This window comes from Modestobacter sp. SYSU DS0875 (genome assembly GCF_054050915.1).
On the sequence record NZ_JBJHAH010000010.1, the window covers coordinates 1 to 56,910 of the forward strand.

General features: G+C 74.3%; 52 protein-coding genes and 4 tRNA genes (1 of these 56 only partly in view). 28 read left to right on the forward strand and 28 right to left on the reverse strand.

The window, feature by feature from the left end:
- Both ACI79Y_RS07770 and ACI79Y_RS07775 read right to left on the reverse strand, forming a co-directional pair.
- On the reverse strand, positions 1–115 hold a 115-nt coding region (locus ACI79Y_RS07770), incomplete at its 3' end, for an FAD-dependent monooxygenase (protein WP_457158049.1).
- Positions 116–165: 50 nt separating this feature from the next.
- Positions 166–942 (reverse strand): IclR family transcriptional regulator, encoded by a 777-nt coding sequence (locus ACI79Y_RS07775; protein WP_457157920.1) that lies wholly within the window; start codon positions 940–942, stop codon positions 166–168.
- Positions 943–1,011: 69 nt separating this feature from the next.
- Here ACI79Y_RS07775 and pcaH point away from each other — a divergent pair, with 69 nt between their 5' ends.
- From pcaH to pcaC, 5 genes are all read left to right on the forward strand, one after another.
- Positions 1,012–1,779, forward strand: a complete 768-nt coding sequence (gene pcaH / locus ACI79Y_RS07780; RefSeq protein WP_457157921.1) for a protocatechuate 3,4-dioxygenase subunit beta — start codon at positions 1,012–1,014, stop codon at positions 1,777–1,779.
- An 82-nt stretch (positions 1,780–1,861) separates the two neighbouring features.
- Positions 1,862–2,518, forward strand: coding sequence for a protocatechuate 3,4-dioxygenase subunit alpha (gene pcaG / locus ACI79Y_RS07785; protein WP_457157922.1), 657 nt, complete (start codon positions 1,862–1,864; stop codon positions 2,516–2,518).
- A 37-nt stretch (positions 2,519–2,555) separates the two neighbouring features.
- Entirely contained in the window at positions 2,556–3,917 is a 1,362-nt protein-coding gene (locus ACI79Y_RS07790; protein WP_457157923.1) for a lyase family protein, read from the forward strand.
- The gene (gene pcaD, locus ACI79Y_RS07795; RefSeq protein WP_457157924.1) at positions 3,914–4,690 is read left to right on the forward strand and encodes a 3-oxoadipate enol-lactonase; all 777 of its coding nucleotides are present in this window, start codon (positions 3,914–3,916) and stop codon (positions 4,688–4,690) included. The genes ACI79Y_RS07790 and pcaD overlap by 4 nt, the downstream gene beginning before the upstream one ends.
- Entirely contained in the window at positions 4,687–5,094 is a 408-nt protein-coding gene (gene pcaC / locus ACI79Y_RS07800; protein WP_457157925.1) for a 4-carboxymuconolactone decarboxylase, read from the forward strand. Before pcaD ends, pcaC begins: the two co-directional genes overlap by 4 nt.
- A 2-nt stretch (positions 5,095–5,096) precedes the next feature.
- Here pcaC and ACI79Y_RS07805 read toward each other — a convergent pair whose 3' ends face one another.
- Positions 5,097–6,524 (reverse strand): hypothetical protein, encoded by a 1,428-nt coding sequence (locus ACI79Y_RS07805; protein WP_457157926.1) that lies wholly within the window; start codon positions 6,522–6,524, stop codon positions 5,097–5,099.
- A gap of 235 nt (positions 6,525–6,759) precedes the next feature.
- Between ACI79Y_RS07805 and ACI79Y_RS07810 the strand changes: the two genes are divergently transcribed.
- Entirely contained in the window at positions 6,760–7,791 is a 1,032-nt protein-coding gene (locus ACI79Y_RS07810) for a hypothetical protein (protein ID WP_457157927.1), read from the forward strand.
- Positions 7,792–7,812: 21 nt separating this feature from the next.
- On the opposite strand, the gene ACI79Y_RS07815 is transcribed toward ACI79Y_RS07810, so the two are convergent.
- The 5 genes from ACI79Y_RS07815 to ACI79Y_RS07835 form a co-directional block, all read right to left on the reverse strand.
- Complete coding sequence (locus ACI79Y_RS07815) at positions 7,813–9,300, reverse strand: sensor histidine kinase (RefSeq protein ID WP_457157928.1); 1,488 nt, start codon at positions 9,298–9,300, stop codon at positions 7,813–7,815.
- A gap of 13 nt (positions 9,301–9,313) precedes the next feature.
- Positions 9,314–10,057: a response regulator transcription factor gene (locus ACI79Y_RS07820; RefSeq protein ID WP_457157929.1), complete on the reverse strand. Its 744-nt coding sequence runs from the start codon at positions 10,055–10,057 to the stop codon at positions 9,314–9,316.
- 104 nt (positions 10,058–10,161) lie between these two features.
- A tRNA-Phe gene (locus tag ACI79Y_RS07825) sits at positions 10,162–10,235 on the reverse strand.
- Between the two features lie 31 nt (positions 10,236–10,266).
- Positions 10,267–10,343 (reverse strand) — tRNA-Asp (locus ACI79Y_RS07830).
- A gap of 72 nt (positions 10,344–10,415) precedes the next feature.
- Positions 10,416–10,488 (reverse strand) — tRNA-Glu (locus tag ACI79Y_RS07835).
- Between the two features lie 154 nt (positions 10,489–10,642).
- Here ACI79Y_RS07835 and ACI79Y_RS07840 point away from each other — a divergent pair.
- A complete protein-coding gene (locus ACI79Y_RS07840) occupies positions 10,643–11,281 on the forward strand; it encodes an AMIN-like domain-containing (lipo)protein (protein ID WP_457157930.1) in 639 nt (212 codons plus the stop codon).
- 91 nt (positions 11,282–11,372) lie between these two features.
- Here ACI79Y_RS07840 and ACI79Y_RS07845 read toward each other — a convergent pair whose 3' ends face one another.
- The 3 genes from ACI79Y_RS07845 to ACI79Y_RS07855 all read right to left on the reverse strand — a co-directional run bounded on the left by ACI79Y_RS07845 (position 11,373) and on the right by ACI79Y_RS07855 (position 12,988).
- Complete coding sequence (locus ACI79Y_RS07845; protein WP_457157931.1) at positions 11,373–11,711, reverse strand: hypothetical protein; 339 nt, start codon at positions 11,709–11,711, stop codon at positions 11,373–11,375.
- Positions 11,712–11,782: 71 nt separating this feature from the next.
- The gene (gene wrbA, locus ACI79Y_RS07850) at positions 11,783–12,385 is read right to left on the reverse strand and encodes an NAD(P)H:quinone oxidoreductase (protein ID WP_457079721.1); all 603 of its coding nucleotides are present in this window, start codon (positions 12,383–12,385) and stop codon (positions 11,783–11,785) included.
- Between the two features lie 72 nt (positions 12,386–12,457).
- Positions 12,458–12,988: a GtrA family protein gene (locus ACI79Y_RS07855; protein WP_457157932.1), complete on the reverse strand. Its 531-nt coding sequence runs from the start codon at positions 12,986–12,988 to the stop codon at positions 12,458–12,460.
- A gap of 190 nt (positions 12,989–13,178) precedes the next feature.
- Between ACI79Y_RS07855 and ACI79Y_RS07860 the strand changes: the two genes are divergently transcribed.
- The 4 genes from ACI79Y_RS07860 (at position 13,179) to ACI79Y_RS07875 (ending at position 15,380) form a co-directional block, all read left to right on the forward strand.
- Entirely contained in the window at positions 13,179–13,643 is a 465-nt protein-coding gene (locus tag ACI79Y_RS07860; RefSeq protein WP_457157933.1) for a hypothetical protein, read from the forward strand.
- Entirely contained in the window at positions 13,640–14,083 is a 444-nt protein-coding gene (locus ACI79Y_RS07865; protein ID WP_457157934.1) for a VanZ family protein, read from the forward strand. The genes ACI79Y_RS07860 and ACI79Y_RS07865 overlap by 4 nt, the downstream gene beginning before the upstream one ends.
- Before the next feature lie 10 nt (positions 14,084–14,093).
- A complete protein-coding gene (locus tag ACI79Y_RS07870) occupies positions 14,094–14,981 on the forward strand; it encodes a Rieske 2Fe-2S domain-containing protein (protein ID WP_457157935.1) in 888 nt (295 codons plus the stop codon).
- Positions 14,982–15,307: 326 nt separating this feature from the next.
- A tRNA-Lys gene (locus tag ACI79Y_RS07875) sits at positions 15,308–15,380 on the forward strand.
- Between the two features lie 99 nt (positions 15,381–15,479).
- On the opposite strand, the gene ACI79Y_RS07880 is transcribed toward ACI79Y_RS07875, so the two are convergent.
- Positions 15,480–16,976 carry a hypothetical protein gene (locus ACI79Y_RS07880; RefSeq protein ID WP_457157936.1) on the reverse strand — a complete coding sequence of 499 codons (1,497 nt, stop codon included), beginning with the start codon at positions 16,974–16,976 and terminating at the stop codon, positions 15,480–15,482.
- 434 nt (positions 16,977–17,410) lie between these two features.
- On the opposite strand from ACI79Y_RS07880, the gene ACI79Y_RS07885 reads away from it, so the two are divergent.
- Together ACI79Y_RS07885 and ACI79Y_RS07890 are read left to right on the forward strand one after the other, a co-directional pair.
- Positions 17,411–17,680, forward strand: a complete 270-nt coding sequence (locus tag ACI79Y_RS07885; protein WP_457157937.1) for a hypothetical protein — start codon at positions 17,411–17,413, stop codon at positions 17,678–17,680.
- Positions 17,677–18,513, forward strand: coding sequence for a hypothetical protein (locus tag ACI79Y_RS07890; protein ID WP_457157938.1), 837 nt, complete (start codon positions 17,677–17,679; stop codon positions 18,511–18,513). Before ACI79Y_RS07885 ends, ACI79Y_RS07890 begins: the two co-directional genes overlap by 4 nt.
- A gap of 61 nt (positions 18,514–18,574) precedes the next feature.
- Here the strand turns inward: ACI79Y_RS07890 and ACI79Y_RS07895 are convergent, their stop codons facing one another.
- On the reverse strand, positions 18,575–21,811 hold the full coding sequence (locus tag ACI79Y_RS07895; RefSeq protein ID WP_457157939.1) for a glycosyl hydrolase 115 family protein: 3,237 nt from the start codon (positions 21,809–21,811) through the stop codon (positions 18,575–18,577).
- A 226-nt stretch (positions 21,812–22,037) separates the two neighbouring features.
- Between ACI79Y_RS07895 and ACI79Y_RS07900 the strand changes: the two genes are divergently transcribed.
- The 3 genes from ACI79Y_RS07900 to ACI79Y_RS07910 all read left to right on the forward strand — a co-directional run bounded on the left by ACI79Y_RS07900 (position 22,038) and on the right by ACI79Y_RS07910 (position 25,302).
- Positions 22,038–22,745: a hemerythrin domain-containing protein gene (locus ACI79Y_RS07900; protein ID WP_457157940.1), complete on the forward strand. Its 708-nt coding sequence runs from the start codon at positions 22,038–22,040 to the stop codon at positions 22,743–22,745.
- 73 nt (positions 22,746–22,818) lie between these two features.
- Entirely contained in the window at positions 22,819–23,559 is a 741-nt protein-coding gene (locus ACI79Y_RS07905; protein WP_457157941.1) for an enoyl-CoA hydratase-related protein, read from the forward strand.
- A gap of 189 nt (positions 23,560–23,748) precedes the next feature.
- Positions 23,749–25,302, forward strand: coding sequence for a flagellin N-terminal helical domain-containing protein (locus tag ACI79Y_RS07910; RefSeq protein ID WP_457157942.1), 1,554 nt, complete (start codon positions 23,749–23,751; stop codon positions 25,300–25,302).
- Positions 25,303–25,357: 55 nt separating this feature from the next.
- On the opposite strand, the gene ACI79Y_RS07915 is transcribed toward ACI79Y_RS07910, so the two are convergent.
- Positions 25,358–26,404 carry a YihY/virulence factor BrkB family protein gene (locus ACI79Y_RS07915; protein ID WP_457157943.1) on the reverse strand — a complete coding sequence of 349 codons (1,047 nt, stop codon included), beginning with the start codon at positions 26,402–26,404 and terminating at the stop codon, positions 25,358–25,360.
- A 303-nt stretch (positions 26,405–26,707) separates the two neighbouring features.
- Between ACI79Y_RS07915 and ACI79Y_RS07920 the strand changes: the two genes are divergently transcribed.
- Positions 26,708–26,878, forward strand: a complete 171-nt coding sequence (locus tag ACI79Y_RS07920) for a hypothetical protein (RefSeq protein ID WP_457085427.1) — start codon at positions 26,708–26,710, stop codon at positions 26,876–26,878.
- Between the two features lie 58 nt (positions 26,879–26,936).
- Here the strand turns inward: ACI79Y_RS07920 and ACI79Y_RS07925 are convergent, their stop codons facing one another.
- Positions 26,937–28,757: an acyl-CoA dehydrogenase gene (locus tag ACI79Y_RS07925; protein WP_457157944.1), complete on the reverse strand. Its 1,821-nt coding sequence runs from the start codon at positions 28,755–28,757 to the stop codon at positions 26,937–26,939.
- A gap of 95 nt (positions 28,758–28,852) precedes the next feature.
- Between ACI79Y_RS07925 and ACI79Y_RS07930 the strand changes: the two genes are divergently transcribed.
- The gene (locus ACI79Y_RS07930; protein ID WP_457157945.1) at positions 28,853–29,323 is read left to right on the forward strand and encodes a hypothetical protein; all 471 of its coding nucleotides are present in this window, start codon (positions 28,853–28,855) and stop codon (positions 29,321–29,323) included.
- Entirely contained in the window at positions 29,320–30,489 is a 1,170-nt protein-coding gene (locus tag ACI79Y_RS07935) for a zinc-dependent alcohol dehydrogenase (RefSeq protein ID WP_457157946.1), read from the forward strand. The genes ACI79Y_RS07930 and ACI79Y_RS07935 overlap by 4 nt, the downstream gene beginning before the upstream one ends.
- A gap of 169 nt (positions 30,490–30,658) precedes the next feature.
- On the opposite strand, the gene ACI79Y_RS07940 is transcribed toward ACI79Y_RS07935, so the two are convergent.
- Positions 30,659–32,590 (reverse strand): MDR family MFS transporter, encoded by a 1,932-nt coding sequence (locus tag ACI79Y_RS07940; protein ID WP_457157947.1) that lies wholly within the window; start codon positions 32,588–32,590, stop codon positions 30,659–30,661.
- Complete coding sequence (locus ACI79Y_RS07945) at positions 32,587–33,132, reverse strand: MarR family winged helix-turn-helix transcriptional regulator (protein ID WP_457157948.1); 546 nt, start codon at positions 33,130–33,132, stop codon at positions 32,587–32,589. Before ACI79Y_RS07945 ends, ACI79Y_RS07940 begins: the two co-directional genes overlap by 4 nt.
- Positions 33,133–33,314: 182 nt before the next feature.
- On the opposite strand from ACI79Y_RS07945, the gene hrpA reads away from it, so the two are divergent.
- On the forward strand, positions 33,315–37,331 hold the full coding sequence (gene hrpA / locus ACI79Y_RS07950; RefSeq protein ID WP_457157949.1) for an ATP-dependent RNA helicase HrpA: 4,017 nt from the start codon (positions 33,315–33,317) through the stop codon (positions 37,329–37,331).
- A gap of 9 nt (positions 37,332–37,340) precedes the next feature.
- Here hrpA and ACI79Y_RS07955 read toward each other — a convergent pair whose 3' ends face one another.
- Positions 37,341–37,703: a hypothetical protein gene (locus tag ACI79Y_RS07955; RefSeq protein WP_457157950.1), complete on the reverse strand. Its 363-nt coding sequence runs from the start codon at positions 37,701–37,703 to the stop codon at positions 37,341–37,343.
- Between the two features lie 161 nt (positions 37,704–37,864).
- Between ACI79Y_RS07955 and ACI79Y_RS07960 the strand changes: the two genes are divergently transcribed.
- The 5 genes from ACI79Y_RS07960 (at position 37,865) to ACI79Y_RS07980 (ending at position 42,292) form a co-directional block, all read left to right on the forward strand.
- On the forward strand, positions 37,865–38,269 hold the full coding sequence (locus tag ACI79Y_RS07960; protein ID WP_457157951.1) for an ATP-binding protein: 405 nt from the start codon (positions 37,865–37,867) through the stop codon (positions 38,267–38,269).
- Between the two features lie 74 nt (positions 38,270–38,343).
- On the forward strand, positions 38,344–38,499 hold the full coding sequence (locus ACI79Y_RS07965; RefSeq protein ID WP_457157952.1) for a hypothetical protein: 156 nt from the start codon (positions 38,344–38,346) through the stop codon (positions 38,497–38,499).
- A 186-nt stretch (positions 38,500–38,685) separates the two neighbouring features.
- Positions 38,686–40,983, forward strand: coding sequence for a xanthine dehydrogenase family protein molybdopterin-binding subunit (locus ACI79Y_RS07970; RefSeq protein ID WP_457157953.1), 2,298 nt, complete (start codon positions 38,686–38,688; stop codon positions 40,981–40,983).
- Entirely contained in the window at positions 40,980–41,483 is a 504-nt protein-coding gene (locus ACI79Y_RS07975; protein ID WP_457157954.1) for a (2Fe-2S)-binding protein, read from the forward strand. Before ACI79Y_RS07970 ends, ACI79Y_RS07975 begins: the two co-directional genes overlap by 4 nt.
- On the forward strand, positions 41,480–42,292 hold the full coding sequence (locus ACI79Y_RS07980) for an FAD binding domain-containing protein (RefSeq protein WP_457157955.1): 813 nt from the start codon (positions 41,480–41,482) through the stop codon (positions 42,290–42,292). The genes ACI79Y_RS07975 and ACI79Y_RS07980 overlap by 4 nt, the downstream gene beginning before the upstream one ends.
- 84 nt (positions 42,293–42,376) lie before the next feature.
- Here the strand turns inward: ACI79Y_RS07980 and ACI79Y_RS07985 are convergent, their stop codons facing one another.
- The 5 genes from ACI79Y_RS07985 to ACI79Y_RS08005 form a co-directional block, all read right to left on the reverse strand.
- The gene (locus ACI79Y_RS07985) at positions 42,377–43,663 is read right to left on the reverse strand and encodes a sulfate adenylyltransferase subunit 1 (protein WP_457157956.1); all 1,287 of its coding nucleotides are present in this window, start codon (positions 43,661–43,663) and stop codon (positions 42,377–42,379) included.
- A complete protein-coding gene (gene cysD, locus ACI79Y_RS07990) occupies positions 43,663–44,583 on the reverse strand; it encodes a sulfate adenylyltransferase subunit CysD (protein WP_457157957.1) in 921 nt (306 codons plus the stop codon). Before cysD ends, ACI79Y_RS07985 begins: the two co-directional genes overlap by 1 nt.
- Positions 44,584–44,709: 126 nt before the next feature.
- Entirely contained in the window at positions 44,710–46,323 is a 1,614-nt protein-coding gene (locus ACI79Y_RS07995; protein ID WP_457157958.1) for a sensor histidine kinase, read from the reverse strand.
- Between the two features lie 4 nt (positions 46,324–46,327).
- Positions 46,328–47,053 (reverse strand): response regulator transcription factor, encoded by a 726-nt coding sequence (locus tag ACI79Y_RS08000; RefSeq protein ID WP_457157959.1) that lies wholly within the window; start codon positions 47,051–47,053, stop codon positions 46,328–46,330.
- 187 nt (positions 47,054–47,240) lie between these two features.
- Positions 47,241–48,044 (reverse strand): siderophore-interacting protein, encoded by an 804-nt coding sequence (locus ACI79Y_RS08005; protein WP_457157960.1) that lies wholly within the window; start codon positions 48,042–48,044, stop codon positions 47,241–47,243.
- 339 nt (positions 48,045–48,383) lie between these two features.
- On the opposite strand from ACI79Y_RS08005, the gene ACI79Y_RS08010 reads away from it, so the two are divergent.
- Together ACI79Y_RS08010 and ACI79Y_RS08015 are read left to right on the forward strand one after the other, a co-directional pair.
- Positions 48,384–48,593, forward strand: coding sequence for a DUF2945 domain-containing protein (locus ACI79Y_RS08010; protein WP_457157961.1), 210 nt, complete (start codon positions 48,384–48,386; stop codon positions 48,591–48,593).
- Between the two features lie 34 nt (positions 48,594–48,627).
- Positions 48,628–49,056: a DUF2795 domain-containing protein gene (locus tag ACI79Y_RS08015; RefSeq protein WP_457078844.1), complete on the forward strand. Its 429-nt coding sequence runs from the start codon at positions 48,628–48,630 to the stop codon at positions 49,054–49,056.
- A gap of 64 nt (positions 49,057–49,120) precedes the next feature.
- Here ACI79Y_RS08015 and ACI79Y_RS08020 read toward each other — a convergent pair whose 3' ends face one another.
- Complete coding sequence (locus tag ACI79Y_RS08020; protein ID WP_457157962.1) at positions 49,121–50,128, reverse strand: hypothetical protein; 1,008 nt, start codon at positions 50,126–50,128, stop codon at positions 49,121–49,123.
- 228 nt (positions 50,129–50,356) lie between these two features.
- On the opposite strand from ACI79Y_RS08020, the gene ACI79Y_RS08025 reads away from it, so the two are divergent.
- Positions 50,357–52,711 carry an LCP family glycopolymer transferase gene (locus ACI79Y_RS08025; protein WP_457157963.1) on the forward strand — a complete coding sequence of 785 codons (2,355 nt, stop codon included), beginning with the start codon at positions 50,357–50,359 and terminating at the stop codon, positions 52,709–52,711.
- 234 nt (positions 52,712–52,945) lie between these two features.
- On the opposite strand, the gene pstB is transcribed toward ACI79Y_RS08025, so the two are convergent.
- The 4 genes from pstB to pstS form a co-directional block, all read right to left on the reverse strand.
- Positions 52,946–53,725: a phosphate ABC transporter ATP-binding protein PstB gene (gene pstB / locus ACI79Y_RS08030; RefSeq protein WP_457157964.1), complete on the reverse strand. Its 780-nt coding sequence runs from the start codon at positions 53,723–53,725 to the stop codon at positions 52,946–52,948.
- 23 nt (positions 53,726–53,748) lie between these two features.
- On the reverse strand, positions 53,749–54,837 hold the full coding sequence (gene pstA, locus ACI79Y_RS08035; protein ID WP_457157965.1) for a phosphate ABC transporter permease PstA: 1,089 nt from the start codon (positions 54,835–54,837) through the stop codon (positions 53,749–53,751).
- Positions 54,837–55,787 (reverse strand): phosphate ABC transporter permease subunit PstC, encoded by a 951-nt coding sequence (gene pstC, locus ACI79Y_RS08040; protein ID WP_457157966.1) that lies wholly within the window; start codon positions 55,785–55,787, stop codon positions 54,837–54,839. Before pstC ends, pstA begins: the two co-directional genes overlap by 1 nt.
- A 124-nt stretch (positions 55,788–55,911) precedes the next feature.
- On the reverse strand, positions 55,912–56,910 hold the 3' portion of the coding sequence (gene pstS / locus ACI79Y_RS08045; protein WP_457157967.1) for a phosphate ABC transporter substrate-binding protein PstS. 108 nt of this gene lie beyond the right edge of the window; 999 of the gene's 1,107 nt are visible here — the last part of the coding sequence; its start codon lies beyond the right edge, outside the window; its stop codon occupies positions 55,912–55,914.

A 56,910-nucleotide genomic window follows, 5' to 3' on the forward strand; every position in this document is an offset into this window, starting at 1 on the left:
CGTAGGACCGCGACCGGTTCTCCAGCACCACGGTCTCGATGCCCTGCAGCTGCAGCAGCCGGGACAGCAGCAGCCCCGCCGGCCCGGCTCCGATGATCCCCACCTGGGTGCGCATCCCGTGAGTGTGACCCGGGTCGCCCGCCCGGGCCGAACCTGCTCTTCCGGTCAGCGGAACTCGGCGGTCTGGGCCAGCGCCCGCCCGATGCCCCGGGCGGCGACCTGCAGCACCGGCGCCAGCCGGGTCAGGTCGCGGCGGTGGGTCGGGACGACGATGCCCAGCGCGGCGACGACGACCGGGCCGGTGGGCCGGTCGACGGTGACCGGGACGGCGACCGACGCGGTGCCCAGCGACATCTCCTCGGCCGTGCGCGACCAGCCGCGGCGGCGTACCTCACCCAGCTCCCGGGTCACCGCCCGGGGGTCGACGACGGTGTACCGGGTCTCCCGGCTGAGCTCCTGCAGCACCCGGTCGACGACCTCGTCGGGTGCGCAGGCCAGCAGCACCTTGCCGACGCCGGTGGCGTGCAGCGGCAGCCGGCTGCCCACGGTGCTCACGATCGGCACCGACTCGCGCCCGGAGATCCGCTCGACGTAGAGCGCGCGCAGGCCCTCCCGGACGGCGAGGTGCACGGTGTCCCGGGTGGCGGTGTGCACGTCGAGCAGGAACGGGGCGGCCACCTGCCGCAGCTCCAGCTGCACCGGGGCCAGCAGCCCGAGATCCCAGAGCTTGCGGCCGATCTCGTACCGGCCGTCGGGGCGGCGGACCAGCGCACCCCACTCCACCAGCTCGCCGAGCAGGCGGTGGGTGGTGGTCAGCGGCGTGCCCGAACGGGCGGCGACCTCCGACAGGGTGAGCCGCGGGTGGCCGCTGTCGAACGCGTCGAGCACGCCGAGCGCCCGGGAGGTCACCGACCGCCCGGCCTCGGCTGCACCTCCGGCCACGGCGCGATCCGTTCTGCTCAGTGGAAGTCAGGGCTGTCGGAGGGTAGCCCCGCGCCGTACCTTCCCGGCATGACCGGGACCACATCGCGGGCGCCGCGGCCCGCGGAGGACAGCGCCCTGATCCTGCCGCGTTACCTGCGTGAACCTGATGCGCAGCGCACGCCGGTGGCCTACCCCGGGTACAAGAGCACCGGGCTGCGGGCGCCGCTGCGCACGCCGGTCGACCTGCCGCACCGGCTCACCGAGGTGACCGGCCCGGTGCTGGGCGAGGACCGGGTGACCGCCGCCGACGCCGACCTCACGGTGCGGCTGGGCGGGGAGGCGCAGGGGCAGCGGATCATCGTCTTCGGCCGGGTCCTCGACAGCGACGGCCGTCCGGTGCCCGACGCGCTCGTGGAGGTCTGGCAGGCCAACGCCGCCGGCCGCTACCGGCACGTCGTCGACAACTGGCCGGCCCCGCTGGACCCGCACTTCGACGGGCTGGGCCGCGTGATGACCGACAGCCTGGGCCGGTACGAGTTCACCACCATCAAGCCCGGCGCCTACCCGTGGGGCAACCACCACAACGCGTGGCGGCCGGCGCACATCCACTTCAGCCTGTTCGGCCGGGCGTTCACCCAGCGCCTGGTCACCCAGATGTACTTCCCGGACGACCCGCTGTTCGGGCAGGACCCGATCTTCCAGGCGATCCCGCCGTCGGCCCGGCACCGCGCGATCAGCCGGTTCGACCTGGAGCGCACCCAGCCGGACTGGGCGCTGGCCTTCGAGTGGGACATCGTCCTGCGCGGCACCGACCAGACGCCGTTCGAGACCGACGACGACGGAGACGTGGCGTGACGACAGCCGAGCGAGCATCGCAGGGAGCGCCAGCGACCGAGGAGCGGAACGAGGCGCGGAGTCGCGCAGGAGGTGTGGCGTGATGACGGTGAGCGACCCGCTGGACGTGCCGGAGAGCACCGAGATCAGCCAGCCTCGGTCGGGACGACGGGGCTCGGGCTTCCTCGACGAGCCGCTGCGGTTCGGCACCACGCCCAGCGCGACCGTCGGCCCCTACCTGGCCATCGGGCTGACCTGGCCCGACGGCCCCTTCGCCGTCGCCGAGGGCACCCCGGGCGCGATCTGGCTGCGCGGCCGGGTGTTCGACGGCAACGGCGACGTCGTGCCCGACGCGATGGTCGAGACCTGGCAGGCCGACCCCGACGGCCGGTTCGCGCACCCCGACGACCCGCGCGGCCCGGTGGAGCGCCCCGGCTTCCGCGGCTTCGGCCGCTCCCAGACCCGGGACGGCGGGCAGTACGCGATCTGCACGCTCAAGCCCGGCCGGGTGCCCGACGGCGCGGGTGGCCTGCAGGCGCCGCACGTCGACGTCTCGGTGTTCGCCCGCGGCCTGCTGGACCGGGTGGTCACCCGGGTCTACTTCGCCGACGAGGCCGCGGCCAACGCCGAGGACGCCGTGCTGGCGAGCCTGCCCGACGACGCCTCCCGCGCGACGCTGATCGCCACCCCCACCGACGACGGCTACGCACTCGACATCCACCTGCAGGGAGAAGACGAGACCGTCTTCTTCGCGGTGTGACCGACCGCGGCGACCGCGCACCCGCGAGGATGGCCCGGTGACAGGACTCCCCGTGCCCGGGCTGCTCGCGGCCACCTTCGCGCGCGGCCCGGTGAACGCCGGCGCCGGCGACGCCTGGCTGGTCGCCCTGCTGGAGGTGGAGGCGGCGCTGGCCCGCGCGGCGGCCCGGGTCGGGCTGGTCGCGGAGACCGCGGCCGAGGAGGTCGGGCGGGTGTGCGCCGACCCGGGCCGGCTCGACCTGGCCCGCGTCGCCGCCCGCGCCGGGGACGCCGGCAACCCGGTGCCGCCGCTGGTCCGGGCGCTGCAGGACGCCGTGGGCCCGCACGCGGCGCGCGCGGTGCACGTCGGCGCCACCAGCCAGGACGTCGTCGACACCGCGGCGGTGCTGCTGGCGCGGCGCGGGCTGCAGCTCATCGACGCCGACCTGGCCGCCGCGGCCGGGGCCTGCGCCCGGCTGGCCACCGACCACCGCGACGACGTGCTGATCGGCCGCACCCTGCTGCAGCAGGCGCTGCCCACCACGGTGGGGCTCAAGGCGGCCGGCTGGCTGGCCGGGGTCGAGGGCGTGCGCACCCGGATCGCGGCGGTGCTGGCCGGGCTGCCGGTCCAGTACGGCGGCGCGGTCGGCACCCTCGCGGCCAGCTCCGGGTCGGGGGTCGACCTGCGCGCCGCGCTGGCCGAGGAGCTGGGGTTGCGGACCACCGACGTGCCCTGGTTCACCGTCCGGCTGCCGATCGCCGACGTCGCCGGGGTGCTCGGGGCGGCCGCGGGCGTGGTGGCCACCGTCGCCGTCGACGTCGTCCTGCTGGCGCAGACCGAGGTGGCCGAGGCGGCGGAGGTCGCCGAGGGCCGCGGCGGATCGTCGGCGATGCCGCACAAGAACAACCCGGTGGCCGCGATCTCCGCGCGGGCCTGCGCGCGGCGGGCGCCCGGGCTGGTGGCCACCCTGTTCGCCGCCATGGAGCAGGAGCACGAGCGGGGCGCGGGCACCTGGCACGCCGAGTGGCCCACCCTGACCGACCTGCTGGGCACCGTCGGCTCGGCGGCGTCCTGGCTGGCCGAGAGCCTGGCCAGCCTCCGCCTGGACACCGGGCGGATGGCCGCGACCGTCACCGCCGCCACCGACCCGCTGCTGGCCGGCGCGCTGGCCGAGGCGCTCAGCCCCACGCTGGGCGCGGGGCCCGCGCACGACGCCGCGGCAGCCGCCGTCCGCACCGCCGCCGAGCAGGGCCGGCCGCTGGCCGACGTCGTGCTCGAGCGGGCCGACGTCGACGGCGCCGCGCTGGTGGCCGACACGACACCGGACGTGGGGGAGGCCGGCGCGCAGGTCGACGCCGCCCTCGCCGCGCACACCATCGCGACCCAGGCGGACGCCGCCGGGCAGGGAGGAGCTCCGTGACCGCCGTCGAGGTGCACGCCGTCGTGGAGGGCCCCGCCGACGCCCCGGTGATGCTGCTGTCCAACTCGCTGGGCTCGGACCTGTCCATGTGGGACCCGCAGGTACCGGCGCTGACCGAGCGGTTCCGGGTGGTCCGCTACGACACCCGCGGCCACGGCCGGTCGCCGTCGGTGCCGGGCGACGCGACGATCGACGACCTCGCCGACGACGTCGTCGCGCTGCTGGACCGGCTCGGGGTGACCCGGGCGCACGTGGCCGGGGTCTCCATCGGCGGGATGACCGGACTGCGGCTGGCGGTCCGCGAACCGCAGCGGCTGCTGACCCTCGCGGTGCTCTGCAGCTCGGCGTACACCGGCAACGCCGAGAGCTGGGAGGACCGGGCGCGCACCGTGCGCGCCCAGGGCACGAAGGTGATCGCCGAGCCGGTGGTCAGCCGGTGGCTCACCCCGGCGTACGCCGCCGCCCACCCCGACCTGGTGGCCCGGCTGCAGGCCATGGTGGAGGCTGCCGACGACGAGGGCTACGCCGGCTGCTGCGGCGCGATCGCACGGATGGACCAGCGCCCGGACCTGGGCCGGGTGACCGCGCCGACGCTGGTGGTCTCCGGCGCCGACGACCTGGCGGTGCCGCCGGAGCACCAGCGGGTCATCGCCGAGGGGGTGCCCGGTGCCAAGCTGCTGAGCTTGAGCCCGGCCGCCCACCTCGCCAACCTGGAGCAGGTGGCCCAGGTGTCCGACGCGCTGATCGCGCACGCCACGGGAGGCACGCTGTGACCGAGCCGGGTCCGCTGGAGACCGACGAGCAGCGCCGCGCCGCCGGCATGCGGGTGCGCCGGGAGGTGCTCGGCGACGCGCACGTCGACCGCGCGGTCGCCGCCGTCACCCCGCTCACCGCCGACTTCCAGGACTTCATCACCCGGGTGGCCTGGGGCGACCTGTGGCAGCGGCCGGGGCTGGCGCGCCGGGAGCGCAGCATGCTCACCCTGGCGATCACCGCTGCGCTGCGGCACTGGGACGAGTTCGCGCTGCACGTGAAGGCGGCGGTGCACAACGGGCTGACCGACGAGGAGATCGCCGAGGTCTGCCTGCACACCGCGGTCTACGCCGGCGTCCCTGCGGCGAACCACGCCCTCGCCGTCGCCAAGCCGATCCTCGCGGAGCTGCGCGCGCAGGAGTGAGCTCAGCCCGCCGGGATCTCGACGGGGAACCGCACCTCGCCGGCGCCCAGGTCGGCGGCCAGCCCGTCGGGGAAGGTGGCCCGGCCGCGGACGACGACCTCGCCGCCGGTGAAGCCCGCCGGGACGTCGAAGGCGGCCAGCACCCGGTCGGCGGCCCGGCTGAGGTCGATGCCGGGGCGCCGGGTGCCGTCGGGCAGCACCAGGGTGAGCAGCTCGACCGGGACGGCGCCCGGCTCGCCCTCGGGCAGCGCCATGGTCACGTCCAGCACCAGGTGCGCGCGGGACGGGTCGGCGGGCTGCGCCGACCCGTCCGTGCCGGCGAACCACTGCAGCGTCGCCGCGTCCAGCCGCACGGTCACCGGGAAGGACGCGGTCACCCGGCCGGGGGCGCTGAAGGCGGCGTCGACCTGCCGGCTGGCGCCCACCTCCGCCGTCCGGTTGGTGCGGGTCAGCACCTGCAGGTTCCCCGGGCCGGGCGAGCCGTCCAGCAGCGACAGCCGCTGCTCGACGCCGTCGTCGAGGACCACCAGGTCGGCCTGCGTCGCGTCCGCGGGGACGGCGACCACGGCCTCCACCGTGCTGCCGGGTGCCACCAGCGCCGGGGCGACCGGCACCGGCGCGGCGCCCGGTACCTGGTAGCTCAGCGCGGGCGGTGCGGTGGACCGGCCTTCGCCGGGATCGACCGTGTAGCGCACGGCCAGGAACCGCTGGCCGTCGGCGGGCCGGCGGGCGGCGTCCCCGGTGCCCACGACGTCCGGCGTGGCCAGCCCGGTCACCGTGACCGAGGCCGCGGGGCCGGAGAGCCGGGCCGGCCCCGCAGGTGCCGTCCAGGGCAGCGCGGGGAACGGACCGACGGCGGTGAACCCGGGCTCGGCGCGCGGCACCTCGGGCACCTGCAGCCCGCCGGCGCCGGAGGGCGGGCGGCTCCCGTCGGGGCGGAACAGCAGGTCGGCGTCGTCCACGGCCTGCGGTTCGGGGTCGGTGGGCAGGCCGGCGGTGCGCAGCCGGACGTCGCCGCCGGCCGCGGTCACGGTCAGCGGGAACCGCAGCCAGCTGCGGTCGGGGTCGCCGCCGACGAAGAGCGCCGGGCCGCACAGCAGCTCACGGGCGACCTCGGTGCCGTCCGGGTCGATCCGCTGGAACCAGCAGCGGGTGTCCGGGCCGCGGGCACCGGTGCGCTGGTCGACGTAGTCGGCGAACCGGCGGTCGGCGTCGGCGAGGACCGCCGGCGGGTCGGTGACGTAGCGGCCGTCGACGGTGAGCGGATGGCCGCGGAGCACCAGCATGACCACGGCGCCGATCGCCAGCAGCACGACCAGCACCCCCGCGACCACCAGTCGCGGATCCGTCCGCCGGCGCCTGCGGGCGGGGGCCGCCGCGGGATCGGCCGAGGGCGCGGACGTCGCGGCCGCCCCGCCGTGCTCGTCCACGCGTGTGCCTCCCGGGTCGCCCCCGCTGTGGGGGAGTGCGCGGAACCTAGCCGACTCCAGGCCTCCTGCGCAGCCAGCCGCGCGGTCACCGGGTCCCCCGCAGGGGTGAGCTGTGGGTTGGTCTTCGAGCACGCGGGGTAGCCGGGTGCGGCAGGCTGAGAGGCATCGCACCGACCGTCGAGGAGCGCCGGACCCCTCCTGTCGTCGTGCACGACCGCAGGAGGCGTACGTCCGCGTGACCGCAGTGCCCGCTGGATCGAGCGCGCCCGCCATGCGGGTGGCGAGCGTCCCCGCCCGCAGCCCGTACGTCGCGGCCGTCCTGCCCGCCTCCGTCGTGCCGGTCGGCCCGGACACCACCCCGAGCCCGTGGCTGGACCCCGACCACCTCGACGCGCATGCGGGGGAGGTGGACGTGCTGCACCTGCACGCCGGCTACGAGCACCTCACGATCCCCGAGATGGACCGCTGGACCGCGGCCGTGCGGCGGGCCGGGGTGCCGCTGGTGGTCACCGTGCACGACCTGCGACCTCCGGCCGGGACCACGCCGGGGCGGCACCAGGCGCACCTGCGTGCGTTGCTGACCACCGCCGAGGTGGTGCTCACGCTGACCCCCGGTGCGGCCGACGAGATCGCCGACCGGTTCGCCCGGACCGCGATCGTGGTCGCCCACCCGTCGCTGGCCGCGCCCACCCCCGACGTCGGCCGGGAGACCCGGCTGGTCGGCGTGCACCTGGGCCGGCTCGAGCCGGAGGTCGCCGAACCGGTGGAGCTGGTGCGGGCCGCCCTGTCCGGTGCCGTCTCCGGCGGCGGTCGGCTGCGGGTCGACGTGCACCCCGACGTCGACGTCGCCGCCCGGCTCCCGGAGCTCGCCGCGCTCGCCGCGGCGGGGGAGCTGGAGCTGCGGTCCAGCTGGGCCGAGGACCCCGCCTCGTGGGTGCGCCACCTGCAGGAGCTGCACGTGTCGGTGCTGCCCCGGCGTTCGGGCACGCACGACAGCTGGGTGGAGCTGTGCCGGGACGCCGGCACGCGCGCGGTCGTCCCCGGCGGGGGCTACCACACCCAGCAGTGGTCCGACGTCGTCGTGTACGGCAACGAGCCCCGCGCGGGGCTGGACGCCGCCTCGCTGAACTCCGCGGTCGTCGCCGCGCTGACCCGGCCCGCGCCGGCCCGGGTCGACCGGCAGTGGCGCACCGATCAGGCGGAGGCGGTGCGGCGGCTGCACGCCCAGGTCTACGCGCAGGTCGCCGCCGACGCGCTGTCGGTCTGAGGTCTCTCGCTCCGGGTCCGCTCAGGCAGCCGGCGCCGTGGTCGCGCCGGGCAGCCGCACCGTGATCTCGGTGGCGCCCGGCGCGCTGGTCAGCTTTACCGTGCCGCCGTGGGCGGCCACCACGGCCTGCACGATCGCCAGTCCCAGGCCGGTGCTGCCGGCGGCGCGTGACCGGGAGGCGTCCCCGCGGGCGAACCGTTCGAAGGCGTGCGCCTGGAGCGCGGCGGGGACCCCCGGCCCGTCGTCGGCCACGCTCAGCACCGCCCAGCCGCCCTCGGTGCGCAGCCGGGTGGTCGCCGTCGTCCCCTCGGGGGTGTGCGCGCGCACGTTGGCGAGCAGGTTGGCCACCACCTGGTGCAGCCGGGCGGCGTCGCCCGGTACCAGCACCGGGTCGTCGGGCAGGTCCAGCTGCCAGCGGTGCCCGGGGCCGGCGACGTGCGCGTCGGTGACCACGTCGACCAGCAGCGCGGTCAGGTCGACCTCCTCGGTGGCCAGCTCCCGCCCGGCCTCGGCGTCGGCGTCCAGGCGGGCCAGCAGCAGCAGCTCCTCGACCAGCTCGGTCATGCGGACCGCCTCGGACTCCACCCGGCGCATCGCCTGCCCCACGTCGGCCGGCACCTCGCCGCCCTGGCGGCGCACCAGCTCGGCGTACCCGCGGATGGAGGCCAGCGGCGTGCGCAGCTCGTGGCTGGCGTCGGCGACGAACTGCCTGACCTGGGTCTCCGACGCCTGGCGGGCGGCCAGCGATCCCTCGACGTGGTCCAGCAACCGGTTCAGCGCCGTTCCGACCTGGCCGACCTCGGTGCCGGGGTCGGTGTCCTGCGGGGGCACCCGCTCGGCCAGCCGTACCTCGCCGCTGGCCAGCGGCAGCTCGGCCACCCGGGTCGCGGTGGCGGCCACCCGGTCCAGCGGTCGCAGGGTGCGGCGGATGACCAGCACGGCGGCGCCCGCGGCGGCGAGCAGGGCGACCAGGCCGGCCAGGAGCTCGACGGTGACCAGGCTGCGCACGGCATCGGCCGCACCGCGCAGCGGCAGACCGGTCACCAGCACGTCGTCGCCGGGGGCCGGGCGTGCCACCAGCCGGTAGCTGCCCAGCTCGCCGCCGAGGTCCCGGGTCACCGGCTCGCCGTCGGTGGGCAGCTCGGCCAGCAGGGCGTCCTGGGCGTCGGTCAGCGGCAGCTCCTCGCCGCTCTGGGCCAGCACCCCGGACCGGGCGACGGCCCCGTCGCTCATCTCGGCGACCAGGGTCCCCTCCCCCTGACCGGGGGCGCCCAGGCCGTCCGGCCCGCGGCGACCGTCGCCCCTGGACCGGGGGCCCCGGTCGGGGTCTCTGGCGCGGTCGGCGACCGCCTCGAGCTGGGTGTCGACCTGGCTGATCAGCTCCGACCGCAGCGCGGTCACCGAGACGACGCCGACCAGCACGAGGACACCGACCAGCGGGACGACGAACGCGATCAGCAGCCGGGTGCGCAGCGAACGGCGGGAGCGACGGGACGGGCCGGGGCTCACCGGCGCCAGCGTGTCATGCGGCGGGCTTGATCACGTACCCGGCGCCACGGAGCGTGTGGATCATCGGGGCCCGGCCGGCGTCGATCTTGCGGCGCAGGTAGGAGATGTAGAGCTCGACGATGTTGCCCTGTCCGCCGAAGTCGTACTGCCACACCCGGTCGAGGATCTGCGCCTTGGACAGCACCCGCTTGGGGTTGCGCATCAGGTAGCGCAGCAGCTCGAACTCGGTGGCGGTCAGCCGGATGTCGTCGCCGCCGCGGGTGACCTCGTGGCTCTCCTCGTCCAGGGTGAGGTCGCCGACCACCAGCAGGCCGTCGTCGGCGACGACGCGGCTGGTGCGGCGCAGCAGGCCGCGCAGCCGGGCGGCGACCTCCTCCAGGCTGAACGGCTTGGTGACGTAGTCGTCGCCGCCGGCGGTGAGGCCGGCGATCCGGTCCTCCAGCGCGTCCTTGGCGGTGAGGAAGACGACCGGGACCAGCGGGGTGTCCGCGCGCAGCCGGCGCAGCACCTCCAGGCCGTCCATGTCCGGCAGCATCACGTCCAGGACGACGGCGTCGGGGCGGAAGTCGCGGGCGGTGCGGACCGCCTCGGCGCCGTCGGCCGCGGTGCGCACGTCCCAGCCCTCGTAGCGCAGCGCCATCGACAGCAGCTCGCAGATGGAGGGCTCGTCGTCGACGACCAGCACCCGCAGGGCGCTGCCGTCGGGGCGGGTCAGCTGGGCCCGGGAGCTGGGGGCCGAGGAGGTGCTCGTCGTCATGCCCGAACTCTGGCCGGCGACCCTGGAAGTTCCCTGTGACCGGGCCAGGAAGTGGCTGTCAATCGCCCGAGCGGGAGCGGGACCGCGTGACAGAGGGGAGTGGGTGGGCAGGGGCGGGGTCGAACCGCCGACCTCTCGCTTTTCAGGCGAGCGCTCGTACCGACTGAGCTACCTGCCCCCACCGGACCCGGCTGGTGCCGGGCGCCGGATGGCGACCCTGACGGGACTCGAACCCGCGACCTCCGCCGTGACAGGGCGGCGCGCTAACCAACTGCGCTACAGGGCCTTGCGATCGTGCTGTTCTCTGGTGCGTGCCGTGCTGTGGTGTTCCGTGCCGGTCGCCCGGCTCGGTCCTGCGTGCCCCCAACGGGGTTCGAACCCGTGCTACCGCCTTGAAAGGGCGGCGTCCTGGACCGCTAGACGATGAGGGCTCATCAGCGCCGGAGGCATGGAGAACCATACATGCCCCTGGAAGCGGCTCCCACCGGGGGGTCGGGCGGGGGTGGCGGGCACTCCCGCCGGCGGCTGTCCGGTCGGACCGCGTGGCGGCTCCGGCGCAGGTCCCCGGCGTGCCAGCATCGCGGTGTGTGCATCCGCCGGTTGTCCCGTGGGGCCAGCTCCGCCGTCCTGCTGACCGCCTCTCTGCTCCTCGCCGGGTGCGGCCAGGGGGAGTCGACCGACACCGACACCGCCGCGTCCGGCGGGACGACCTCCAGTGCCCCGGCGCCCACCGCGACCGCGACGAGCCCCGCCGGCACCCCGGACGAGAGTGCCGAGCCCGCCGACGTGCCCACCGGCACCGCTGCCGCCAGCGGTGACCCGGCCGGTGCCGAGGGGCTGACCGCGACGGCGGTGCGGATCGGTGACCACGAGGGCTTCGAGCGGGTGGTGTTCGAGCTCGCCGGCACCGGCACCCCGGGCTGGCGGGTCGAGTACGTGGACCAGCCGACGTCGCAGGGGAAGGGCGCGCCGGTCGACGTCCCCGGCGAGGCGTACCTCCAGGTGATCCTCACCGGCACGAGCTACCCCTACGAGACCGGCGCCGAGGAGCTGGCCCCCGGCTCGGTGGGCAGCGGCACCGGGCCGGTCGAGGGCGTCGTCTACGACGGGACCTTCGAGGGGCAGTCGCTGGCCTGGATCGGCACCTCCGGCCGGCTGCCGTTCCGGGTGTCGGCGTTGAGCGACCCGTCCCGGCTGGTGGTCGACGTGGCGAAGGCTCCCTGAACGGAGCGCCCTGAACGGAGCGCCCTGAACGGAGCGCCCTGAACGGAGCGCCCTGAACGGAGCGCCCTGGGCGGAGCGGGCTGAGCCGCGCTCAGCCCAGCGAGGCGGTCAGTTCGACCGAGTCGCTGCTCACCGACGTGCAGGCGAGCTCGAGCGGCCCGGCGGACACGCTGTCGCCCTCGCCGCAGGAGACCGAGGTGTCACCGACCGAGAGGGTGGCCTGACCGTCCTGCACGCCGGCGAAGCCGATCTCGGTGCCGAGCACCGTGGCGGTGGCCCCCTCGCCGGACAGGGTGACCGTGCACCGGTTGTCGGCGCAGGAGACGTTCTCCGAGCTGAAGCTGCAGGCGGTGAGCGGGGCCAGCAGCAGTGTTCCGGCGGCGAGCGCCGCGGCGGTGGACCGGGTGCGGCGGACGGGCTGGGTCGGCATGCCCGGAGCGTAGGACGTGCCGGAGCCCGGGCGGGGTGACCGCTCGGGCTCCGGCGGGTCGGCGCGGGGGCTCAGGCGACGAGCTTGGCGGTCACCTCGGCCAGCCGGCGTCCCTGGTAGCGGGCGGCGGCGAGCTCGGCCTCGGTGGCGGTGGCGGACTGGCCACCGGAGGCGTTCGAGACGCCGTACGGGTTGCCGCCGGCGGCGAACAGCAGTGGGTCGGTGTAGCCCGGGGGCACGATGACCGCCCCGAAGTGGGAGAAGACGTTGAACAGCGTCAGGATCGTCGACTCGTTGCCGCCGTGGACGTTCTGCGCGCTGGTGAACGCCGTGGCTCCCTTGTTGGCGAGCTTCCCGGTGAACCAGAGACCACCGAGCGTGTCGATGAACTGCTTCATCTGCGCAGCGGGCGTGCCGAAGCGGGTGGGTGTGCCCAGCGCGTAGCCGTCGGCCCACTCCATGTCGGCCGGGGTGGCCTCCTCGACCTCGCCCGCGGTCGTGTCGACGTGCGCCTGCCACAGGGGGTTGGAGGCGATGGCCTCGGCAGGGGCCAGCTCGGGCACCCGCCGCAGGCGGACCTCGGCTCCCGCGTCGGCGGCGCCCTCGGCGAGCGCGGCGGCCAGCTGGTGGGTGTTGCCGGTGGACGAGTAGTAGACGACGGCGATCTTCGCCACGGCGGACTCCTCGGGTCGGGTGTGGTTGCGGGTTCAACCAGCGATCGCCCCGGTACCCGAGGGCTGGGGTGGCTACTCCTGCCGCTCGCCCGCGGCGGAGAAGACCCAGCTGCGCAGGGCGACGAACCGGATCAGCCCGATGAACCCGGTGACCGCCGCGATCAGGCACAGCTGCGGGCCGGTGCCGGTGTCGCCGACCAGGGCGTGCACCCCCGCCAGGGCGAGGGAGGTGGCGACCAGCCCGATGCCGGCCAGCCCGCCGCCCTCCCACTGCGCGGTGAACCAGGAGACCCGGCCGCCGGCGTGGAAGGTCAGCCGCCGGTGCAGCTCGTTGGCCAGCAGTGTGGAGGCGATCGCCCCGGAGAGGTTGGCGGGCTGGTCGCCGAGGGGGTCGAGGCCCACGAAGACGGCGGCGTACAGCGCGCTGGACAGGCCGCCGACCACCACGAAGCGGGCGAACTGGGCGACGGCGTCGTCCTGGCGCAGCCGGACGGCGACCGCACGCAGCAGGGAGGTGGCCCGCCGTCGGCCGGCCGTGACCAGCAGGTGCCCCTCGTGGGCGCCGCTGATGGCGGAGCGGCGCAGCAGGGACGGGCAGGTCACGGGGTTCCTCTCGAGGGCGGTGCAGGGCCTGGACGTGGTCAGGACCATGCTCGGGCATGGAACCCGTGTGACGCCTGTGAATTCCCGGTGCGTTGTGCAACTTCCCGTGAAGTCGGTCACCCGTCGAGCTGCCAGTCAGTTCTCAGGTGCGCGGCAGGCGCCCGTCAGGTGCCCACGCCAGCGTCGGTCCATGCGTGATCCGGAGCGTCGTTCCTGGCTGTTCGACCCCGCGCTGTCCGGGGTGCTGGTCCGCGCCCACCGGCCGCCGTCCGGCGGCGCCGCGACCGAGGTGGTGTCGGACGTCCTCTGGGCGGAGGTGGTCGCCCTGCTGCGCTGGGCCGAGGCCACCGGCACCTGCCGGCCGGAGCTGGTGTCCGGTGTGGCGTGGCGGACCGCCGCCGCCAGCGCCGGCCTGCTCGCCCGCCTGCCCGGGCTCTGCGCGGAGCTCGGGCAGGAGTACGTGCTGGAGGTGCCACCGGAGGTGGACGGCCCGGCGTCCGCCCGGTTGCGGCACGCCGCGGACCGGCTGGCCACGCGGCTGCGGACGACGGCCGGCGTGGAGGCGCTGCCCGCGCTGGCCGGTGAGGTCGACGCCGTCGGCGCCGCCGCGGTGACGGTCGTGGCGGAAGGGGCCGACTGGGCGGCCTTCCGGTGACGACGGCGGGCACCCGCCGGGGCCTGGAGCTGGGCCTGGCCGGCGTGTTGCTGCTGGTCGCCCTCGTGACGCTGACCCCGGCGGCCGCGGGGGTGACCGCCTGGGCGGACCCGGTGGCCGAGCTGCGCTGGTACGCCACGGCGGCCGAGCGCCCGGGGGTCGCGGTCCAGCTGGTCGGCAACCTGCTGCTGCTCGCGCCGGCGGCCGTGCTGGCAGTGCTCCGCTGGCCGGCGCTGCGGCCGCCGGCCCGGCTGGGAACGGTGGGGGTCGCCGCCGGAGCCGCGATCGAGCTGCTGCAGTGGCAGCTGCCGCTGGGACGCGTGGTGTCCCCGGTCGACGCCGCGCTCAACGCGGCGGGGGCGGTGGCGGCCGGGCTGCTGATCGCGGGTCTGCGCGCCGCTGTCGCCGACTCGCGGATTCCGGCGCGCTCTGCCGGGTAGGGGAGGCTGCATGAGCCTGCTGGGTGTGCTGGACCGCCTGTCCGAGGTGTCGACGTTCGACGAGCAGCTGGAGGCCGCGCGCAAGGCGGTCAACGGCCTGCTGCGGCCGCAGGCGTTCAAGGACCTGCTGCACGGCAGCTGGCTGGGCCACCCGTTGCACCCGATCTTGGCCATGGTGCCGGTCGGCACCTGGGCTTCCGCCGGGATCCTCGACCTGGCGCCGCCGGCCCGGCCGGCCGCCACCGTGCTGATCGGCACCGGGGTCGCCGCCAGCGTGCCGGCCGCGATGGCCGGTGCGGCCGACTGGTCCGAGCAGGACGACGACGTGCGGCGCCTGGGTGCGGTGCACGCGGTGGCGAACGTGGCGGCCCTCGGCCTCTACGTCGGCTCGCTGGTCGCCCGGGCGAAGGGGCGAGGTGGGCTCGGCCGGGCACTGGCCTACAGCGGACTGGGCCTGGCGAGCGGGTCGGCCGCCATCGGCGGGCACATGTCCTACGCGCAGGCGGCCGGGGCGAACCACTCGACGGCGACCGCCCGGCAGATGACCACCGACTGGATCGACCTCGGGCCGCTCGACGACCTCCCCGAGGGGCGCCCCACGCTGCGCACCGGGGAGGGGCAGGGCACGCCGGTGCCGATCGCCGCCGTCCGGCGCGGCCCGCGGGTCGACGCCTTCGTCGGCGCGTGTGCGCACGTGGGCGGCCCGCTGGCCGAGGGGGAGCTGGAGGAGGTGCACGGCAGCACCTGCCTGGTCTGCCCGTGGCACGGCTCCGCGTTCGACCTGGACAACGGGCAGCCGCGCCGCGGCCCGGCGGCGGTGCCCCAGGAGAAGATGGAGGTCCGCTACGAGGCCGGGCGCGCCTTCGCCCGGCTGCCGCAGCGGCACGTGCAGAAGTGATCGCCCGCGGCTGACGAGGACGAGCTGCGGCTGCAGGAACTGCTCGGCCGGGTGTGCTGACCGGCGCCCGTGGGCACGGGTGGTGGATGTTCTTCTTCTTCTCCAACCGCCTCGGCTGCCTCGGTTCCCTGCTGGTCAGCCTCGTGGTGACCGCGATCCTCGTGCTGTTGTTCATCGCGATCTTCTGAGGCCCTGGCGCGTCCGATCGCCACCTCGCTGTTGTGCGCCGACCGTCGGTTCGCCGTGGAGGAACCGACGGCGAGTGCACATCGGTGGGCCCCGCGAGCGGTGTCCCTATCCTCGTGCCGGGACTCGTTCCGCGTCCCGGGCCTCTAGCTCAACTGGCAGAGCAGCGGACTTTTAATCCGCGGGTTGTGGGTTCGATCCCCACGGGGCCCACCTGGCACTGCCCCTGGCGGTGCAGTTCCCGGGTGGGTGGGCGACCGGGGGCACCGCGACGCTGAGCGGGCGCTCTCCGGGCCTGCGCGTTGCGCAGCGTCAGGAGGCGAGCCCGGCCCTGACCCGGCGCATCACCGGGGCCTTGCTGATCCTGGCCAGCGACCACAGCACGGCAGCGACGAAGCACAGCCGGTTCGCCGACTCGCGGCCGGCTTCCTCGTCGAGCACCCCGCCGTGCACGACGTCCGTCACGCCCAGCAGGCCGGCAGCGACCAGGAAGACCGCAGTACCGAACAGGTCACGGTTCAGGGCCTCCTTGCGCCCGCCGAGCCGGTAGACGACGTAGGTCGCCCACATCGCCATGATCTGGCTCAGCACCAGGGCCACCCCGAGGATGCTCGGGACGAAGACCAGGAAGACCCCACCGAACCTCAGCGCCTGCAGCACCGGGTAGGCGAAGATCCGCATCTCGGGCCGCAGCCGGTTGTAGACGAAGAACACCGCGCGCACCGTGAGCAGCAGGAGCGCCCACGCGATGCCGGCGGTGAGGAGCTCGTCGGTGCCGAGCTCGTCGAGGAGAACGGCAGCGCCCAGGCCGGCCGCTGCGAAGGCGGCGGCCCAGACCCAGGCCTGGAACCCCATCGGGTACTCCCGGAACCGCGCCACACCCGGCTTGAGGGTCGGACGCTCCTCGAACCTCGAGGCGTGCATGTCGTTCTCGAAGTAGCCGATCTCGTACACCGACATCACCGACAGCAGCAGCAGCGGCACGATCACCAGGAAGTGGAGCAGGCTGTCCACGTCGTAGGCGATGGCGATGGCGATGACCAGGGCGTCCACCAGCAGCAGGCGGTCCAGCGTGTACCAGGGCGAGGACTTGACCCGGACGGTGTAGCGCAGCGGGATGTAGAGGCGCTCGCGGGCGGACATCCGGTCACCCTGCTGCGGGACGAGGAAGCCCGAACGGCACGCCCCCAGCAGGTCGGCGTCGTCGAGTGAGTCGGAGATGAAGACGGCCCGGGCGACCCCGCCCTCGCCGACACTCCCGACCGCCTTCGTCGTCTTGCCCCCGGCGAACCAGGACGGCCGGGCGAGCAGCGGCGTCGCCAGCAGCGCGGCGGACTCGTATTCGCTCCCCCTCAGCAGCCCCCGGATCACGAACGCCATGCCGAAGGAGATGATCGTGATCCGTGACCGGTCGACGTCGGTGAAGAAGGCGTCGATCCCGGTGGCGCGGTGCTGCTCGAAGAGAGCCGGTGCCTCCCTCCGCCACCGGAGCAGGTTCCAGGGAGTCAGCACGACGATCAGGACGACGCAGACGTAGTCCCGGATGCGGTAGCCGCTGCGCCCGGGCATCAACCGCCACGGCACGCGCCCCCGCACCAGCAGGTCGATGACGGCGACCACCAGGGACGGCCGGCAGCGCGAGATGAAGAGCTCGGTGCTGTTGGCGGCGAAGAGCGTGTGGTCGAAGTCCACCAGCACGGGCGAGTCCGGCTCGGCGATCTCGCGCCGGACGGTGTCGGCGGTGACCGGCGACTGCCGCTGGACGTCGAAGAAGTCCGGCTCGAGCTGCTCGGTGGTGCTTTCGGGCATTCCCCAAGATCTCACGACCGGGCGTGTGACAGGTGGGCCAGATGTGGCGGACTGGGTCACAGGGGCGTTCAACCGGCGACCGAGCGGGAACGTTCACCAGCCGGACGCCTGGCGGGCCGCTGGTGTTCCACGAGGTGCGGCCGATCGGCGCCGGCTCCTCCCGCGGCGGTGGGCCGACGCCACGCCGGGCCTGGGCGTCATCCCGCCCGCGAGCGGTCGGTGACCGACGAAAGGCCAGGTCGGTGGCGTGCCGCATGTCGACAAGGTGGCCCTGGCGAGCGGTCGGCGACCTGCCAGGTGCTCTGCACAACGATCCGGTGACGGCGCTGCCGAAGACCTCGCCGAGCACGCCGGAGCAGGCCCCGGGAGCCCTACCTTTCGGCATGTCCGCGGCACTTCCCCAGTCGCGGCGTCCAGCACCGAGGAGCCCACGCGTGACCACGTTCGTCGACCTGCCCACCAGGACGTCGCCCCGCCCGGCGGACGTCGAGACCGACCTGGCGGCCCTGCTGGAGCTGTTCACCGTGGCGGAGGCGGACGAACCCGAGTCGTCGCCGGTGGAGAGCCTCCGCGGGTTCGGGGTGCGGCTGCGTGAGCTGGTCCGGTACTGGTCGCGGCGCGCGGCCGACTGGGGTGCGGCCCCCGGCACCGCTGCGGCGTGGTTCGACCGTCCGGTGCGCGTCCCGGTGGACGGTGCCCGGTGACCCTCCTCTGGCCGGTCGTCGCCGTCGGCGGCTTCCTCCTCCTCGCCGCGCTGGTCGTCGCGCTGGCCACCAGCTCCACGGCCCGCTACGAGTTCGAGCGCAACCAGGTCCAGGGGCAGCGGCGGGTACCGGAGGCCGAGACCGTCCCGGCCGCCGTCGGGGCCGTCCCGGCGCAGGCAGGGTCCGGGGCCGAGCAGCAGCGGGAGAGCGCGACCGCCCGCGTCAGCACGCACCCGGCCGGTGCACGCGCCGGCGCCCCGGCCGCGCCGACGGCGTGGTGGCTGGTCGAGCAGCCGGCCGGCCGATCCGGGGAGGCCGTCCTGGCCGGCCCGTTCCCCGACCGGATCGACGCCGACTGGGCGGCGATGGCCGCCGGGCGCACCGGGTCGGCGCAGGCGGTGCACGGGGTGCTGCGCACGGACGGCCGGCTGGTGCGTCGGCCGCTGCCCGGTGAGCAGGCGTGGCTGGGCGAACTGGGCGCCCAGCTCGACCGGCTGCCCGCGGAGTGGGACAGCCCGCTGGCCGACGAGGACGAGCTGGTGACCCTGGTGGTGGAGATCGCCTCCGCCCTGGTCGAGGCCGGGCTGCCGCTGCACGACTGCGCGGGTGAGGGCGCCGCCGGCGGCGTCTGCCTCACCCCCGAGCCGGGGCGTCCGGGGGTCCTGGTCAGCTGGCACCAGCACGACCGGATGAGCCGGGACCAGGTGCACGGCGCGGAGGCGTCGACCGCGGTCCAGGCCACGATGAACGTGGCCGTCGCCGGGTGCCTGGAGTCGCTGGGCTTCGCCGTCGAGCCGTTCGGCGCCGCGGGCTGCGTGCTGGTCACCGCCTGAGGACGGCGGACAGCCCGGGCCGGCGAGGTGCCGACCCGGGCTGCCCGGTCACGCTGCTGGCTCAGCGGGGAGCGATGCGCCCCTTGCTGGCCCACAGGCTCTCCGGCGGCCCGAGGTAGCTCGGCAGCTCACCGCCGGTGTCCACCACCAGCTTCTGCAGCACCACCGTCGGGTCGACCATCCAGAACTTGAGCACGTGGTGACCGGGGGTCTCGATCACGTGCTGCGTCGTCGTCCGGTTGACGTTGTCGGAGGTGTTGCGCTGCCACTGCCGGTTCATCGTGGTGTCGTTCGCGCCGGTCTCGGCGATGATGTCGACCACCTGCGGCGGCGCGTCGTCGATCGAGATCGCGTACTGCAGCCCCTCGGGCGGCAGCACGTCGTTGCGCGGGGAGAGGTACGCCGTCACGTCCACCGGGCCGGTGGTGGTCAGGTGCATCTCGTACGCCAGGTGCGGGCTGTCGCCACCCGGGGTCTGCCGCGGCGTGCGCAGCGGGTAGGGCTTCACCCCGTCGCTGTCCCGGCCGATGTCCGGGATCGTCGTCCAGGTGACGCCGTTGGTCTCGACCGCGCGGCTGTAGTGCTCCGCGTTCATCGAGACGTACCCGCCGCCCTCGACGAAGCCCTGGGCGCCACGCACGTCGGGCTTCTCGATCACCGCGGTGACGACGACCTGCGCGCCGTCCGGGCCGGTGACCGTCAGCGGCACCTCGGTGCGGCCCTGCGGTGCCCGGCCCCACTCCACGATCAGCTCCGCCCGCACCTGGTCGGTGACCCGGCCGCGCGGCTTGTCCAGGTGCACCCACGGCACACCGGGCGTGATCGTGTAGTCGAAGGCCTGGGTGCCCTTGTTGAACACCTCGACGTAGGGGGCCGGGGTGCCGGCGTACCGGCTGTACACCGGCAGCACCGCCGGCTCCGAGGACGCCGGCCAGGACTGCTCCGACCCCTCGATCGCCACGCCCATCTCCGCGACGGCCGGGACCTCGATGCGCTGCAGCGCCGGGTAGATCTCGTCCGGCAGCGCCTCGTGGTTCTCCTCCGGCTGCTGCCAGCCGGCGTTGGGCCCGTAGCGCTCGACGTCGCCGTAGCCGATGTGCGGCTGGGTCTGGAAGCCCTCCCACTTCCCGCCGGCGATCTCGGTGTTGTAGCGGTCCGCCATCGCCTGGTCCTCGGCGAAGTGGGCCTCGGCCTCGTCGGCCAGGCGGTTGGTGGCCGCCCGGCCCTGCTCCGCGTAGAGCAGGTTGGTGAACTGCGCGTTGCGCAGCTCGTAGACGTTGGCCGTCGCCTGCACCGGGTAGCCGACCAGCTGGAAGAACGTGTCCCGCTGGGCGGGCAGCACCCGCTTGGACAGCCGGTCGGCCTGCGCGGCGAGCTCCTGCCAGTCGGCGGTCACCCGGTCCATCTCCCGGTAGGCGGTGAGGCTGAACGGGTTGCCCTCGTCGTCGTAGAGCACCGCCGAGGGGTCGGTCCGCAGGTCCTTGGTCTCGTCGAGGCTGATCGCCCGGTTCAGCAGCTCCGGCTTCCGCCGGGACTGCAGGACGCCGTACTGGTAGAGCACCTCCGCGATGTCCTCGGCGAACGTCGGCCCGAAGTTCTCCACGGCGAAGCGCCGCTCCCACTCGTGCAGCTGGTCCAGGCCCCAGCGCTCGGTGTCCCAGGCGAAGTCGAGGAAGAACTGCGTGGGCACCTCGTTGCCCTTCAGGTCACCGACGTTGGTGACCCACAGGTCGGAGATGCCGGCGCTGGCCGACTGCTCCAGCTGCTCCCACAGGTTCGGCAGCGACGTGGTGTCGACCCACTTGTAGTTGCGGCCGTCGCCCACGTAGTCGAAGTGGTAGTAGAGGCCGAAGCCGCCGGGGCGGGCGTCGGAGGGCTGGGGCAGCTTGCGCATGTTGCCCCAGTTGTCGTCGGTCATGATCACCGTGACGTCCTCGGGAGCGCGCAGCCCCTCGTCCCAGTACCGCTGGACCTCCTTGTAGAGGGTCCACACCTGCGGCGTCTGGTCCGCCGGCTTGCCGGTGACCTCCTCGATGATCCGCCGCTGGGTGGCGATGATGTCCTCCATCAGCGCGATGCCGGCGCCGTCCTCGAGGGCGACGTCGCCGTTGCCGCGCATCCCGATGGTGACCAGCCCCTCGATGTCCTGGTCGACCATCCGCTGGATGCCCTCCCGCCAGTAGGCCTCGATCGCGGCGCGGTTGCGGCGGAAGCTCCACTCGCCGGTGCCGCCGTAGGGGTCCGAGCCAGGCTCGACGATGTTGCCCTCCGCGTCCCGCTTGGCCGGGACCGCGTGCCGGTTCCACTCCTCGATGCCGCGCAGCATCGGCGCCTCGTGCGAGGTGCCCATGACCACGCCGTAGCGGCTGGCGGTCTCGTGGTTGGCCGGGTCGTCCTCGGCGAAGGCGCGGCCCCACACGGCCGGCCACAGGTAGTTGGCCTTCAGCCGCAGCATGGTCTCGAAGACCTGGCCGTAGAACTCGGCGTTGAAGCCGTTGGGGAAGCCCTCCGCCTCGCCCGGGCCGAAGAACTGCGGGGCCCAGCGGCCCAGCTGCGGGTTCTCGTCGTTGATGAAGAAGCCGCGGTACTTGACGTCCGGCGTGCCCTGGGTGTGCCGGCCGGGCAGCACGTACACCGTCTCCCGGTGCCGGGGCACGACGTCGTTCCAGAACTGCCACGGCGAGACGCCGATCCCGCGGGAGACGTCGTACGCGCCGTAGATCGTGCCCCGCTGGTCGCTGCCGGCGATGACCAGGGCCTGCTCGACGCCGGGCATCGGGTCCTCGACGACCTGCTGGAGCGAGGTCTCCCACTCCCCGGCGACGCCGGAGACGTCGACCTTCCCCGCGGCGACGAGCGAGTCGACCAGCGGGCTGTGGCCGATCGTCCCGACGATGACGACCTCGCGCTCGGCGGGGACGGCGCCGGTGACGACCTTCGGCGTCTGCCCGGTGACCTGGGCGATGTCCTCGGCGAGGTCGCCGACGGCGCGCCGGACGCCTTCGAACTCACCCGGGTCGACCACCAGGGTGGCGGCCCTGCCGGGGACGGCGAGGGGGAAGCGGCCGGGGCCGCCGGCGTACGCGAGGTAGGCGCCCGGGTCGGTCGGCGCGGTGGCCGGCTGGCCGGGTGCGCCGGCGGGGGGAGGGGCCGCCGACGCCGAGGTGGCGCCGGCCGGCACGGTCAGGGCGAGCGCCAGGCCGACCAGGAGTGCGCGGTGCGGAGTGCGCCGCCACCTCCCTGGCTGACCGGCGCCACGCCGGGAGGGCGGGCGTAGACGGAGGGCGGTTGAGCTCATGTCCGGCTCCACGGTGAGGGACGGATGGGCGGGCGGGGCTGCCCGGACACGTCGTTCCGAGAAGTTCCGGAACCTGTGTCCGCCGTCACCGTAGGGAGGTCGGAAAGCGGTGGCAATGCTGGGAGCCGGATCAGTTCCGGGACTCACGCAGGTGTAGTGCGTCCCGCTGTCGGGCATGTCGGACCGGTCGAGAAACGGCACCGCACGCACCCACGGGAGACCGTCCATGGCTCGCTCCATCGCCGACCAGACCGTTGCCGAACTCGGCGGACCGACCAGCGTCCTCGTCCGCCAGCGCGAGGACCACGCGGAGCTGGGCCGGCTGCTCGCCGAGCTCGACGGCACGATCGGCCGGGAGCAGGAGCAGGTGCTGCGGAAGATCGACCGGCTCGTGTTCAGCCACGCGTTCGCGGAGGAGACCGTGCTCTGGCCGGTCATCCGGCGGGTCCTGCCCGACGGCGACGCGCTGACCCGCCAGGTCGAGGAGGAGCACCAGGAGGTCAACGAGCTGGTCACCCGGCTGGAGGCGCTCGGCCACGACGACCCCCGGCGGGCCGAGACCCTCGATCGGCTGGTCGAGGTGCTGAACGAGGACGTCCGCGACGAGGAGGACGTGATGTTCCCCCGTCTGCAGGAGGCCCTCGACGCGAAGGCGCTGCGTCGGCTCGGGCTGCAGTGGGAGGTCGCCCGCCGGGTCTCCCCGACCCGGCCGCACCCCACCGTCTCCCGCCGTCCGCCGGGCAACGCCGTCTCCGGCCTGCCGCTGTCGCTGCTGGACCGCACCCGCGACCTGGTCGACGCCGGCGTGCAGCGCGCCCCGGAGCGCTTCGCCCCCGCCGGCGAGACGGTCAGCCGGGGACTGGCCGCGGCGGCCGGCTGGGTCGAGCGGGTGCCGCTGGCCCGCCGGGGCGACGGGCCGCCCACCGCCCGCTGACCCGGCGACCGGCTGGCGTGGTCTGATCGAGGCGAACGGCCGGCACCGGCGCCGGCCCCGCCAGAGGAGCCGCATGTCCGGTGAGGTCCTGCTCGAGGTGGACGGCGGCGTCGCGGTCGTCACGCTCAACGCCCCGGAGCGCCGCAACGCCCTGACGCCGGCGATGGCGGGGGAGCTGATCGCCGCCTTCGACGAGGCCGACGCGCGACCCGAGGTCGGCGCCGTGGTGGTCCGCGGTGTCGGCCGGTCCTTCTGCGCCGGCGGTGACGTGCAGACGCTGACCGCCGCCGGGCAGGACCCGGCCGAGCCGGTGGCCTACGCCGACATGGGCGCCATCTACGACTCGTTCCTGCGGCTGGGCCGGGTGCAGGCCCCGACCGTCGCCGCGGTCCGCGGCTCGGCGGTCGGCGCGGGGATGAACCTGCTGCTCGCCGCTGACCTGCGGATCGTCGCGCGGGACGCCCGGCTGCTGTGCGGCTTCCTCAAGCGCGGGATGCACCCCGGCGGCGGGCACTTCGTGCTGCTGTCCCGGCTGGTCGGGCGCGAGGCGGCGGCGGCGATGGCGCTGTTCGGCGAGGAGCTCGACGGCGCGGCGGCGGTGCGGCTGGGCCTGGCCTGGGAGACCCACGACGACGACGCGGTCGAGGACCGGGCCCGCGAGCTCGCCGCCCGGGTGGCCCGCGACCCGGAGCTCGCCCGGCTGGCGGCGACCAGCTTCCGGACCGAGACCGGTCCGCCCCAGCTCGACTGGGAGGCCGCCAGCCAGTATGAGCGGCCGGCCCAGATGTGGTCGATGCGCCGTTCGGCCGGCTGACGACAGGGCCGGGAGCATCGCAGCGAGGAACGAGCGAGGAGCGGACCGGGCCGCGGAGTCAGCCTGGGGTGCACGGCTGACCGGCCCACCGACCGGCCCGTTGTTCGGGTCAACTCGGCGCCGCCGCTGCCGTTGATCGATGCGGATCGACACAGCAGTCACAGGAGCACCAGCCGGGGGAGGGGTCGCATGGCGCTCAGCGTGCGGACGAACCTGCCCGCCATGTCCGCCCAGCGGCACCTGACCGTCGCCGCCGGGGGTGCGGCGCGCTCAATCGAGCGGCTGTCCTCGGGCCTGCGGGTCAACCGGGCGGCCGACGACGCCGCGGGCCTGGCCGTCTCCGAGGGGCTGCGCGCGCAGATCGGCGGCATCGGGCAGGCCCTGCGCAACGCCCGCGACGCGATCAGCGTCGTGCAGACCGCGGAGGGCGCGCTGTCCGCGAGCACCTCGATCCTCCAGCGGATGCGCGACCTCGCCGTCCAGGCCGCGAACGTCGGGAGCCTCGACCTGGGTGCCCGTCGCACGCTGCAGGCCGAGGTCGTCCAGCTGAAGGCGGAGCTCACCCGGATCGCCGCGACGACGACGTTCGCCGGCACCGCCCTGCTCGACGGCAGCTACCGCGGGGTCTTCCAGGTGGGCGCCGACGCCGGAGAGACGATCCACGTCGCCGTCGACCGTGCGCTCGACACGCTGGGGCTCGGGCTCGAAGGGCTCAACGTCGCCAGCATCGAGACGTCGCCGCCCGCCGTGGTCCCGGCCCGCGGGCGCGTCGTCGACCCGGCCGCGGGCGAGATCCGGATCACCGGGGCCACGACCGCTCCCGGCGGCATCCCCGGTCTGCGCGGCAGCGTGCGGCTGGGCGCCGTCCAGCTCGACCTGGCCTCGATCACCTACACCAGCACCGACGGGGTTCCCGGTGTCAGCACCGTCGAGGCGCTGGACCAGCTCAACGCCGCAGCGGCGGCCGCGGGCATCACGCACCGACCGGACCCGTTCGCCCTGGACGGCGCCGACCTGGTCTTCCGCGGACCGGAGCCCGGCAGCGACGCGGAGGCCGACGGGGCCGCCGAGGTCGAGTTCGTCGTGGACGGCACACCCCCGGCCGGCGGCGTGACGACCTGGGCGGCCCGGTACTCGTTCCCGCCCGCACCCGGGGTGCTGCTCTTCCGGGACCACCCGCCGGTCGAGCTGCCGGAGCTGCGCGGCCGGGTCTCCGCCGACGGGCAGGCGGTCGAGCTGGGCGCGGTCGCGTACGTGGACACCGACGGGAACGGCGAGATCGGCGCGGCGGAGGCGCTGGCGCAGCTGAACGACGCCGCGCAGGCGGCCGGGCTCACCGTGGACCCGCAGGCGTTCCAGGTCCTGTTCCACGCCGGGGGGCGGGGCACCGCCTTCTGGGGCGCGACCCCGCCGGACGGCGCGACACCGGACGAGCTGGCAGCACTCACCCCCGTCTTCACCCCCGCGCCCCACCCGATCGACCAGATCGACGACGCGCTGGCGCTGGTCTCCGCGGCGCGGGCCGACCTCGGCGCGGTGCAGAACCGGCTGGGGCACACCATCGCCAGCCTGGGCGTGGCGCTGGAGAACACCACCGCGGCGCGGTCCCGGATCGTGGACGCCGACATGGCCCAGGAGGCGGCGGCGCTGGCGCGCAACCAGATCCTCGTCCAGGCCGGCACCTCGATGCTCGGCCAGGCCACCGTCTCCGCCGATCGGGTGCTGACCCTGCTGGGCGGCTGACACACATCGGGCCCGGCTCCTGGGCAGGAGCCGGGCCCGATGGTCGAACGCAGGGTCAGGTGGTCTGCTGACGCTTCGGCTCGTCCCGGGCGTCCAGCTGGATCTCCTTCTCCGCGCGGGGCACGCCGGCCTTCAGCTCCTTCGTCCGCTCCATCTCGGCGTCGAACTCGATGCCGAACAGCAGGGCGAGGTTGATCAGCCAGAACCAGATCAGGAAGATCACCACACCGGCCAGCGCCCCGTAGGTGGCGTTGTAGCTGCCGAAGTTCGCCACGTAGAAGGCGAACAGCGCGGAAGCGACGACCGCGACCAGGATCGCCACGCCGGCGCCGGGACTGATGAACTTGAAGCCGCGGAGCTTGGCGTTCGGGGTGGCGTAGTAGAGGACCGCGATCATCAGTGCCAGCAGCACCAGGATGACCGGCCACTTCACCCAGGTCCAGATGGTCAGCACGGTCTCGCCGAGGCCGATGGCCTGGCCGATCGCGTCGACGACCGGGCCGCTGAGCACCAGCATCGCCAGGATCAGCGCGGCGAAGAGGATGCCGATCAGCGTGACCAGCAGCTGCAGCGGCTTCAGCTTCCAGATCTTGCGGCCCTCACGGGTCTCGTAGACCACGTTGGCCGCCCGGGTGAAGGCGCCGACGTAGCCCGACGCCGTCCAGATGGCGCCCAGCAGACCGAGGACCAGACCGAAGCCGGCGGCACCGGGACTGCCGGCGACCTGCTGGATCACCGGGTTCAGCGTCTCGGCAGCGTCGTCCGGGACGACCTCGGTGAGCGCCGTGGTGAGTTCCTCCGGGTCGGTGAGCAGCCCGACGATGGAGGCGAGCGCGGTCAGCGCCGGGAACAGCGCCAGCACGCCGTAGTAGGTGAGCGAGGCTGCCCAGTCGGTCAGGCCGTCCTCGCTGAACTCCTTCACCGTGCGCTTGAACGTGCCACCGGTGGTGGGCTTGGGGTCGGCGCCGGTGGGCGCGAAGTCGGCCCGCTCGTGCGTGATGTTGTCGTCGTCCGGCGCGATGTCGCGGGCGGCGTTCGGTTCGTTGGGGGAGGTGTCCCCCTGAGCGCCCTGCTGGGCGCCCCGTGCTCGTGCTCCGGCCATCAGGCCCTCCGGTGTGCCGCTGGTCTGTGTCGGAGCTGCGGTTCCCACTCCGGGTGCCGGTCACGCCTGCGGAGGACGCATTCCAGTAACGGCCGTTCCTGACGGGTGGACCAGGGGTGAACACCCGGAGAACACGGCCGCTCCCGACCGCGCCGCTCCGGGGAGCGACGAGCATCACATCGAATCGACCGAAGAAGTCTCCCCAGGGACGGTTCGCCGGCGACGGAACGGGCACCGATCCGCCCAGAACGGCAACCGCTGGCTCCCCCCGGCGGTCCCCGAGAGGAAGTGTGGAGCAGACAGATGGTGTTGTGGCCGGCGGTGACCCTGGTCGGTTTCCTGGTGCTGACCGCCCTGGTGATCGCGATGGGCACCCAGTCGACGGCGCGCTGGGAGGCGGAGAAGCGGGCGGCGTCCGCCCCGCGGGCCCGGCACGCGGCCCCCGAGGGCGTTCGCGCCACGGCGGCCCTGTAGCCCCTCCCCGTACGCGCCCGACGGCGGTCTCCCGGCTGGGAGGCCGCCGTCGTCGCGTTCAGAGCCAGTCGGGCGGGGTGTCCAGCACCGTCCGGTCCAGCGAGGCCAGCAGCGCCAGCTGCGGCCCGACCTTCGGCAGCTCCCAGCGCTGGAAGAACCGTGCTGCCTGCCGCTTGCCGGCGTAGAAGGGGCCGTCCCGGCCCTCCTCGTCCCGCCCCTCAGTGGCCAGCGCCTGTTCCAGCCACAGCCAGCCGACGACGACGTGCCCGACCGCCTCCAGGTACACCGTCGCGTTGGCGAGCGCCTGCTCCGGGTCACCGTCGGCCCACACGGCTCCGGTGACCGCGCCGATCCGCGGCACCAGCGCGTCGAGGGTGGCGGCGAGGTCGGCCCAGGCGGTCTCCCGGGCCCGCTGGGTGGTGGCGGCGATGGTCTCGGCCAGCAGGGCCAGGCCCGCGCCGCCGTCGGCCACCACCTTGCGGCCCAGGAGGTCCAGCGCCTGGATGCCGTGGGTGCCCTCGTGGATCGGGTTGAGCCGGTTGTCCCGGTAGAACTGCTCGACGGGGAAGTCCCGGGTGTAGCCGGCGCCGCCGAGCACCTGGACGGCCAGGTCGTCCGCGGCCAGGCACCACTGCGAGGGCCAGCTCTTCGCGATCGGGGTGAGCACCTCCAGCAGGAGGTGGGCCCGGGCTCGCGCGTCCTCGGTCTCCGCCGTCCGCTCCTCGTCGACGAGCCGCGCGCAGTACAGGCCGAGCGCCAGCCCGCCCTCCACGTAGGACTTGGCCGCCAGCAGCATCCGCCGCACGTCGGGGTGCTCGATGATCGGCACCGGGGCAGCCCCGCCGTCGCCCGCCCGCCCCTTCCCGGTCAGCGGGCGGCCCTGGGTGCGGGTGCGTGCGTAGTCGAGGGCGTGCAGGTAGCCCGTGTAGCCGAGTGCGGTGGCGCCCATCCCGACGCCGATCCGCGCCTCGTTCATCATGTGGAACATGTAGGTCAGGCCGCGGTGCTGCTCACCGACCAGGAAGCCCACGGCACCGGGGCGGCCGTCGGGGGTGTAGCCGCCCTCACCGAAGTTGAGCAGGGTGTTCGTCGTCCCGCGGTAGCCCATCTTGTGGTTGAGCCCGGCCAGCACGACGTCGTTGCGCTCACCGAGGCTGCCGTCCGCACGCACGAGGAACTTGGGCACGATGAACAGCGAGATGCCCTTCACGCCGGGCGGGCCGCCGGGGACCTTGGCCAGCACCAGGTGGACGATGTTCTCGGTGAGCTCGTGGTCGCCTGCCGAGATCCACATCTTGGTGCCGGTCAGCCGGTAGCTGCCGTCGTCCTGCGGCTCCGCGCGGGTGGCGATGTCGGCCAGCGACGAGCCGGCCTGCGGCTCCGACAGCGCCATCGTGCCGAACCAGCGCCCCTCGGCCATCGGCGGCACGAAGGCGTGCACCTGCTCGGGCGTGCCGTGCGCGACCAGCAGGTTGGCGTTGGCCATGGTGAGGAACGGGTAGGCCGAGGTGCCGATGTTCGCCGCCTGGAACCACGCGTGCACCGCCTGGTTCACCACCGCCGGCAGCTGCAGCCCGCCCAGCTCCTCGGGCAGCGCCGCGGCGGTCATCCCGGCGTCGGCGAACACCCGCAACGCCGCGGCGACCTCCGGGATCAGCTGCACCCGGCCGTCGACGACGTGCGGCTCGTGCTCGTCGGCCGCCCGGTTGTGCGGTGCGAAGTGGTCGGTGGCGATCTCCGCGGCGAGCTCGAGCACCGCGTCGAAGGTCTCCCGCGAGTGCTCGGCGTAGCGGGGGCGCTTCGTCAGCATCTCGACCTGCAGCCACTCGTGCAGCAGGAACTCCAGGTCGCGGGCGCTGAGGATCGACGACGGGGACACGGGCTCCTCCAGGCGACGGCGGTGTCGGTGGGCCGGGGCCCTGCCGCCAGGCTAGGCCGGGTGTCCGGGGCAGGCCGGTCGGGTAGGGGCCGGGCATGGACCTGTCCACGATCGTGACCCGCGCGACGAGCCTGGCCGGCGAGGCCGGCAGCAGCGCGCTCAAGCAGCTGCAGCACATCCGGGTGCCCGGGGTCGGTCAGTCCTCGGTCACCGACGACCCGCGGACGGCGGCCCGGCGGTGGCGGGCGGTGACCGTGCTGACCGACGCCGACGCCCTGCGGACGACGCCGCCCGCGCCGCTGACGGCCTTCGGCGACCGGCTCGAGGTCCGGGTGACCCCGGCGCCGGGCGACCGGGGTGCCGAGCTGGCCGCCCGCTTCCGCGGCCCGGTGACGAAGGACGAGATCGGCGAGCTCCGCGCGGCGCTGCGGGAGGCCAAGCAGCTGGTCGAGGTGGGCCAGGTGCTGCGGGTCGAACCGCAGCCGCACGGCCACCGCAAGGAGACGCCGCAGGGCGCCGTCCTGGACGGCATGACCCGCGACGCGGGCAAGGAGGGAGTGCTGTGAAGGCCGCGACCTGGACCGGGGTGAACGAGGTCTCCGTCGAGGAGGTCCCCGAGCCGCAGCTGCTCAACGACCACGACGTCATCCTGAAGATCACCCAGTCGGTCACCTGCGGCTCGGACCTGCACCTGGTGGGCGGCTACATCCCGTTCATGCGCGCCGGTGACGTGCTGGGCCACGAGTTCATCGGCGAGGTCGTCGAGGCCGGGCCCGCCGTGCGGAACCGGAAGGTGGGCGACCGGGTCGTCGTCGCGCCGTTCGCCGCCTGCGGCAACTGCTGGTACTGCAAGCAGGAGCAGTACTCGCTCTGCGACAACGGCAACGCGAACCCGGGCATCACCGAGGGGCTGTGGGGCCAGAGCCCCGGTGGCTGCTTCGGGTACTCCCACGCGATGGGTGGCTACGCGGGCAGCCACGCCGAGTACATGCGGGTGCCCTACGCCGACGTCGGCACCTTCGCCGTCCCCGAGGGTGTCTCCGACACCCGGGCGCTGTTCGCCTCCGACGCCGCGTCGACCGGCTGGATGGGCGCGGACCTGGCAGGCACGAAGCCCGGGGACGTCGTCGCCGTCTGGGGCGCCGGTGGGGTGGGCCAGATGGCCGCCCGGGCGGCGGTGCTCCTGGGCGCCGAGCAGGTCGTCGTCCTGGACCGGGTGCCCGAGCGGCTGGCCCAGGTGCGCGAGCACGTGGGTGCCGAGGCGGTCGACTACACCACCACCGACGTGCTGGCGGAGCTGCGCGAGCGCACCGGCGGCCGCGGTCCGGACGTCTGCATCGAGGCGGTCGGCATGGAGGCGCACAGCCCCGGTGCGCCGGGCGTCTACGACCAGGTCAAGCAGCAGTTGCGGCTGCAGACCGACCGGCCCACCGCGTTGCGCGAGGCGATCATGGCCTGCCGCAAGGGCGGTTCGGTGTTCAGCCTCGGCGTCTTCGCCGCGATGGTGGACAAGTTCCCGATGGGCGCGGTGATGAACAAGGGCCTGACCCTGCGCGGCGCCCAGGTGCACGCCCAGCGGTACATCCCCGAGCTGCTGGAGCGGATGGCCCGCGACGAGCTGGTCACCGAGCACCTGGCCACCCACACGATGCCGCTGTCCGAGGCGCCGCGGGGGTACCAGATGTTCAAGGACAAGTCCGACGGCTGCGTGCGGGCGGTCTTCGAGCCCTGACACCCGAGGCGACGCACCCGCCCGCCAGTTGATCATCGGCAGTGCGTCGCGGGACACGCCGATCGCCGGCGTGTCCCGCGACCACATGCCCATGATCAACACGGGTTGACCCCGCAGGACGACGACGGCCCCCTCTCCTGGCGGCGAGGGGGCCGTCGTCGGTGCACCGTCAGTCGCGCGGTCGACCCGCGCCGTCGGGCAGGTGATCGGCGGGCAGGCTGGCCAGCCCGGTCGGCTGGTCCGGCGCGGCCTCGTGCCGGCCACCCTCGGGACGGTCCTCGTCCGCCTCGGCGGCCTCCTGCCGGCCGCCTTCCGTCGAGCCGCCCTCGGCCAGCCGTCGGTCGGTGCGGTCGGCGTCCTCCACCGGCGGCAGCGTGGACGTCGGCGCCGCGGCGCCGGCGGCGTTGGCGCCCGCCAGCGCCGGGTCGTCCGCGGCGGGGTCGCCGGCCTCACCGGCACCGGCCTGCTGGGCCTGGATCCCCGACTGGGTCCGCAGGGCCAGCTGCGGCAGGAAGACCAGCACGAGGAAGCCGAGCGCGACGACGCCGGCGGCGATGAGGAACACCAGGTCCAGGGCGCTGCTGAAGCCCTCCTGGAACGGGCGGACCAGCAACGGGAACTGCTGGATGGCGGTGGTGTCCGACAGCAGCGACTCGGTGCCGACCTGCTGCAGCTGCTGGGCCTGGGCGGCGGCGTCGGGGTTGCCCGCGGCGACCCGGCCGACGGCGTCGCCGACCTCCTGTGGCAGCCGGGTGAACAGCACCGACAGGAAGATCGCCGTGCCCAGGGTGCCGCCCATCTGCCGGAAGAACGTGACCGAGGAGGTGGCGACGCCGATCTCCCGCGGGCTGACCGCGTTCTGCACCGCGAGGATGACCGGCTGGAAGTTGAAGCCCAGGCCGAGGCCCAGCATGACCATGAACGGCACCAGGGCCCACACCGAGGTCTCGGCGTCGACGATGAGGGAGAGGCTGACCAGCGCGGTCACCATCAGCCCGACGCCGATGAGCGGGAAGGGCCTGTAGGTGCCGGTGCGGGCGATGAACTGCCCGGAGAAGACCGAACCCAGCATGATGCCGAGCACCAGCGGGATCATCTGCAGGCCGGCCACCGTCGGGCTGGAGCCGTGCACGACCTGCAGGTACTGGGGCAGCAGCAGGATCCCGCCGAACATGCCCATCCCGAGCACGATGCTGGACAGCCCGCTGACGGCGAAGGTGCGGTTGCGGAACAGCCGGATCGGCAGCAGGGCGTCGTCGCCGTAGGCGCGCTCGGCCAGCACGAAGGCCACCAGGCCGACGACGCCGATCGCGTAGCAGGCGATCGAGGTGGCGCTGCCCCAGCCCCAGGTGCGGCCCTGCTCGGCGACGATCAGCAGCGGCACGAGGGCGACGACCAGTGCGAGCGCGCCGGGCCAGTCGATCCGGTGCTTGCGCGGGGTGTGCGGCAGGTGCAGGACGGCGGCGACGACGACCAGCGCGATCGCACCGATCGGCACGTTGACCAGGAAGATCCAGCGCCAGCCGGCGACGCCGAGGATCGACTCCTGCCCCGACAGCGCCCCGCCGATGACCGGGCCGAGCACGCTCGAGGAGCCGAAGACGGCCATGAAGTAGCCCTGGTACTTGGAGCGCTCCCGCGGCGGCACGATGTCGGCGATGATCGCCAGCGCCATCGACATCAGGCCGCCGGCACCGATGCCCTGCACGGCGCGGAACCCGGCCAGGGAGTACATCGACCAGGCGAACGTGCACAGGAGCGAGCCGAGGACGAAGACGATGATCGCGAACAGGAAGAACGGCCGCCGGCCGTAGATGTCGCTCAGCTTCCCGTACAGCGGGGTGGCGATCGTCGAGGTGATCAGGAAAGCCGTCGTGGCCCAGGCCTGCTGGTCGTAGCCGTTCAGGTCGTCGGCGATGGTGCGGATCGCGGTGGAGACCACCGTCTGGTCCAGCGCGGCCAGGAACATGCCGAGCATCAGCCCGACGAGGATCGTGAGGATCTGCCGGTGGGTGAACACCCCGGAGGCGTCCGGGGCGGCGGCGGCCGCGCGGGCCTCCCGCCGGTCGGCCGCGGACGCGCGGTCGCTGGTCTGGGTCATCGGTCCTTCTCGGGGGAGTCCACGGGTCCGCCGGCGGCGGAGCCCAGGGTGGGGAGGTGGTCGGTGAGGTCCTGCACGAACCGGCGCAGCTGGGCGGTGAAGCCGGCCAGCTCACCCGGTGCCCAGTCCGCGGTCACCGCGGCGAGCAGCGCGTCGCGCTCCTGGCGGAGCTGGTCGAGCACCGCCTCGCCGGCCGGGGTGACGACCAGCCGGCTCACCCGGCCGTCCTGCTCGTCGGCGACCCGGCGTACCAGCCCACGGTCGACGAGCAGGGTGACGTGGCGGCTCACGGTGGACGGATCGGCGTGCACCAGCTCGGCGAGGGCGCCCTGGCGCAACGGGCCGAGACGGGTGAGGGGGAACAGCAGCACGTGGGCGGCGCGCTCGCGCGCGTCGCCGCCGGCCCCGCCGGTCGGGCCGGCGGCCTTGAGCGCGTGCATGACGCGCATCAGCCGGGCCAGCTCGTCGGAGAGCGACGTCGGCGTGCCGGCGGCCGGGGCGGTGCCTGGTGGGGTGCCCGGTGCGGACGCGAGCTCGGTCACAGCGTCTCCGGTCGTCGATTGTGCGGACGGCGCCGCGCTGCGCCGGGAACGGTTGCACTCTACAAACCGTTGCGCCATGCATGCAACAAGTTGTGCGGAGCATGCAGTGTGACGCGGGCGACGTCCGGGCCGGGGATGGGACGCTGGAGGCCGTCCGCACCGGAGAGGAACCCCGAACGACCGTGAGCACCCCGCACGACGAGCTGCGCTCGCGGCTGTCCGCGTTGACCCTCGCCGACGAGCACCGGCTCCGCCGGCGCCTCGACGGCACCCGGCGCACCAAGGACTCGGCCGCCCGCGCCCGCCAGCGCGAGCGGATCAGCGAGGACGTCGCCGCCGCGGAGGCCCGCATCGCCGCGCGGCGCGCCGCCGTCCCGGTGGTCGCCTACCCCGACGAGCTGCCGGTGAGCCAGCGACGCGACGACATCGCCGCAGCCGTCCGCGACCACCAGGTCGTCGTCGTCGCCGGCGAGACCGGATCGGGCAAGACCACCCAGCTGCCGAAGATCCTGCTCGAGCTCGGCCGCGGGGTGCGTGGTCGGATCGGGCACACCCAGCCGCGGCGCATCGCCGCCCGGACGGTGGCCGAGCGGATCGCCGAGGAGATCGGCACCCCGCTGGGCGACGTCGTCGGCTGGAAGGTGCGGTTCACCGACGAGGTGGGCGACCGGACGCTGGTCAAGCTGATGACCGACGGCGTGCTGCTGGCCGAGGTGCAGCGCGACCGGATGCTCCGCCAGTACGACACGATCATCATCGACGAGGCGCACGAGCGGAGCCTCAACATCGACTTCCTGCTGGGCTACCTGGCCCGGCTGCTGCCGCGCCGGCCGGACCTGAAGCTGGTGATCACCTCCGCGACGATCGACGTCGACCGGATCGCCAAGCACTTCTCCGGCCTCTCGGTCGCCCCTGACCGCCAAGATGGCCATTCTGGCGGCCAGGAAGGCGAGGGGGACGGCGGGCAGGTGCCCGTCGTGGAGGTCAGCGGGCGCACCTACCCGGTCGAGGTCCGCTACCGGCCGGTGGTCGACCCCGACGACCCGGACGCCGACCCCGACCGCGACCAGGTGAGCGCGATCGTCGACGCCTGCACCGAGCTGATCGCCGAGGGGCCGGGCGACGTGCTGGTCTTCCTCGCCGGTGAGCGGGAGATCCGGGACACCGCCGAGGCGCTGGGCGGGGTGACGGAACGGTCCGGCGCACCGATCGAGGTGCTCCCGCTCTACTCCCGGCTGTCGGCCGCCGACCAGCACAAGGTCTTCCAGGCGCACACCGGCCGGCGGATCGTGCTGGCCACCAACGTCGCCGAGACGTCGCTGACCGTGCCGGGCATCAGGTACGTCGTCGACCCCGGGACCGCCCGGATCTCCCGGTACAGCCATCGCACCAAGGTCCAGCGGTTGCCGATCGAGCCGATCAGCCAGGCCTCGGCCCGGCAGCGGTCGGGCCGGTGCGGGCGCACCAGCGAGGGCATCGCGATCCGGCTGTACAGCGAGGACGACTACGACGGTCGCCCGGAGTACACCGACCCGGAGATCCTGCGCACCAACCTCGCCTCGGTGCTGCTGCAGATGGCCTCGCTGGACCTGGGCGACGTCGCCGACTTCCCGTTCATCGACCCGCCGGACCGCCGGGCGGTCGCCGACGGCCTGGCGCTGCTGGAGGAGCTCGCCGCCCTGGACGGCGAGGGCCGGCTGACCGAGACCGGCCGGGCACTGGCCGCGCTGCCGCTGGACCCGCGGATCGCCCGGATGGTCGTGGAGGCCGACCGGCGCGGGGTGCTGGAGGAGGTGCTGGTCATCGCCGCCGGGCTCACCGTGCAGGACGTGCGGGAGCGCCCGGCCGAGCACCAGCAGGCCGCCGACGAGCTGCACCGCCGGTTCGCCGACGAGAACTCCGACTTCCTCGCGTTGCTCAACCTCTGGCGGTACCTGGGGGAGAAGCAGGACGAGCTCTCCGGCAACCAGTTCCGGCGCACCGTGAAGCGCGAGTTCCTCCACTACCTCCGCATCCGGGAGTGGCAGGACCTGCACGGGCAGCTGCGCAGCACCGCCCGTCGGCTGGGCATGACCACCGGTGCCCTCGCGCCCGAGCCCGACGAGCGCGGGGTGACCGCCTCCCTGCTGGCCGGGCTGCTCTCCCAGGTGGGCGTGCAGGCCGAGCCCGCCAAGAACCGCGACGGCAAGCCCGGACGCCCGGGCCGGGAGTACCTGGGCACTCGCAACACCCGGTTCGTGATCGCCCCGGGCACGCCGCTGGCGAAGAAGCCGCCGCGCTGGGTGGTCGCCGCGGAGCTCGTGGAGACCAGCCGGCTGTTCGCCCGCACCGTGGCCCGGATCGACCCGGAGGTCGTCGAGCGGCTCGCCGAGCACCTGGTCAAGCGGACCTACAGCGAACCCCGCTGGGACGCCAAGCGCGGCTCGGTCGTGGCCACCGAGCGGGTCACCCTCTACGGGCTGCCGCTGGTCGTGGGCCGGCGCGTCCAGTACGGCTCGATCGACCCGGTCGTCTCCCGGGAGCTGTTCATCCGGCACGCCCTGGTGCAGGGGGAGTGGACGACCCACCACCGGTTCTGGGCGGAGAACCAGGCGGCGATCGAGCGGGTCGCCGAGCTGGAGGAGCGGGCCCGCCGCCGCGACATCCGGGTCGACGACGAGACGGTCTTCGAGCTGTACGACGAGCGGATCCCCGCCGACGTCGTCTCCACCCGGCACTTCGACCGGTGGTGGAAGCAGGCCCGCCGGGAGACCCCGGACCTGCTCACCTTCACCCCGGAGATGCTGACCAACGCCGCGGTCGCCGGGCAGGTGCAGGTCGAGGACTACCCGGACCAGGTGCAGCTGACGCAGGGGCTCACCCTGCCGCTGTCCTACGCCTTCGACCCGGGCGCGCCCGAGGACGGCGTCACCGTCGACGTGCCGCTGGGCGTGCTGGACGCCGTCGCGTCGCAGACCTCCGGTGCGTCGCTGGCCTTCACCGTGCCCGGGCTGCGGGAGGAGCTGGTCACCGAGCTGCTGCGCTCGCTGCCCAAGCAGCTGCGCCGGGGCCTGGTGCCGATCCCCGACCGGGCGCGTCAGGTGCTGCCGCTCATCGACCCGGCGGAGCCCCTGCTGCCGGCGCTGGAGCGGGAGCTGCGCCGGGCCACCTCCGTGGTCGTCCCACCCGACGCCTGGAACCCCGCGGAGGTGCCGGCGCACCTGCGGGCGACCTTCCGGGTGCTCGACGACCAGCACCGGCCGCTCGCCACCGGCAAGGACCTGGCCGCGCTGCGGGCGCAGGTCGCCCCGCAGGCCCGGGCGAGCCTGGCCCGGGCGGCGTCGACCTACGAGCGCACCGGGCAGACGAGCTGGACGTTCGGCACGCTGCCGCGCTCGGTGGAGGTGCAGCGGGGCGGGCACGTGGTCACCGCGTACCCGGCGCTGGTCGACGAGGGGGAGACGGTCGGCGTCCGGGTGGTCGCCACCGAGGCGGAGGCGACCCGGCTGGGCTGGCGCGGGGCCCGGCGCCTGCTGCTCCTGACCGTCGGTCCGCCGGTGAAGCAGGTGGTCAAGGGGATCGGCCCGCGCAGCCGGCTGGCGCTGCAGTTCAACCCGGACGGGGAGATCCCGGACCTGGTCGCCGACTGCGCCGACGCCGCCGCCGACGAGCTGGTCGCCGCGGCCGGCGGTCCGCCGCGGGACGAGGCGGCCTGGGCCGCGCTGGTCGAGGCGGCTCGCACCCAGTTGCTGCCGCTGACCAGCGACGCCGTCCGGCGGGTCGAGGCGGTGCTCACCCAGGCGCGCGAGGTGGCCGTCGCCATCGGTGCGGCACCGGGACGGCGGGTGCCCGAGGCGGCGATCACGGACCTGCGCCGGCAGATGGGCGGGCTGCTGCACAAGGGGTTCGTGGCGGCGGCCGGCCGACGGCGGCTGCCGGACCTGGTGCGCTACCTGACCGCGATGGCCTACCGGCTGGAGCGGCTGCCGGCCAACGCGGCTCGGGACGCCCTGCTGATGGAGACCGTCGCCGCGGTCACCGCCGAGTACGAGCAGCTGCGTCGGCAGGTGCCGGCCAGCGGTGCGCCGGACGACCCGGTCGCGCGCGTGCGGTGGATGGTCGAGGAGCTGCGGGTGGGGCTGTTCGCCCAGGCGGTGGGCACCCCGCGGCCGGTCTCGGAGCAGCGGGTCTACAAGGCGATCGACCAGCTGCTGCCCTGAGTCGGGCGGTCAGGCCCGGTCCTGGCCGGCCTCCCTGAGCAGGGTGGAGATCCGCTGCCGGGTGACGCCGAACAGCGCGGCGATGCGGTTGATGCTCACGCCCTCGGCCTGCAGCGCCGTCGCCTGCTCCCGCCGCCAGGTGTGCCCAGCGGCGGACAGCGTGCCGAGCACCGCGCTGATGCTCTCGACCACGAGAGGACGACGCTCCCCGGTCACGACCTCGAGCCAGGGTCGGCCGTTGCGACGGGCCTCGAGCAGCTTCTCCGCGCGGTCACGGGCGTGCTCCAGCTGGGCCACGCAGGCGTCCAGCTCGGTGACCAGCTGGGCCAGCGCCCGGGTGGCCGGGTCGTCGGGGGGTCCGGCGCCGGTCATGGCGGCTCCTCGTCGGGAAGGCGGTGGGTGACCGGTTCAGTAGCACACTATCTAACGACACCCCTATTGCATGCAATAGGGGTTGCGTCAGCGCGCTGCTGATGGGATGGTCGTCCGCAATCCAGTCGCGCTGCGCTGGTCCGGACCGGAACGAGGCCACGATGTCCACCTTCACCGCAAGCGTCGACCTGCCTCCGATCCCGGGCAGCGTCCTGCTGGCCCGTCGGCTGGTCCGGGACGTGCTGCGCGCCTGGGGCGTCCCGCAGGACCGGGAGGACGCCGAGCTGCTGGTGACCGAAGTGGTGGCCAACGTCGTCGACCACGCCGGTGCCGACTCCTTCACCCTGGAGCTGACGCTGGCCGGCGCCTGGTTGCGCATCGCGGTCGTGGACGGCTCCGCCATCCGCCCGGTGGTCCGGGCGCTGGACCACGAGGCCGAGCGGGGCCGGGGCATGCGGCTGGTGGATGCGATCGCCGACCGCTGGGGGGCCGAGGACCACCGGGACGGCAAGCGGGTCTGGTTCGAGCTCGCGCCGGTCGCCGTGGGTGAGCCGCCCGCCGGCTGACCCACGGCGTTTGCACCCCTGGGGCAGCGGGGAGGGCCGCTGGGACAGCAGCCCAGTGGACGACGGGAGTCGAGATGACCGAGCCCAGCAACGTGCAGCCGGCCGGCGAGGAGCTGACCGACGAGGAGATGGTGGAGGCCGTCGCCGGCTCCACCGACAGCGCTTCGGAGAACGCCGACCGTGCCGGCCGGGACTGGGACGGCGACCCCTCGCAGGCGCCCCAGCAGTGACCGCGCCGGCTGCGGGCGCCTCGGGCCCCGCGGCCGGTCGCGCTCGCGCCTGAGGTTCGCCGGCCGCAGCCCCGTCGCCAGTTCTCCGGGCGCCAGGCCTCCCGTCAGGCGGGAGCGCGCTGTGGTCGCGCTCACATGCTGTGGCACCGTGTGCCGGTCCACGTCGCCGTCGACGAAGGCAGGCGCATGAGCATCCTCGGCACCCGGGTCGTCCGCACGGAGGACCCGCTCTTCCTCACCCGCGGGGCGGTCTACACCGACGACCTCACCGACGAGCGGCTCACCGGCGCCCTGCACGCCACGTTCGTCCGTTCCCAGGTCGCGCACGGCCGGCTGCTCTCGGTCGACACCTCCGCGGCCCTGGACGCACCGGGCGTCGTCGCGGTCGTCACCGCTGCCGACCTGGCCGACCTCGCGCCGATCCCGGCGGGCTTCCCGTTCGTCCACCCCTCGGTCACCCGCGACTGGCTGGCCCGCGACGTCGTCCGGTTCGTCGGCGACCCCATCGCCGTGGTGCTCACCGAGGAGCGCTACCAGGGGGAGGACGCCGCCGAGCTGGTGGCCGTCGACGTCGACCCGCTGCCGGCCGTGGTCGGCACCGAGGCCGCTGCGCGCGGCGACGTCCTGCTGTTCCCGGAGGCCGGCAGCAACGTGCTGGCCGCCTTCGGCGAGCCCGCGCCCGAGGACCTCTTCGCCGGCTGCGAGGTCGTGGTCACCCGGCGGATCGTCAACCAGCGGGTCGCCCCGGTGCCGCTGGAGACCCGCGCGGCGGCCGCGGTCTGGGGTGACGACGGCCGGGTCACCATCTGGTGCTCCAACCAGGGCGCCCAGCTCGCCCAGCGGGAGATCTCCGGCTGGCTCGGCCTGGACCCGGCGCTGGTGCACCTGATCACCCCCGCCGTCGGCGGGGGCTTCGGCGCCAAGATCGGCGCCGACCCGGAGTTCGCGCTGGTCGCGCAGCTGGCGAAGCTCACCGGCCGCCCGGTGCGCTGGGCGGAGAACCGCTCGGAGAACCTGGTCGGGATGCTGCACGGCCGCGGCCAGGACCAGGTGGTCACCATCGGCGGCCGCCGCGACGGGACGATCGAGGCCTACAGCCTCGTCGTCGACCAGGACGCCGGCGCCTACCCGCGCATCGGCGTCGTGCTGCCCACGCTGACGATGATGATGACGCCCGGCGTCTACGCCTTCCCCCGGGTGCACGCCCAGGCCCGGGCGATGGCCACGAACACCACCTCGATCGGTGCCTACCGCGGCGCCGGGCGGCCGGAGGCCACCGCGGCGGTCGAACGGGCGATCGACCTGTTCGCCGCGGAGATCGGCCGGGACCCGGCCGAGGTGCGGCGGACCAACCTCGTCCCGCCCTTCGACACCCCGCACACCACCCCGACCGGCGCCACCTACGACACCGGCGACTACGCCGCGGCCCTGGACAAGGCGCTGGACGCGGCCGGCTACGCGGAGCTGCGCGCCGAGCAGGCCCGCCGCCGCGCGGCCGGGGACGTGCGGCAGCTCGGCATCGGGCTGTCGGTCTACGTGGAGATCACCGGCGCGGGGGGCGAGGCCGGGGCGCCGCACGAGGACGCGAGCATCGAGGTGCACCCCGACGGCACCGCCACCGTGCTCACCGGCACCTCGCCGCACGGGCAGGGCCACGCCACCGCCTGGGCGATGATCGCCAGCGACCAGCTCGGCATCCCGATCGAGAAGATCACCGTGCTGCACGGCGACACCGACCTGGTGCCGACGGGAGGCGGCACCATGGGCTCGCGCAGCCTCCAGCAGGGCGGCGCCGCGGTGCACCAGGCCGCCGGGGAGCTGGTCGAGCTGGCCCGCGCCCGCGCCGCGGAGCGGCTGGAGGTCGACCCCGCCGACCTCGTCGTCGACCTCGGGCTGGCCGGGCTGGCGGTGGCGGGGTCCCCCGGCACGGGGGTGAGCTTCGCCGAGCTCGCCGCCGACGAGCAGCTGCTGGTGCGCACCACCTTCAGCGCCGCGGCGCCCACGTTCCCGTTCGGCGCGCACGTCGTCGTCGTCGAGGTCGACGTCGAGTCGGGCAAGGCCGAGGTGGTGCGGGTCGTGGCGGTCGACGACGCCGGCACGATCCTCAACCCGCTGCTGGCCGACGGGCAGCGGCACGGCGGGCTCGCCCAGGGGGTGGCCCAGGCGCTGCTGGAGGAGGTGCTCTACGACGCCGACGGCAACCCGCAGACCTCCACGCTGGCCGACTACCCGTTCGTCTCGGCGACCGAGCTGCCCAGCTTCGAGCTGGTGGAGACGGCCACACCCACCCCGATGAACCCGCTGGGTGCCAAGGGCATCGGCGAGGCCGGGACCATCGGCGCCACCCCGGCCACCCAGAACGCCGTCATCGACGCGGTCGCGCACCTCGGCGTCCGGCACATCGACATGCCCACGACCCCGATGCGGGTGTGGCGGGCCATCCAGCAGGCAGACCAGCAGGCGCAGCAGGAGGGGGACCAGTGAAGGTCACGATCACCGTCAACGGCGAGGAGCGCACCGACGACGTCGAGCCGCGGATGCTGCTGGCGCACTGGCTGCGCGACGCCTGCGGCCTCACCGCCACCAACATCGGCTGCGACTCGACGTCCTGCGGGGCGTGCACCGTCGTCGTCGACGGGCTGACCGTGAAGAGCTGCACCGTGCTCACCGCGCAGACCGACGGAGCACAGGTGACCACCCTGGAGGGGCTGGCCGGGCCGGACGGCGAGCTGCACCCGGTGCAGGCCGCGTTCCGCGCCGAGCACGGCCTGCAGTGCGGGTTCTGCACCCCCGGGATGGTGATGGCCGCGATCGGAGTGCTCGCCGACAACCCCGACCCCAGCGACCGGGAGGTCCGGGAGGGGCTGGAGGGCAACCTCTGCCGGTGCACCGGCTACCACAACATCGTCCGTGCGGTGCAGGCCGCGGCGCAGGCCGGGCCCGCCGCCGGTCAGGTGCCCCAGGCCCAGGAGGTGGCGGAGTGATCCCGGCACCGTTCGAGCTGGTCCGCGCCGGGTCGGTCGAGGAGGCGCTCGCCGCGCTGACCGAGCACGGCGACGACGCCAAGGTGCTCGCCGGCGGCCACTCGCTGCTGCCGCTGATGAAGCTGCGGCTGGCCGTGCCCGCCGTGCTGGTCGACATCAGCGGCATCCCCGGCCTCTCCTACGTGCGGCTCGAGGGCGCGGAGGTCGCGATCGGCGCGGGCACCCGGCACCACGAGCTGCAGCGCTCCGCCGTCGCCGGCACCGAGGTGCCGCTGCTGCCGCACGTCGCCGGCCGGGTCGGCGACCCGCAGGTGCGCCACCGCGGCACCCTCGGCGGCACCGTCGCGCACAGCGACCCCGCCTCCGACCTGCCCACCGCCCTGCTCGCCCTCGGTGGCGACGTCGTCCTGCAGGGGCCCGGCGGGCGGCGCACGGTGCCGGTGACCGAGTTCTGGCGGGGCTTCTTCGAGACGGCGCTGGAGCCCGACGAGCTGGTGGTGGAGCTACGGGTTCCGCGCACCGGCGCCGTCGGCTGGGGCTACCAGAAGTTCACCCGCCGGGAGAACGACTGGCCGATCGTCGCGGCGGCCGCCGTGCAGGGCCGCGTGGCGCTGGCGAACATGGCCGGCGCCGTCGTCCGGGCCACCGCCACCGAGGAGGCGCTGGCCGCCGGGGCGTCGATCGCGGAGGCGGCCGAGCTGGCCGACCAGGGGCTCTCGCCGTCCTCGGACATGCACGCCGACGCCGACTACCGCCGGCACCTGGCCCGGCTGCTCACCCGCCGCGCCCTGGAGCAGGCCGCCGCCTGAGCTTTCTCGCGCGAAAGCGCGCGTGCTTTCTCGCGCGGACGCGCGCGTGCTTTCTCGCGCGAAAGCGCGCGTGAGGGGCCGCCGCTACCGGGCGGGGGTGAGCATCCCGGCGCCGACCGTGGCGTTGGTGGCCTCGTCGATGAGGATGAACCGCCCGGTCGCCCGGTTGCGGTGGTAGTCGTCGACGAACAGCGGCTGGGTGGTGCGCAGCGTGACCCGGCCGATGTCGTTGAGCCCGAGGCTGCCCGCCTCCAGGTCGCGGTGCAGGGTGTTCACGTCCAGCCGGTACTGCACGTCCTTGACCATCGCCCGCACCGAGCGGGTGGTGTGCTTGACCGCCAGCCGCTGCCGGGCCTGCAGCGGCTGGTCGGACATCCAGCAGACCAACGCGTCGAGGTCCTGGGTGACCTGCGGGGCGTTGTGCGGGCGGCAGATCAGGTCACCGCGGGAGACGTCGAGGTCGTCGGCGAGCCGGACGGTGACCGACATGGGCGGGAACGCGGCGTCGACCGGGCCGTCGGGGCCGTCGATGCCGGCGATCGTCGTGGTCAGCCCGCTGGGCAGCACCTGCACCTCGTCGCCGGGGCGCAGGACGCCGCCGGCGACCCGGCCGGCGTAGCCGCGGTAGTCGTGGAAGGCGTCGGACTGCGGGCGGATGACGTACTGCACCGGGAACCGGGTGTCGACGAGGTTGCGGTCGCTGGCCACGTGCACGTGCTCGAGGTGGTGCAGCAGCGAGGTGCCCTCGTACCAGGGCATGTTCGCCGAGCGGGTGACCACGTTGTCGCCCTGCAGCGCCGAGATCGGGACGACGGTGACGTCGGGCACCTCGAGCTTGGTGGCGAAGGCGGTGAACTCCTCGCGGATGCCCTCGTAGACGGCCTCGGACCAGTCGACGAGGTCCATCTTGTTCACCGCGACCACCAGGTGCGGCACCCGCAGCAGGGAGGCGAGGAAGGCGTGCCGGCGGCTCTGCTCGACCATGCCCTTGCGGGCGTCGACCAGCACGATCGCCAGGTCGGCGGTCGAGGCGCCGGTGACCATGTTGCGGGTGTACTGCACGTGCCCGGGGGTGTCGGCGAGGATGAAGGTGCGCCGCGGGGTGGTGAAGTACCGGTAGGCGACGTCGATCGTGATGCCCTGCTCGCGCTCGGCGCGCAGGCCGTCGGTGAGCAGCGCCAGGTCGACGTAGTCGCCGCGGCTGGCCCGCTCGATCGCCGCGTACTGGTCCTCGAAGACCGCCTTGCTGTCGAACAGCAGGCGCCCGATGAGGGTGCTCTTGCCGTCGTCGACCGAGCCGGCGGTGGCGATCCGCAGGATGTCCTTGCGGGCGGTGGCGAGCTCGGCGGCCGCCTGGGAGAGAGCGCTCATCAGAAGTACCCCTCCTTCTTCCGGTCCTCCATGGCGGCGTCGCTGACCTTGTCGTCGCCGCGGGTGGCGCCGCGCTCGGTCAGCCGGGTCACCGCGATCTCGGCGATGACCTCCTCGACCGTGGTGGCGGTCGAGCGCACCGCGGCGGTCAGGTTGGCGTCGCCGACGGTGCGGTAGCGGACGCTCTCCCGCAGCACCTGCTCGCCGTCGCGCGGGGTGATGAACTCGTTGACCGCGTAGAGCATCCCCTGCCGGTCGACGACGTCCCGCTCGCGCGCCAGGTACAGCGGCGGGATGGCGATCTCCTCCTGCGCGATGTAGCCCCAGATGTCCAGCTCGGTCCAGTTGGACAGCGGGAACACCCGGATCGACTCACCGAGGTGGATCCGGCCGTTGTAGAGGTCCCACAGCTCCGGCCGCTGGTTCTTCGGGTCCCACTGGCCGAACTCGTCGCGGAAGGAGAACATCCGCTCCTTGGCGCGGGCCTTGTCCTCGTCGCGGCGGGCCCCGCCGAACAGCGCGGTGAAGCCGTGCTGCTCGACCGCGTCCAGCAGCACGGGGGTCTGGATCCGGTTGCGGGAGCCGTTGGGCTCCTCGCGCACCGTGCCGGCGGCGATCGCGTCGGGCACGGAGGCGACCACCAGCTCCACACCCAGCTCGGCGACGCGCTTGTCCCGGAACTCCAGCACCTCGGGGAAGTTCAGCCCGGTGTCGACGTGCATCACCGGGAAGGGGATGCGCGCCGGGGCGAACGCCTTGCGGGCCAGCTCCAGCATGACGATGGAGTCCTTGCCGCCGGAGAAGAGCAGCACCGGGCGCTCGGACTCCGCGGCCACCTCACGGATCACGTGGATGGACTCGGCCTCCAGCGTCTGCAGCTGGGTGAGCCGGTGGTCGGGCAGTGCGTCGAGCGGCGTCACGCTGTCGAGCTCCCGGGAACGGCGGGCAGGGGCATGCGCGCCGTCACGGGGACAGCGTCACTTGTGGGCCAACCCCACCGGGCTGATGGGGATTCCCGGCACCAGTGTCCGGCATGGCCCGGGCGGTCAGGCCCCCGGCTCCTCCGCGGGGCCGTCCGGCTCCCCGGGCGCCACCTCGGGTGGGCCCGAGCGGGGCAGCCGGACGGCGAAGGTGGCCCCCTCGCCCGGGGCGGTGGTCAGCTCCACCCGGCCGCCGTGCGCGGCCACCAGCGAGGCGACGATCGACAGCCCCAGCCCGGTTCCCCCGGCGGCCCGCGTCCGGGAGGCGTCGGCACGGTAGAACCGCTCGAACACCCGGTCGGCGTCGGCCCGCGCCAGGCCCGGGCCGTCGTCGGCGACGGCCAGCACGACGGAGTCCGGGTCCGCCGGGTCCGCGGCGACCTGCACGGTGACCCGGGCATCGACCGGGGTGTGGGTGAGCGCATTGGTCACCAGGTTGCCCACCACCTGCCGCAGCCGGGCCTCGTCACCGCGCACCACCGGCGCGTCGGTCAGCGAGTCGTCCAGGTGCAGGCTCACCGAGCGGTCCGGTTGGACGGCGCGGGCGTCGTGGACGGCGTCACCGGCCACCTGGGCCAGGTCGACCGGGCCCAGGGACAGCGGGCGCTGCTGGTCCAGCCGGGCCAGCTGCAGCAGGTCCTCGACCAGCGAGCCCATCCGGGTGGCCTCGGACTCGATGCGCTGCATCAGCCGTCCGGTGTCCTCCGGCCCGCGGACCGCGCCCTGCCGGTGCAGCTCGGCGAACCCGCGGATCGAGGTCAGCGGGGTGCGCAGCTCGTGGCTGGCGTCGGCGACGAACCGGCGCATCCGCGCCTCGGAGGCCCGGGCCTGCTCCTCGGAGCTCTGCTGGGCGCGGAAGGAGCTCTCGATCCGGCCGAGCATGCCGTTGAGCGCGGTCGACAGCCGGCCGACCTCGGTGCGGTGGTCGCCGGCCGGCACCCGGCGGGACAGGTCGCCGCCGGCGATGGCGCGGGCGGTGTCCTCCACCTCCTCCAGCGGGCGCAGGCTGTTGCGCACCAGCAGGTAGCCGGCGACGCCGAGGACCACCAGCACCGTCACCCCGACCACCAGCTCGATGGCGATCAGCCGCGCGAGCACGGCCTGGTCGGTGGACACGTCGACCCCGTAGACGATGCTGAAGGTGGGCGTCACCGGTTGGACGACGACCCGCCAGCGGGTGCCGCCGTCGCCGGACCGCACGGTGAACGGTTCCTGACCGGACGCCGCCACCTGGCTGGTGTCCACGCCGTCCAGGTCCGGTGTCGTGTCCGACGTCCGTCCGTCGGACAGCTCGGCAAAGGCCCCGTCGGGACCGACGCAGGCCAGGAACGTCCCGCGCCCGGCGAGCTGGGCGTCGGGGGTGGTGCAGGCGCGCTGCAGCGTGGGCAGGTCGTTGGCCAGCTGCGCGGCGTAGCTGACCACCTCCTGGTCCCGCTGCCCGACGAGGTACTCGCGCAGCAGGGAGGTGGCGGCGAACCCGGTGGCGGTCAGCGCGGCGGCGACCAGCGCCACCAGCAGGGCGACCATGGTGACCCGCAGCGGGACCCGCGGCGCCCGGTCCGGGGGCGCCTCCGCCGCGGCGGGTGCCGTGACGTCGTCCACGTCGTCGTCCGGGCCGGACGTGAGCGTGCCGGCGGAGCTGGTGCCCGCCGGCACGCCGTCGGTGCGGGTGCCCGTCATGCGGTCAGGTGCCGCGGGGCAGGCGCAGCGAGTAGCCCACGCCGCGCAGGGTGTGCAGCAGCCGCGGCTCGGTGGTGTCGATCTTCCGCCGCAGGTAGGAGATGTAGGACTCCACGACGTTGGCCTCGCCGTTGAAGTCGTAGTTCCACACGTGGTCGAGGATCTGCGCCTTCGACAGCACCCGGCCGGCGTTCGTCATCAGGTAGCGCAGCAGCTTGAACTCCGTGGGGGAGAGGCTGACCAGCTTCCCCGCCTTGATGACCTCGTGCGACTCCTCGTCCAGCTCGATGTCGGCGAAGACCAGCTTGGGCGACTCGGCGACCTGCTGGGCGCCCTGAGCCCGGCGGAGGACCGCCCGGATCCGGGCGAGCACCTCGTCGAGGCTGAACGGCTTGGTCACGTAGTCGTCCCCGCCCAGGGTGAGGCCGGTGACCTTGTCCTCCCCGGCGTCGCGGGCGGTGAGGAACAGCACGGGCGTGTGCGTGCCGTTCTGCCGCATCCGGCGGACCACGGCGAAGCCGTCGAGCCCGGGCATCATCACGTCGAGGACCAGCAGGTCGGGGCGGAACTCCTCGGCCAGGGCCAGCGCCTGCTGGCCGTCGGCGGCGGTGGCCACCTCGAACCCGGCGAAGCGCAGGCTGGCCGACAGCAGCTCGCGGATGTTCGGCTCGTCGTCGACCACGAGCAGCCGGGCCTCCGGCGCCGCGGTGGTCGTGCTGCTGGTGGGCACTGTCCCTCCCGATGGAGCCGGTCCGGCGGTCGTCATGCCGCCAGCTTCGTGGCCGTGGCTGCGTCCCGCCTGGACGGTACCTGTGAGGACGCTGCGAAGCCCGCGCTCACGCGGGGGTGCTGTCTGGCCGGCTTCCGCGCCCGGGTCCGCTCCTCGCTCGTGCCTCGCTGCGATGCTGCCCGGGCTGTCAGCCGGCCGGCGACATGGCCCGGCCGCGGCGCCAGTAGCCGATCGCGTGGTGCTGTCCGCGGCGCAGGCCCCAGCGGCTCCGCAGGTCGGCCCGGACCACCCGGACGGCCGCGGACTCGGCCGCTACCCAGGCGAAGACGTCGTCCCCCTCGGGGCGGGGGAGGTCCGCGACGGCATCGGCCAGCAGCGTGCTCAGCCCCGGCTCCGTGCCGCCCCGGTGCAGCCAGCGGACCTCGATCCCGGCGGGGGCGGGGAGCTGCTGCTCCTCCTCCGGCCCGGCGACCTCGAGGAGGGCGATCCCGCGGGTGTCCGGGGCGGCGTCGGCCAGCACCCGGCTGATCGCGGGGATCGCCGTCTCGTCGCCGGCCAGCAGCAGCCACCCGGCCGGCGCGGACCCCAGTGGTGCGGCGCTGGCCACGCCGAGGAGGGCGCCGGGCGTCGCCGCGGCCGCCCAGGAGGCGGCCGGCCCGTCGCCGTGCAGCACGAAGTCGACGTCGAGCTCACCGGCGGCCGGGTCCTGCCGGCGTGCGGTGTAGCTGCGCAGGCTCACCCCGTGGCTGCCCTGGGGCCAGACGATCCGGCCGTCCCGGGCGACCTGCGGCCAGTGCGGACCGGCATCGCCCACGCGGGGGACCAGCAGGGACAGCGTGGGTCCGGCTGCCGCGACCACCGGTGCGGAGGCGCTCAGGGTGACCCGGCGGACGGCGGGCGTCACGTCGCGCACGGCGGTGACGGTGAGGACGTCGACCGGGCGGGCGTCCGGGGCGCTGCTGGCGGGGTGCGGGTCGGCGGGGGCGCTCACGGTCGCCCAGCCTAGGCGGGCCGACCCGACCGGCCCCGGGGGAAAGGGGCCAGCCGGGCCGGCGTTCGCGGACGGTTGTGTCACGGAACGTGACCACTGCGTGGCGCTGGTCAGCGAAGACGTTCTGAACACCCCGTCGGATGAGCACGCTACGTGACGATCTTCGCCGGGGCACCCCCTGGTCGGGTGACCCCCCTCGATGGGGTGAGTCAGGCAGCGGCTCCGCGCTGCGCCCGGGAGCCCGGTGTGCCGTCGATGTGTGCGGTCCCGCCGGCCCGGGCAGGCACCCCCGCACGACGGGTGCCGAGCCGGAGGCCCCACCGCGCAGAGGAGGCCGGGATGCCCGAGGAGTTCAGCGAGGGCGACCACGTGACGTGGAAGAGCCACGGCGGTGAGGCGGAGGGCACGGTCCAGCGGGAGATCACCTCGGACACGAAGGTCGCCGGCCGGACCGTGCGGGCCAGCGAGGACGATCCGCAGTACGAGGTCACGAGCGAGAAGAGCGGTGGGACCGCCGTCCACAAGCCCAGCGCACTCGAGAAGGACTGACCGTGGCGGCCCGAGGGCCGCAGGAGGAGGAGACGTGAGCGAGACCGGAGGCTTCGACGCCGCTTCGAGCCGGAGCACCAAGCACAACCCGCGCCTGGACCAGGAGCTCGAGCACGAGGTGCAGGGGATGATGAAGGCCGAGCGGGCGACCCGTTCGGAGGAGTGGCGCGAGGTGGAGCCCGTCGGGGAGGACCAGCCCGACATCGACGCCGACCCGGCCGGCACGCTGACCGGAGGCGTCCCGCAGGGGATGACCGCGAACGCGGTGGTCGCCCGGGCCGAGCTCGCGCGCTGGCTGGACCGCGCCGACTTCCCGGCGACGGGCGGGGACCTGGTGGAGGCCGCCCGCGACCACCGGGCGCCGGACGTCGTCGCCGACGAGCTGGCGAAGCTCCCGGGCGACCAGGTCTACGACCGGATCGGTGACGTGGTCCGAGCGCTGGGGTACCCGACCGAGACCTGAGTCGCCGCGTGGCCGGACCGGGCCGGCACCGCCCCAGCGGGGGACGGTGCCGGCCCGGTCCGTCTCAGTCGCCCGCGGACCCGGTGGTCTCCTCCTCGGCGATCTCCTCGGCCCCGCGACGGCGGAAGATCTTCGACCCCGGGAAGCCCTTCACCACCTGGCGCATGTCCTGCACGGTGTCCAGCAGCTGGTGCACGTCGGGGGCGACGTCGCCGAGGGTGACGAGCACCGGGAGCACGTCCTCGTCCAGGTGGGTCACCAACGCCGGCAAGCGGTCGATCAGGCGGACCAGGGCCTGCACCTCCTCGGGGTGCATCTCCTCGGCCAGCCTGGTCGCCACCGGCGCCATGTCCTCCAGCGCCGGGCGGTAGGCGTCCAGCAGCGGCGAGAAGGCCGACAGCAGGGCCTCGGCCCGCCGCAGCAGGCCATCGGCGTCCGCCGTGGTGCCGCCCACCGCCGTCACCAGCTCGCCGGCCAGCTCGGTGGTGCGCCCGGCGGCTGCGACCGCGGCGTCGGCGGCGGTCTGGGTGCCCCGGACGGCGGTGATCGCCTCGTCCGCCGCCTGCTGGGTGCCCCGGACGGCGGTGATGGCCTCGTCGGCCGCCTGCTGGGTGCCCCGGACGGCGGTGATGGCCTCGTCGGCGCCCTGCTGGGTGCCCCGCACGGCGGCGATCGCGGCATCGGCGGCGAGCTGGGTCTCGCGGACCGCCGCGATGGCGGCGTCGGCGTTCTGCCGGGTGTCGTCCACCGCGGCGATGGCGGCGTCCGCGACCTGGCGCGTGCCGTCCATGCCGGCGATCGCCGCGTCCGCGGTACGGCGGGTCGCCTCCATGCCGGCGATCGCGGCGTCGGCGTGCGACCGGGTGGCATCGATGTTCGCCATCGCCGTCTCGGCGCGCTGGACCGCCTGCTCGGCCCGGTCGAGCAGGCCGCCGACGCGGGTGAGCAGCTGCTCGGCCTGTCCGACCGCGCTGACCACCCGCGGGAGCAGGGCGAGCCCCTGGCCGATGCCCTCGCGCAGTCCGTCGACGGCGCCCAGCAGGTCAGATGGCCCGGGGATGGGCAGCTTCACGGCGTCCTCACCGGTGGAACGGTACTGAGCGAACCGGTACCTCGCCGGTCGAACGGTGGCCGCGACGGGCCGAATCGGCCGCAGCGCGCCCGCGCGTTCGGCCCCGATCGCGCCGGTCACCCGTATCGTGGAACGGTGCGTGCTCGACCGGTCACCGGTCGGCGCGGAATCGAGCGGGCGGGGCCGGACGCGGCGCCGCAGGACCACGACGATGGAGTGCCCGGACCGGTGGCGGACGACCCCAGGCGACGCGGCCTCGACGGTGACCGGTCACCGTCCCGGCCCGCAGCCCCGGGCGCGGCCGGCCCAGCGGCACCGCTGACGGTCGACGAGCTGCTGGCCCGGACGGGTGCGGGCGCCGGTGTGCGCCGCCGTCGGGCGGAGCGACGGGAGGCGGCCGAGGCCACCGGCTCGACCCCCGCGGTCGGCGGCCCCGGGGACGACGACGCTCGGCCCCCGCGCTGGGAGGGCCGGTCGAACGGCGCCTCCCGCCCGGCCCCCGCCTCGCCGCCGGTCCTGCCCACCGGCTGGCAGCCGGCGCTGCCGGTCGAGCCGGCGGCCACCGGCGAGCCCCGGCCGGCCACCTGGTTCCAGCCGGCCGCTCCCGGCCCGCACCCGGCGCCGCCGTCGCGGCCGACACCGCACGTGCGCCGTCCCGGAGCCCCCGAGACGGGTGCCCAGCCGGCTCCACCCCCGACGGCGGGTGTCGTCCCGGTCGCTCCACCGCGGTCATCGCCGGGCCCGGCGACCCCGCGTCCCTCCGGCATCGGCCCGGCCGGGCCCCGTCCCGCCGGTGCCCGTCCGGCCGATGCCCGGCCGGCCATCGCCCCGGACGCCGCCCCGCGGGTTCCGGCACCGCCCGAGCGGCCGCACACCGCACCGCCCCAGTCGCCGCCGCGGGGCGCGACGCCGCCGCGGCCCGCCGACCAGCCCGAGCTGGTGGTGCCGGTCCGGCCGGCGGCGCCGCCGGTGCCCCGGCCGGCGTCCTCCCCGCTGCCCGAGGTGCCCGCCCGGCCGCCGCTGCCCGCCCAGCCCTCGGTCCCGGTGCCCGGCGTGCGGCGCAGCCTGCCCGTGCCGCCCATCCCCGGTCGGGACACCCCCGCCACCCCGCCACCGGCCGAGCAGCCCGCCCGCGTCCAGCGCCGGGCGCCGGCGGGGCCGGGGCGCCGCCGCCTCGAGCGCGCCGGCGTCGCGGTGGCCGCACTGCTCGCCACCGTGCTGGCCTTCTACGTGGGGCTCTACTTCTACGCCGACGTCAGCCTGCAGCGGGTCGACGCGCTCGCCACCGACGGACCCGAGGTGCTCGCCCCGCAGCTGCAGGAGACGTCGCGGACCTACCTCGTCGTCGGCACCGACCTGCCCGGCCGCACCGGCCCGGCCGCGGTGAGCACCCTGGTCGCGCACGTCAGCGGCGACGGCGGCTCGGCGGTGCTGGTCTCCGTCCCGCCCACCGCCCTCACCGACACCCCCACCTGCCGAGGCGCCGACGGGGAGGTGCGGGAGGCGGTCACCGAGTCCTTCGCCACCGCGCTGCTCGACGGCGGACCGGCCTGCCTGGTCCGGGCGGTGCAGCAGGTGTCCGGACTGCGGATCGACCACTACCTGCAACTGGACGCGGCCCGGCTGCCGGAGCTGGTCGACGCGCTCGACGAGGTCAGCATGTGCCTCCCCGTGCCGACGGGCGACGCCGCGCTCGCGCTGCCTGCCGGTGTGCACGAGCTGACCGGTGAGCAGGCCGCCGGCTACCTGCGCCCGGGCGGAGACGGCCACGACGTCAGGGGGGACGCAGTGGCGCAGCGCCAGGAGAGGCTGCTCGCCGCCACGATGGGCACCGCCGTGGCCGGCAGCACGCTGGCCGACCCGATGACCCTGACCCGTTTCCTCAGCCGCGCCGCCGACGCGCTCACCGTCGACGGCGACACCACGCTCGGCGACGTGCGCACCTTCGGGACCACCTTCGCCGACCTCGACGCCGATGCGGTCGAGCGGGCTGCCCTGCCGGTGAGCCGGATCGGGTACGTCCCCGCCGGCGGTGACCAGGCGGCCGTCGTGGTCGACGCGACCGCCACCCGGCAGCTCTTCGACGCGGTCATCGACTCCGGGCAGCTGCCGACGGCCGAGGAGGAGGTCCCGGCCGCGGAGGGGTCGGCGGAGGCCGGCAGTGCCCCGGCGGACTCGCTGCCGGCGCCTGCCGAGACCGACCCGGTGCCGGAGGGGACCACCGTCAGCGTCGAACCGGCCGGGGTCACCGTCGACGTGCTGGACGGCACCGGCGGGCAGCGGACGGCGGAGGTCGCCGACGGGCTGGCGGCGCAGGGCTTCCGGGTCGCCGCCCGCGGGGTGGAGCCCGCAGCGGTCGACCGGACCGTCGTCCGGTACGGCCCGGCGTCCCTGGAGCCGGCCCGCACCGTGGCCGCCGCCGTCCCCGGTGCCGTGCTCGTGGAGAGCGACCAGGTCGGGGGTGCCGTGCAGCTGGTGGTCGGCCCGGACTACACCGGTCTCGCGCCGGTCGCCCTCGGCACCCCGGTGCCGACCGCCGCAGCCCCGGCGCCGGCGCCCGAGGGCACCGCCGACTGCGGCTGACCCGGCCGCCCCCCGGCTCTCCACGGCGGGCACACGCTGCGAGGGCGAACCGCGTCACCGGTGTGCACCTGTCGTCGGTTCCCCGGACCGGAACCGACGACAGGTGCACACCGGCGTGCGCAGGGAGCCGCGAGACGACGCCGCCCCGGACACGACGGCGCCCCCGGTGCGGCGCCGGTGAGGGCGCCGCGCCGGGGGCGTCGGCGAGCGGATCAGGCGGAGATCAGACTGCGATCACCCGAAGCGGCCGGAGATGTAGTCCTCGGTCGCCTTCTGGTCGGGGTTGCTGAAGATCTTCTCGGTCGGGTTGTACTCGATGAGACGCCCCGGCTGACCGACGCCGTTGAGGTTGAAGAACCCGGTGGTCTCGCTGACCCGGGCGGCCTGCTGCATGTTGTGCGTGACGATGACGATGGTGAAGCGCTCCTTCAGCTCCATCATCAGGTCCTCGACGGCGAGGGTGGAGATCGGGTCGAGCGCCGAGCACGGCTCGTCCATGAGCAGCACCTCGGGCTCGATGGCGATGGCCCGGGCGATGCACAGCCGCTGCTGCTGGCCACCGGAGAGTCCCGACCCGGGGCGGTTAAGCCGGTCGGAGACCTCGGCCCAGAGGTTGGCGCCCTTGAGCGAGCGCTCGACCAGGTCGTCCATGTCGCTCTTGCTGGTCTTCTTGGCGTTCAGCCGCAGGCCCGCCGCGACGTTGTCGTAGATCGACATCGTCGGGAACGGGTTCGGCCGCTGGAAGACCATGCCGATCTGGCGGCGGACGTCGACCGGGTCGACGTCGGAGCCGTAGAGGTCCTGCCCCTCGATGACGACCTTGCCGTCGACGCGGGCGCCGGGGATCACCTCGTGCATCCGGTTGAGGGCCCGCAGGAAGGTGGACTTGCCACAACCCGAGGGACCGATCAGCGCCGTGATGCTGCGCGGCTCGATGGAGAGGTTGACCCCTTCCACGGCCTTGAAGTTGCCGTAGTAGATGTCGAGGTCGGAGACGTCGATGCGCTTGGCCACGTGGTGATCCTCCGGGTTCCGGGTCAGCGACTGGTCTTGGGGGCGAAGAGGCGGCTGATCAGGCGGGCGGCCACGTTGAGGCCCATGACCAGGATGATGAGCACCAGGGCGGCTGTCCAGGCCCGGTCGATCCCTTCCTGTGGTGGCACGCCCGGTTGGGTGAGCTGGTAGTAGGCGTAGACCGGGAGGGTCGCCATCCGCCCGTCGAACGGGTCGAAGTTGGTGGCGTTGGTGATGCCGACGGTGATCAGCAGCGGCGCGGTCTCGCCGATGACCCGGGCGATGGCCAGGGTGACGCCGGTGGCCAGGCCGGCGATGGCGGTCGGGATGACCACCTTGAGGATCGTGCGCCACTTGGGGACGCCGAGGGCGTAGGCGGCCTCACGGAGTTCGTTCGGGACGAGCTTCAGCACCTCCTCCGCGGAACGCACGACCACCGGGATCATCAGCACCGACAGCGCCACCGCGCCCATGATCCCCAGCCGGATGCCCGGGCCGAAGATGAGCACGAACAGCGCGTAGGCGAAGAGGCCGGCGACGATGGAGGGGATGCCGGTCATCACGTCGATGAAGAAGGTGATCGACCGCTTGAGCCGGCCGGAGCCGTACTCGACCAGGTAGATCGCGGTCATCAGACCGATCGGCACCGAGATCAGCGTGGTGAGCGCGGTGATGATCAGCGTGCCCATGATCGCGTGGTATGCGCCACCGCCCGGGCCGATGACGCCCTGCAGGGACGCGGTGAAGAACTCGGCGTCGAAGCGCTCCGCCCCGCGGCGCACCACCTCGTAGATCAGTGAGACCAGCGGCACCATGGCGATCCCGAAGGCGCTGACCACGAGGCAGGTGATCAGCCGGTCGGTCGCCTTGCGCGAGCCCTCGGTCACCCGGGAGAGCAGGTAGGTGCCCAGCGTGCCCAGCACCACCGTGTAGATGACGAACAGCACGATGTTCCAGCCGGTCAGCAGCCCGATCGCCAGCGCGAGGACGGCAGCTGCGCCGAACACCGCCCAGGGCACCCACGGCGCCTGCTTCTCGTGGCCGCCCAGGGCGCCCTGGGACGGCGCCGAGGTGGCCGGTCCGGCGCTGGACTGCTGGGTGGAGGTGCTCATCAGTTCGCTCCGGAGAAGTCGGCCCGGCGGCTGACGACCCACCGGGCGAGCATGTTGACCAGGAGGGTGATCACGAACAGCGCCAGGCCACTGGCGATCAGGGTGTTGACGGCGAGTCCGGTCGACTCCGGGAACTCCAGCGCGATGTTGGCCGCGATCGTCTGCGGATTGGCGCTGGTGATGAGCGCCCAGGTGATCCCGGCGGCCGAGCCGGAGAGGATGATCGCCACGGCCATGGTCTCACCGAGGGCGCGGCCCAGGCCGAGCATCGAACCGCCGATGATGCCGGACTTGCCGTAGGGGATGACCGCCATCTTGATCATCTCCCAGCGGGTGGCGCCCAGGGCGAGGGCGGCCTCGGTGTGCAGCGTCGGCACCTGGCTGAACACCTCGCGGGAGATGGCGCTGACGATCGGCAGGATCATCACCGCGAGCACCAGGCCGATGGTCAGCATGGTGCGCCCGCTCGAGGAGACCGGCCCGGTGAAGAACGGGATGAACCCGAGGTTCTCCTCGAGCCAGCGGTAGAAGGGCACCAGTCGGGGAGCGAACCAGGCGATGCCCCAGAAGCCGTAGACGATGCTCGGGATGGCGGCCAGCAGGTCGACCACGTAGCCCAGCCCGGCGGCCAGCTTGCGCGGCGCGTAGAAGGTGATGAACAGCGCGATCGCCACCGCCAGCGGCGTGGCGACCAGCAAGGCGATCACCGCGGAGAGCAGGGTGCCGAAGATCAGCGGCCCGATGTAGGAGGCCAGGCCACCGTCACCGGGGATCTCGTCCGCCGACGCCGTCAGCGCCGGGACCGACTCGCTGATCAGGAAGACGGCCACCCCGGCCAGGATGACCAGGATGAGGATGCCGGCGCCCTTGGCGCTGCCGGCGAACACGCGGTCGCCCGGCCGGCGCTTGGGCTGCTGCCGGGTGGGGGGTGCGCTGGTGGTGGAGGTCACCGATCGCTCCGAGGGGCTCGTGGTGCTGGGTGCTGGGGTGGGTGCAGTGGATCACGCACCACGGCGGCCCGGGGTGTCTGGCTGGACACTCCGGGCCGCCGCGGCGCGCTGGTGACCGACTCGGTCAGCTGGCGGTCGTGATCGCGTCGATCGCGCCCTGTGCCTGCTCGCGCAGGTTGTCGGAGATCGGCGCGCTGCCCGCGGCCTCGGCCGCGGCCTGCTGGCCCTCCTCGCTGATGACGTAGCCCATGAAGCTCTTGACCAGGTCGGCGGTCTCCTGCTCCTCGTACTCGATGCAGCCGACGTGGTAGCTGATCAGCACGATCGGGTAGTTGCCCGACTCGGTGGTGTCGCGGGCGAGCTCGATGGCGAAGTCGTACTCGCCGCGGCCCTCCAGCGTCTCGGAGTTCTCCACCACGGCGGCGGCGGCCTCGGCGGTGGGCTCGACGAACTCCTCGCCGACCCCGATGCTGGCCACGCCCAGGTCGCCGGCCTGGCTCAGGTCGGCGTAACCGATGCTGCCGTTGCCGGCGCCGACGGCGCTGACCACGCCGGAGGTGCCCTGGGCGGCCTCGCCGCCGGAGACCGGCCAGTCACCGCTGGGCTCGTGCGGCCACGCCTCGGCCGCAGCGGCGGCCAGGTACTCGGTGAAGTTCTCCGTGGTGCCGGACTCGTCGGACCGGTTGACCGGGGTGATGGCCAGGTCGGGGAGCTCGGCGTCGGGGTTGTCCGCCGCGATGGCCGGGTCGTTCCAGTTGGTGATCTGCTGGTTGAAGATGCCGGCGACCACCTCGGGGGAGAGGTTGAGCTCGTCGACGCCCTCGAGGTTGTAGACGACCGCGATCGGCGAGATGTAGTTCGGCAGCTCGAAGATGCCGGCGTCGCTGCAGCGCTCCTCGGCCTGGGCGAGCTCCTCCTCGTCGAGCGCGGCGTCCGAGCCGGCGAAGTCGGTGCCGCCGGCCAGGAACTGCTCCCGACCGCCGCCGGACCCGATCGGGTCGTAGTTGACCGTGACCTCCGGCTGAACGCTGTTGTATCCAGCGGTCCAGCCCTGCATGGCGGCCTGCTGGCTGCTCGCCCCGGCCCCGACGAGGGTGCCGCTGAGCTGCTCGCTGGCGGTGCC

Coding starts and splice junctions, on each gene's coding strand:
- ACI79Y_RS07860 (WP_457157933.1), top strand. CDS start 13,179: ATGCGTGATCCGGAGCGTCGTTCCTGGCTGTTCGACCCCGCGCTGTCC.
- pcaH (WP_457157921.1), top strand. CDS start 1,012: ATGACCGGGACCACATCGCGGGCGCCGCGGCCCGCGGAGGACAGCGCC.
- ACI79Y_RS07920 (WP_457085427.1), top strand. CDS start 26,708: ATGGTGTTGTGGCCGGCGGTGACCCTGGTCGGTTTCCTGGTGCTGACC.
- ACI79Y_RS07965 (WP_457157952.1), top strand. CDS start 38,344: ATGACCGAGCCCAGCAACGTGCAGCCGGCCGGCGAGGAGCTGACCGAC.
- ACI79Y_RS07905 (WP_457157941.1), top strand. CDS start 22,819: ATGTCCGGTGAGGTCCTGCTCGAGGTGGACGGCGGCGTCGCGGTCGTC.
- ACI79Y_RS08010 (WP_457157961.1), top strand. CDS start 48,384: ATGCCCGAGGAGTTCAGCGAGGGCGACCACGTGACGTGGAAGAGCCAC.
- ACI79Y_RS07915 (WP_457157943.1), bottom strand. CDS start 26,404: ATGGCCGGAGCACGAGCACGGGGCGCCCAGCAGGGCGCTCAGGGGGAC.
- ACI79Y_RS07940 (WP_457157947.1), bottom strand. CDS start 32,590: ATGACCCAGACCAGCGACCGCGCGTCCGCGGCCGACCGGCGGGAGGCC.
- ACI79Y_RS07930 (WP_457157945.1), top strand. CDS start 28,853: ATGGACCTGTCCACGATCGTGACCCGCGCGACGAGCCTGGCCGGCGAG.
- ACI79Y_RS07995 (WP_457157958.1), bottom strand. CDS start 46,323: ATGACGGGCACCCGCACCGACGGCGTGCCGGCGGGCACCAGCTCCGCC.
- ACI79Y_RS07895 (WP_457157939.1), bottom strand. CDS start 21,811: ATGAGCTCAACCGCCCTCCGTCTACGCCCGCCCTCCCGGCGTGGCGCC.
- ACI79Y_RS07870 (WP_457157935.1), top strand. CDS start 14,094: ATGAGCCTGCTGGGTGTGCTGGACCGCCTGTCCGAGGTGTCGACGTTC.
- ACI79Y_RS07910 (WP_457157942.1), top strand. CDS start 23,749: ATGGCGCTCAGCGTGCGGACGAACCTGCCCGCCATGTCCGCCCAGCGG.
- ACI79Y_RS07880 (WP_457157936.1), bottom strand. CDS start 16,976: ATGCCCGAAAGCACCACCGAGCAGCTCGAGCCGGACTTCTTCGACGTC.
- ACI79Y_RS07970 (WP_457157953.1), top strand. CDS start 38,686: ATGAGCATCCTCGGCACCCGGGTCGTCCGCACGGAGGACCCGCTCTTC.
- pstA (WP_457157965.1), bottom strand. CDS start 54,837: ATGAGCACCTCCACCCAGCAGTCCAGCGCCGGACCGGCCACCTCGGCG.
- ACI79Y_RS07900 (WP_457157940.1), top strand. CDS start 22,038: ATGGCTCGCTCCATCGCCGACCAGACCGTTGCCGAACTCGGCGGACCG.
- ACI79Y_RS07960 (WP_457157951.1), top strand. CDS start 37,865: ATGTCCACCTTCACCGCAAGCGTCGACCTGCCTCCGATCCCGGGCAGC.
- ACI79Y_RS07955 (WP_457157950.1), bottom strand. CDS start 37,703: ATGACCGGCGCCGGACCCCCCGACGACCCGGCCACCCGGGCGCTGGCC.
- ACI79Y_RS07985 (WP_457157956.1), bottom strand. CDS start 43,663: ATGAGCGCTCTCTCCCAGGCGGCCGCCGAGCTCGCCACCGCCCGCAAG.
- ACI79Y_RS07845 (WP_457157931.1), bottom strand. CDS start 11,711: ATGCCGACCCAGCCCGTCCGCCGCACCCGGTCCACCGCCGCGGCGCTC.
- pcaG (WP_457157922.1), top strand. CDS start 1,862: ATGACGGTGAGCGACCCGCTGGACGTGCCGGAGAGCACCGAGATCAGC.
- ACI79Y_RS07820 (WP_457157929.1), bottom strand. CDS start 10,057: ATGACGACGAGCACCTCCTCGGCCCCCAGCTCCCGGGCCCAGCTGACC.